Source organism: Streptomyces sp. NPDC030995 (assembly GCF_055571215.1).
Map to the genome: position 1 here is coordinate 57,672 of NZ_JBVIFS010000022.1, position 57,671 is coordinate 115,342.

Consider the following 57,671-nt stretch of genomic DNA (forward strand, 5'->3'; position numbering starts at 1 on the left):
AAGTCCCGCAACCCCATCAGCCCTTCCCCCCGTTACCGTCGGCCTGGTCCAGCAGATCTTTCAACGACTCGATCTTCCCCGTCGAGGTCACCGTGTTTTTGGTGTCCGACCAGGTCTGCTTGATGTCCTCGCGGCTCTTGTCGAACGACTCCGAGCTGTAGTCCGGCTTGTAGACGTCGGCCCGCAAGATGTCGCCCCAGGCCTTCTGCTCGATCTCGTCCTCACTGGCGGACGGGTTGCCCCACGCAGCATTCGCCGCCACCTTGAACGAGCCCCCGATGTACTGCTCCTCCTCCCACACCGTCCCCGCAGCGATCCCCAGATTCCCCGCCAGCGTCGATGCGTCCTGGATCATGGCGCGCACACCCCACTCCCACCGCTCGCAGAAGTCCTCAAAGTCGGCAGCCAGTCGGGCATGTCCTGCTTCCATGCCCGTTATCGACAGCTCGCTGAACCCGGCACCCTGGGAGGCGCCAGCCGCATCCCCGGACTCGCGCAGCTCGGCGATCGCCGCCCGCAGACCGTTCTGGATCGCTGCGACCGCAGCCGGGGACACCTCGAGGTCACCGTCACCCGCCATCAGGCCACCTCCCCACGGACACCGCTGGCATCCTGATCCATATCCACGGCACACGCATCGGGGACGATCCCGGCCATCGGCGGGAACAGCATCGACCCGTCCTCGTCGGCCACGTTTACCGCCACCCCCGCCGGGCCGCCGCCGACCGCAGGAATCACTTCGTCGACCAGGCGGGCGCCGGGAATTGCGAGATATGGCCAGTCTCGGCCGGCCTCTCTGCGAGCCTGGGTGAACCGGGCCAGGGCCTCTTCGTCCGTGAACGCGTACAGCCAGCGGATCCCACCCGAGACGGCCGACATCAGACCGCCCTGGGCTCCAACGTCGCCGTTGGCGAGCGGGAGCAGGAGCAGGGCCCGACGAAACTCGCCCACCAAGCGCCCTGGATCCGCCCTCCCATCCCGGTACGCGGTAATCTCCGCGGCCAGTTCCATGAACTGCGTCCCCTCCCACTGGTCCACACTCAAAGGGGAAACCGTACCTTGATCGCCAAATCGGCCTATAGGAGTGGTTGTGTTCCGGACAGCGTCGAACCGACGCGCGGGCCGACGCCACCCTGATCTCGGTCCGCGGCCGCATCCAGCCGTCACCGTTGTCTCGGAGCAGGTCATGCGAGCGAAGCGGCGTACGCAGTCCGGGGGCGGGATCCGCCCGGCAGGCGCTCGGCCCGCGTTGAGGCAGTCAGCTTTGCGGACCAAGCGCTGGAGTGGCCCGGTGAGTTGAGCCTCTTCCTGGCTTCGTTCGGTTTCAGCACCAGCGTTTGTGGATGAGCTTCGGCGGCAGTTGGCATCAGCTGGCTCGCGGATGCTCACGAGAAGTGACGGCAGCGCCGTGCCGCTGAGACAGAAGCACGAAGGTGCGATGATTCGTTCGTGGTGACAGATGCCGAGTGGGCTCGGATTCGGAGGGGCCTGCGCTTCGGACAGGTCTTCGAGGGCACTGTGGTGAAGGTTCCCAGGCCCGGGGCGATCGGGATCTTCGTGGACATCGGCCTGAGTGTCGGAGGCTTTGTCGACGTCCTGTTGCTGCCAGACGAGAGCGAGGCTTGGCCAGCGGAAGGCACGGTGGCCGCTTTCGAGATCTGGTGGGCTGACAGCCGCCGACAGGTCCGGCTGAAGCCGTCCGATGCTCGGTATCTGCGGAACGACTTCACAGACTTCGTCGAACGCTTCCGTCCCAATTGGTCATCCGACGTCGGCCAGCCCGTGCGTGACCCAGGGCCTGCAACCCCTGACGAGTTGCGGACCGCGTTTCGCTCCGATGGGCTGTCGGCCAACTCCCTTTGAGGCTGGGGAGGTGGCCGACGGTCGTGGGCGGGAGCTGGCTGGCCGCGGCTTTGGCGCGGGCTCGTGTGCTGGCGAGCCAGTCATACGGGCCAGGGGCTGTGACCGCACTCTCCGGGCTGCAGAACCTACGATCCAGAACGCAATCCCAGAGCACTGTGCTCCACCACACCCGAGGGGAGGTCGCTCCTTCCCGAAGCCCGGGCAGTCAACTCCACAAGACCAGCCCGGAGTTCGGTGGCGGGCTCACCAAGGACGATCGCGCTGATGATCAGCTCCATCATCAGACAGTCGTACTCGTCGCCCATGCTCCGATAGCGCTCCCCATCGGCCTCCACCACAGCAGAGGCGATCCTCTTCCCACCAGCAGTCGAGGGGGCAAAGGATGCCTCATAGACGCCGTGACCGGTCCAACTTCGGTGCATGAAAATGACATCGCCTTCGACGAAGACGTTCCACTTCTCATCCATGTCCCGGGCTCGATATCCGAGCCGGATCCGGTCCCAGTCCTCGTCAGTCCAGACATGATCTGGCAACTGCGACACCGGCCTGGGCGTGTTGATCGGCTGGAGGCGCCGGAACGACTCTCGGGTGAGCGGGGCATCTGCAGTCATGACGTGATCCTACGGATGCACCGCTCCAACAGGACAGCGGATTACCTCCAAGAACCAGCACACTGGGCAAAGGGTGAACCTCAGCCGCCTCCGGACGCGTCCGGAGCGTCCCGAACGGCGACTTTGCCAGAGTTCTTCACCGCTACCCCTGATAAGTGCGGGGGACTTGTCCCGGGGGAAGCCGGCCGCCGTCTTGATCCGCCGTTCCGAACCGAGCCGGGAGCGGTCGTCGCACTCGGCCATCAGCAGCTTGGCGAGGAAGCCGCGGTAGGTCGTCTGGTAGGCGGTTGTACGGCCGCGCTTCCTTCGCTCTCCTGCGGACCCTCATTCTCGCCCAACCACCTTGATCCTCACTCCATCAGACGCGTCGCCCGCCCTTGGTCTTCGCACGCATACGTTCGCGCAGCTGGGCCTGGTAGAAGGCGGCCTTGCCGCCGCCGAGCCCAAAGTACTCACAGATGTCGGCCACTGTTTCAGCGTCTTCCGCACTACCCGTGAGCCCGATCTGGACGAGCCTCCAGAACCCCTCTCGAGCCTGGTGCTTGCATCTGTCGCCCAGACCCGCGCCTTCTGCATCCGGCTCGTAGTCGCTTGAACCCGCGGCCACGAACGACAACGTCTGCAGTAGCACGTCGCGGGCGAGTGCCGAGAGTTCGCCTGCCAGCGCGGCCATGATCACGCCAACCGCGGGCGGAGTGCACTCGAAGATGATCGTGCTGTCCTCGACGTGACCATCGAGGGTGTACCCGATCATGTCCCGGGGTGTCTCAGCAGTGATGATCGCCTCGATCAGAAGAGGCACATGCTCCGCAGTATCGCCGCAGCCGCACTCCAACGAAGCCCAATCGACCCGTCGCAGTTCTGTGCGTACCAGCTCACTGACCACCACCGCAGCCCCCCCAAAAAGCCCTGCCGGACGCGCGCCCCGGCGCTAGCGATCAAGCATGGCCCAGCTGTCGGCCCCACAGGCATCAGGTACTTCACGAAATATCTGCCACAGCCATCTTCTAGGAGCGCCATCACCACAGGGGAATTGGCCGCCTGCCGCGAACAGACCAGTTCGTCGTACCCGTTGGGATCACGGCTGGCAATCACGTCGGGCAAACGTGGGCCCGTCCCCTCCGGGTGTCCCGGAGGGGACGGGCCGCTGGCCAGCGGCCGGGGCTAGCCGGTGGTGCCCAGGGGTGAGGCGAGGCCGGCGGTGTGCCAGCGTTGTGCGTTGGAGTTGTTGCAGTAATTCAGTTCGAGTTGTGTGCCGTTTTCGGTCCTTGCGTTGGGGAGGTCGAGGCAGAGGTTGGACTGTGGGTTGTAGAAGCCGCTGGTGGCGGTGGGGAGCCATTGCTGGGTTCCGGCGCCGTTGCAGGCAGCGATCTGGATGAGTGCGCGGGGCTGGGTGCTGCCGCCGGCGGTGCTCACGCATTTGCCGACCACGCGCATCTCGCCGTTTTCACGGATCTCGAACTGCTGGGCGGCGCCGCCGGCGGGGTCGCAGTCCCAGATCTGGATGGGATTTCCTTCAGCGTTGCTGCCGGTGGCGTCGTCGACGCATTTGGTGCTGCTCAGTGCTGAGGTGAGGGTGGTGCGGGTCGCGGAGGGGACGGTGGAGTGGTTGTAGGCGGCCAGGTTGCTGATGCGGCCGCCGAAGAAGGAGGCTGGCTTGCTCTGGTTCTTGAAGCGGCCCAGGACCAGGGGGCCGGTGGCGTTCCAGGCGTTGGCCTTGGCGTGGTGGGCGGTGCCGGCCAGGGTGCCGTTGACGTACAGAGCAATGAGGCCGGTCTGCTCGTCGTAGGTGGCGGTGAGCTGAGTCCATACGCCGCTCTGGACCTTGGCTGCATCGTTCATGACGGTCGTCTGGTCGTAGTCCCAGTTGTCGTCATCCTTCTTGGACATTCCGAACCGCCAGGTGCCGTCCTGGTCGTGCCAGAGGATGAAGCCGCTGGTGTGCTGCCCGTCCTGGCTGAGGACGACGGAGTTCTTGTTGGACTTGGCCCAGGTGGAGATGGTGAAGCTGCGGGTGGTGTCGACGGCGGGGCCGGCGGCGGTGACGGTGCCGGAGGCGCCGTCGAGGTTGACGACCTTTGTGGCTGTGCTGGCGACGGTGTCGTCGGCCCAGGCGGCACCGCTCGCGCTGAGCGCGGCGTTGTTGCGGCCGCGCAGGTCGGCGGCGGTGGTTCCGGTGCCTTCGTTCAGTTTCCACTGTGAGGTGGAGATGCGGGCGTCGCCCATGGTGTGGCCGGCGCTGAAACCGGTGACCTTGCCGCTGGTAGCGGCGCCGTTCCAGGTCATCAGCCGATGGCGGCTGTCCAGGGCCCACAGGTCGGGAACGCTGTCGGCGCTGGTGTCGCCGGAGGAGCCGATGACGGGATGGGTGGCTGCCGTGAAGCCTGAGCCGATCTTGGTGCGTTTGGTGTGGTCGCCGAGGGCCGCGGGGTTTCCGGCGACGTTGGCGTACTGATAGATGTCGCCGGTGGTGTTGTCGCGGGCCCACAGGTCGGGGAGGCCGTCACCGGTGGCGTCACCGGGGGCGATGAGGGTGAGGCTGTCCCAGCCGGAGGGGCTCAGGACGAGCACGACCGGATCGGCCAGCCAGCCGGTAGTCGCCGTGCCCTGGAAGAGCAGCAGACGGCTTCCGACGCTATCGCTCTCCACCGTGATCAGATCGTTGAACGGGGTGACTCCGGCTTCCGGCTTGGCATCGCCCACGGCGAGGATCTGCTTCACGCCCGACCAGTTCGAGGCGTAGTCGCCGCCGCACGGAGCACCGGTCGCCGCCACCGTGCAGGTCGCGGCAGGCGGGCGCTTGACGGTCAGGGCCTTGGCCGCGCTGTAGTAGAGGCCGCCGTTGGCTTCGAGGCCGCCTTGGGTGAGGGAGTTGCGGTAGAGCTTGAGCTGTCCGTCGCGGTAGGTCCACAGGTCGTCGAAGCGGATGCCGTTGCCGCCGCGGTGGGTGGTCAGGGTGCCGGCGCCCCAGCCTTTGCCGCCCGGGCTGTTGGCCACGTTGGAGGCGATGACGCCTCCGGCGGCCGGGTCGATGGCGGTCGGGTAGACGACGAGGTCGCCGTTGCCTGTGGGGGCGATGAAATCGACGCGTTCGTCGCCGGTGATGTCGCCGAGTGCCGTCTTGGCAGCCGGGTTGTCGGGCACGTAGAAGGCGTAGGTCTGCTGCTGGGAGCGGTTGCCCGCGCGGTCCACGGACTGGACGCGCAGGACGTTGGTGCCCCACGTCGTCGGAGTCAGCGGGATGGCGGCGCTGCCGTCGGCGGCGGGGTCGACGCGGTTCGCGCCGCCCACCGGGATCACCGAGTTGAAGGCCCACTCGTAGTAGAGGACACCGCTGGTGGCGTCGGTGGACTTCACGGTGAAGGTGCCGGGCTGGCCGATGTGCTTCGTAGAGCCGGGCAGGGTGCCCGACGGCGGGTACTCGGCCGAGGTAACGATCGGGACCGAGGGAGGCTGGGTGTCCATGGAGAAGGTGCAGCCGGTCACCCAGGCGGATGCCATGTCGCCGTCGCCGCCGCGCACACGCCAGTAGTACGTGTGGCCGTCCACGAGGTTCTCGGGATACGCGGCGGCAAGGTGGGTACCGGTCGCCTGGTCGCGCCAGCCACCGTCGTAGGCGAGGATGTCGCCAGCGGTGTCGTAGACGTGGAAATTGGCGTCGTTGGGCTGGTTGTCCGGGTCGCCGATCCAGGCACTGATGTTGAAGCCGCCGTAGCCGGCGGCGCCGACCCAGCCGCAGCCATTGCCGTTCGGGTTCTGCGGCGCGGGGACCATGCCGAGCGACCACGGGTTGTACGGGGGCCGGTTGTACTCGATGTAGAGGAACGGCAGGTTGTTCGTGTCACGGGTGAACCGCTTGAAGGAGTTGTTGCTGGTGCTCTTGGCCTCGTTGGAGGCGAAGAGACCGTAGGTGATGCTGCCGCGCCACTGGTTCGCGGCGAGGTGGTCGCGTACGTCCCACTCGCCGCGCGTGGTGGCATCCGGGCAGCTGGGGCCGCCCGCGCTGTTGAGGGAAGTCGTGCCCAGGACTTCCCAGTCGCGGGGCTGGGTGTTCCAGGTGATGTCGGAGAGCAGGGGCTCAGTGGAGTGCAGGTCCACGTCGTACGTCCTGCTGCAGGTGGCATCGGCGGCGTATGACTGGGTCGCGAAAAAGGAGGCCTTCTTGATGCTCTTGTCGCCCAGGTCACTGGTGTCGAGCTGCACGTAGTAGCGCTCCAGCCCGGTTCTGGTCCGCCAGCGCTGGTAGCCGACACCCGGGTCGTAGGTGTCGCCGTAGTCGTCGTAGCTGACAGTGGTGGAGTAGGCCTCCTGGACCCAGGCCCAGTGCTGCGTGCCGCGGCTGGTGGGCTGCCACGCCGGGTCGATGTAGACCGGGTAGGCGGTGGCGGGGTCGGCCAGGAAGGCCTGGTCCGGGGTCAGGGCGAGAGAGTCCTTGCCGAGGTCGGCCTGGATCCGGGCAACCTTGGCGAAGTCCCCCGGGCCGTCACTGCCGGAGACGGACTTGGCCGGCTCTTCGTCCGACCCGGCTGGCGCGCTCCCGGCGCCCATGGCCGCCTGCGAGAACATGGTGGAGCCGGAGGGCTTGGCGAGGGGAGTCTGGACCGGGGCGGTGGAGTCCCACATCGTGGGGGTGGGTGCCTGGAAGACCGTATGGCCCGAGGCGTCGGCGGCCTTCAGGTTGCCGTGGCCGTCGGCGGATACGGTGACGCCCTTGGCCTTGAGGCCTGTGGTCAGCTTGGCGAGCTTCGGATGCCGGGCGGCCTCGGCGGACTTGACCACGAGGACCTGGGAGATCCCGCCGCTCTTGTCGGCCGTGACCTTGAGGTCCGTGCCGGGCACGACTTCGCGGTAGAGGGCGCTGTCACCCTCCAGCACCGGCGTAGGCAGCGGCTCCGGCCAGCTCAGCACGAGCTGCTTGCCGTCTTGGTCCAGGGTGGCAAGCGGCGAGGTGCCGCCGCCGGACAGGGTCAGGCCATTGACCGTGGCCTTCGGACGGAGCGTGCCGTCGGCAGCCTTGACGAGGGTGGCGTCCAAGTCGGCCCACTTGCCGTCCTGCTTGGTACGCAACGGGGCGGCGCTACGGGTCAGCCCCAGGGTGCCGTCCGGGTTGGCCACCACCGTGTCGGTCTCGGTCGTCGCCACCGGCACGGGCACGGGCTTCCCGGTCCGCTTCGCCTCGGCGAGAGCCGCGTCCTCCGCCCGTTCCCGCTCGGTCGTCGGCCGCTCGGGCGGCGTCTGTGCGGCCGGCGCGCTCGGCTTGGAAGCTACCGATGCCGCCGAGGCTCCCGGCGCCGCGCCGACGGATGTGATGGACAGGGCCAGTGTGATCAGCCCTGCCACGGCGACCGGCCGGCCGGCTGGTCGCCGTTGTCTCAGTGTGCCCCCCACGGCAAACTCCCCAGTGTGATTGGTGCCTGTCAACTGGTCGTGAACGCTAACAGCCTCTTTGCTCAGTCCCGACGCGGCTGCTAATTCGGAATCAGCTATTCCTGAGACTTATTCGCGTAATAGTGATCAATTGGCGGATGGGATCAAGCCAATGCAGAGGTGAACGATCTATTTTCGGGCGTTCTCGCGATGCCGGCGAGTCGGCGCGGCATATCTTGTCCGGCTTGCTCTGTATTCTGCGATTTGCTAACAGGCTAGGCTCCCAGGCCAATTGATCCACTCGGCGACCGTGGGGGGCATGCCGTGTCGGCACCAGCTGGACTTCGCGCGACCAGAAAACGCTCGGCGATCCAACAGAGCATTGCAGTTCCACTTTTAGTCACGCTGTCCCTGCTCGCTAGCGTAGGGACAGCCGAGGCCGCGGAGTGGAAGCCGAAGGATTCACGCCGCTGGTCGCCGGGCGCGTTGAAGAAAACAGAGTCGGTAACGGGGAAAAACGCACCAAAGGCGGACGCGAAGACCCCGAAGGGTGACGGAGCCGCCGCCTGGAGTCCGACGGACGTGTACTGGCCGCCCGCCTCTCAGGCCGAGGTGGACCTGGGCGCAGCGCAGCCTGCCGCTTCGCGTGGGTCGCTCTTCACCGCGCCCTCACCCTCAGGCATCCCGGCGGCACCTCCCGCCGATCCGAGCCGTGCCGGCGCCGCGCCCGTCTGGGTTCGTTCAGCCAGCAGCAAGGACGCGCCAAGCACAGGCAAGGCCTCCGTCCAGCTCTTGGACCGGGCTGCCGCCGAGAAGGCCGGCGTCCAGGGCCTGCTGGTCGCCGTCCGTCCGGCCCAAGGCACCCAGGAGGGCGGCCAGGTCAAAGTCTCGGTGGACGTTTCCCACATTGCGGGAGCGTTCGGCGGCGACTGGCTCTCGCGTGCCCGTCTGGTAGCACTTCCCGAGTGCGCGCTGGCCACCCCTGAGCGCGCGGAATGCCGTACGCAGACGCCTGTACCCACCGTCAAGGACGGTGACCGGGCTGGGCTGCTCAGTACGGAAGTGGCTCTGAAAGGCGACTCGGGCGCGGAGGGCATGCGTGTGAACCCTGCTTCGGGCGGGGCCGCCGTGCTCGCGGCTTCAGCGGCGCCCGCCGGCAGTGCGGGCGACTACAGGGCCACCAGCCTGGCACCTTCCGGGACGTGGAGCGGCGGCGGCAGCGCGGGAGGCTTCGCGTGGTCGTACCCGATCAACGTGCCTGACGGGCTGGGTGGCAGCAAGCCCAGCGTCTCGCTCTCCTACAGTTCTCAGTCGGTCGACGGCCGCACTGCCGCCACGAACAACCAGGCCTCGTGGATCGGTGAGGGGTGGGAGTACTCACCCGGCTTCATCGAGCGCCGTTTTAAGGCCTGCGCCAAGGACGGCCAAGCGGACTCGGGCGAGCAATGCCTGGCTGGTCACAACGCCACGCTCTCCCTGAATGGCAAGTCCTCAACGCTCGTACGGGACGACACCTCCGGTGCTTGGCGGCTGGAGAATGACGACGCTTCGAAGGTAGAACGGCTGACCGGCGCGACGAACGGCGACGACAACGGCGAGCACTGGAAGGTCACCACCGCCGACGGCACCCAGTACTACTTCGGCGTCGGCCGCAAGCCTGGCAGCTCCACCGCCCCCGCGACCAACTCGGCCTGGACCACTCCCATCTATGGCAACACCACGGGCGAGGACTGCCACAAGTCCACCTTCGCGGCGTCCTGGTGCCAGCAAGCCTGGCGCTGGAACCTCGACTTCGTCGTCGACCCGCGCGGCGGCGTGATCACCCACTGGTACGACACCGAGACCAACCACTACAGGCGCGGCGCCTCGACCATCACACCCGAGGGAACCCTGACCCCGTACATCCGGGGCGGCAACCTGGCCAAGATCACCTACGGCTCGAAGCTGGCAGACGCGGACACGGTCAAGCCGACCGCTCAGGTGCTCTTTACCACCTCCGAGCGCTGCCTTCCGGATGCCGGATTCGACTGTGCGGCGGCCAAGCTGACCAAGGAGAACGCCGCCACCAAATGGCCGGACGTGCCCTTCGATCAGAATTGCACGGCCACCGGTATCTGCGAGAACTACGCCGCCACCTTCTGGACCACCAAGCGCCTCATCAAGATCACTACCCAGGTTCTGAACGGCACGGGCAGCTACGACAACGTCGACTCCTACGAGTTCAAGCAGGAGTTCCCCAAACCGGCGGACCAGACCGCCGCCGCGCTGTGGCTCTCTTCGGTGACCCGTACCGGCCACGACGGTGCGACGACAGTCGCCACCAAGCCGGTCACTTTCGCGGGCCAGTTTCTGAACAACCGCGTCGACTCCAGCGTCGATAACAGGCCCGCGATGAACCGCCGCCGCATCGTCGGCATCACCTCCGAGACCGGCCAGGTCACCGACATCGGCTATGCCGACCCGGACTGCACGCCGGGTGCCGGTCTGCCTTCATCCCAGGACTCCAACAGCAAGCGCTGCTACCCCGTCTACTGGAACCCGGATTACAAGAGCCCGCTCGACCCAACCTTGGACTGGTTCCACAAGTACGTCGTCACCCGCGTCACCGAAATCGACCCCTTCGGAGGCTCCCGCCCCCAGGAAACGCGGTACGAGTACGTCGGCCCTGCGGCCTGGCACCGTGACGACGAGGAACTGACCGAGGACAAGCGCCGCACCTGGAACCAATTCCGCGGCTACGAACAGGTCATCACCCGCTCCGGTACAGCCCCCGACACCGTCACCAAGTACGCAGCCTTCTACCTGCGCGGCATGGACGGCGACATCAAGGCCGATGGCACCAAGCGCACCGCCACCTTCACCGGGATCACCGGGAACACGGTCAAGGACAGCAACCCACTCGCGGGCACGGTACGAGAGACCCAGACCTTCGCCTCCGACGGGGGTGAACTCCTCTCCATAGCGAAGTCCGAGCCCTGGCTCTCCAAGGAAACCGCCACCCACAGCCGCGGCACCAAGCTCCCGCCACTCAACGCGCAGATGCAGCGCCAAGGGTCCTCCCAGGTCAAGGAGCTCCGCACTGACAAGACCTGGCAGTCAACGTCGAAGACGACCAAGTACGACGACACCTACGGGATGCCCGAGCACGTCCTGGCGCGGGCGGACGGTCTTCCCGACATCTGCACCGTCACCACCTACGCCCGCAACACCGCTGCCTGGATGATCGACCGCATCTCCGAAACCGTCGAGACCCAGAGCAGTGACTGCACAGTCACGGCGACGGAGGCAAACACTCTCGGCCGCAGCCACACGTACTACGACGGCCAGCCCCACGGCACGCTCACCGGCCCTGGCCTGGCCACCAGCACCGAAGAACTCGACCGCTTCGAGTCCGGTCAGCCCAAGTACACAGTCAACTCCACACTCGTTTACGACGCCTATGGCCGGGTTACGAGTACCAGCGACGCAACGGGCGCGACAACCAGGACGGTGTACGAGCCGGTGGCGCCGGCCCGTGCTAACACCATCAAGGTCACCAACCCCAAGAACTGGACGACCACCTCCACCATTGACCCCCTGCGCGGGAGCCCGACCAAAACGGTAGACCAGAACAACCGCACCACCGAGGTGGCCTACGACGCGCTCGGCCGGACCACCGCAGTCTGGCTGCCCGGCCGTACACGCAGCGAAAGCGCGAACACGGTGTTCACATACGACCTCACCAACACGGGCACCAGTTCCGTCACCACCCAGAAACTCCGGTCGGACGAGTCGTACGCAACCTCCATCGCCATCAACGACGCCTTCGGCCAGCAGGTCCAGGTCCAGACGGTCCCCCAGAACGGCGCGGCCACCAGCCGACTGATCACCGACACGTTCTACGACAGCCTCGGCCGGCCCGTCAAAACCAACAACGCGTACGTCAACAGGGATTCCGACCCAGTGAAGACCCGGTTCGTCGCCGACGAGAACACGGTCCCTGCCCAGAGCACCACTCTCTACGACGGCCTCGGGCGTACGGTCGCCAAGGCCTTCTCGTCCAAGGCGATCGAGCAGTGGCGCACCGCCACCGCCTACGCGGGCGTCGACCGCACCGACACCACCCCGCCGTTGGGTGAGACGCCCACCAGCGTGATTACTGACGCCCGTGGCCACACGGTCGAGCGTCGCCAGTACAAGGGAACCAAGCCCGAAGGCACTTACGACACCATCCGCTACACCTACAGCACCACCGGCAAGCTCACCCGGCTCACCGACGCCGCCTCCAACGTCTGGACCTACGAGTACGACCTGCACGGGCGCCAGATTCGGGTCATGGATCCGGACAAGGGAACGTCCACGACCACGTTCGACGCTGCCGACCGCCCGGTCGCAGCGACGGACGCCCGCAGCGTCACCACCGTCACCAGTTACGACATCCTTGGCCGCCCCATTTCACGCAACCTTGGCACGGCCGACGGCACCAAGCTGGCCACGTACGAGTACGACACGCTGCTCCTAGGCCAGGCCACCGCCTCCACCAGCTGGGTGAGCGGCAAGCCCTGGCGCCAGGAGACCACCGGCTACGACAATGGCTACCGGCCGACGGGGACCAAACTGACTGTTCCGGCGGGGGAGGGCGCGCTCAGCACCACCTACTCCACGTCGGTTGCCTACGACCCCATCACGGGTATGCCCGACTACATGGACGTACCCGCGGCCGGAGGCCTGCCCAAGGAAACGCTCTACACCGGCCGGAACGTCAACGGCCTGCCCGTCTCGATGGGCAGCACCACCGTCGACTACGTCAACTTCACCGACTATGACGAGTTCGGAACGGTGCAGCGCACGACCCTCGGCGGCGTCCCGAAGCAGGTCAGTTTCACAAACGTCCACGACCTGGCCACGGGCCGCCTCCTGCGCACCCAATTGGACAAGCAGGACTCGACGCTCCCGGTCGATGTCACCGATTACACCTACACACCAGCAGGCGACATCACCGCAGTTACTACCGCGCAGGGTGTGACACCCGATACGCAGTGCTTCACCTACGACTACTTGCGCCGCCTGACCCAGGCCTGGACCGACACAGGCACTACCACGACCAAACCTGGCCCGTCCGTCCCCGGCATCGGAGGCTGTGCCAACCCTGCACCCCAGCCAGGCAAGATCGGCGGCCCGGCCCCCTACCGTCAAACCTTCATCTACGACGTGACCGGTAACCGCACCTCGGTCACCGACCACGACCCGGCGGGCGACACGGCCAAGACCACAACGACCACGAACGCCTTCCCGGCCCCGGGGGGCGCCCGCCCGCATGCTCCGACCTCCACTACCAAGCAGACCGGTACCGGCCCGTCCGTCACCAGCACCATCACCTACGACGCGACCGGCAACACCCTCACCCGCCCCAACGCCGCAGGCGCCACCCAGACCCTCACTTGGACACCCGAGGGCAAACTCGCATCGGCTGATTCCAGCGCGGGCACCTCCACCTACCTCTACGACGGGGCTGGCAACCGTCTGTTGCGCAAGGACCCAGGCAAGACCACCCTCTACCTCGGCTCCACCGAACTCACCCTCGACACCGCGACCAACACGGTGACCGGGACCCGCTACTACCCAACTCCCGGCGGCCCGACGATCGTCCGCACCTCCGCCGGCAAGCTTTCGTACGTCGCGACCGACCATCACAACACCGGCACCACCGCCATCGACGCCACCACCCTTCAGGTACAGCGCCGAGCGACCAAGCCCTTCGGTGAAGACCGGGGAACCACGCCCGCCGCCTGGCCTGGCGAACGGGGTTTCGTCGACGGAACCAAGGACAAAGCCACTGGCTTCACCCACCTTGGCGCGCGCGAGTATGACCCTCGCACCGGTACGTTCCTCAGCGTCGACCCGATCCTGGCACTCGACTCCCCACAGGGGCTCAACGCCTACAGCTACGCCAACAACAGCCCCGTCACCACTTCGGACCCCAGCGGCCTGTGCCCCGAGATCGACTGTCCCACCCGACCGACGCCCGATCATGAGAACACAACACCAGGACACGTGCCCGGGCCACCGAAACCATCGCAGAACGGTCAGACGAAGAAGCCTGATGGATCAGGATCGGGTGCATCGGACAGCAAGAGTGGTGGTAGCCAGGAAAAGAAGTTTGCCTTGGGCGCTCCCCTGACCTCGGAGCAGTACGAGGCGATGAAGGGCAATGGGTATCAAGGGTCTCAGGACTTCACTGTCGATGAGGCAAAGCTGTGGTCCGCTGTTTCGGATTGTGTAAATAGTGGCGACAGTCTTGAGGAATGCAGGAAAAAGACAGAGAAGAAGGACGGGAATGCACTCGAAGACTATATAGATAAACATAAGGACAACATCACGCTCGCGAACCAGACCGCCGGATCGATCGTCTGGGCAGCCGAAGGTGTTGCCGTAGGGTGCACATTGTGGGGTCAGGTTGAATGTGCTGTTCCAGCCATGGGGGTTTCCAGGATTGCGAGTGGTGCCGCAGTGCTGACGAGAGTCCCAATGGTCATCAACTCGTGTGGATCGTATTCGACGGGGTCGAAGGGATGCACGGAACAGGTAATAGGTCTCGTAGGAGACGTGGTGGCCGCATCATTTGTCGTGTATGGGACGGAAAGGGTCATCGGTAGAGTGGCTGACATGGTCGCCGAAAGATTCGCCTTCAGGTCGTGGCTCTCGTGAATCAATCTATTGGGAAAATTTTGATCGGGCTGCTCTGGATTGTCGGAGTGAATGGCATCCCGGTGGCTGTATCCATCCTTGAAATAACTTCGAATCGTCCGTCGTATTCTACTGTCGCGGCTGGATTGATTGGACTGGGGCCCTGTTTCTGGCTGGCTTGGAGGTTCTATCTTTCTCCTGGAGTTAGGCTGGTGGGCGGCTTCTTAGTCGTTCGCGAATCGCATCATACTGTGTGGATTCCTTGGTCGCGAATATCGAGTGTCGGATGGGAGAGGGTGGGCCTTGCTTACACTCTCGGAATTCGGTTGAACGGGGGTCGGGATGAGGTCCTTCATCCTCGAGCGCTTTCCAGAATTCACTGGGGGCGGAAGCGCAGAGAACTACTCCTTGCTCGCATCGACTCGCTGAAGCTTGCGTACTCAGGTGAGCTGGCGGCAGAAGTGCGGCAAGAGAAAGTCGCATACACGCTTGAGATCGTCTGCTTGGTGGCATTCATCCTCTGTATTGCTGGAATTCTGGCAGGGTGATGAGAACACCTGAAGAGGCGCTGAACTTCCTGGCAAGGCACCTCCTGATTTCCCTGCGGCTGCCCGGGGCCTGTGCCTCGGGCAGCGGGGATGGTTGCTGACGTTGTTTGAGTGGGCGGTATTGATGCGGTGTCGCTGGCCTGGCAAGCGGTCCAGGTTCTGACCGAGCGCGAGGAAAAGAACAGCGTGGGGATCGCCACGAACGAATCGTTCGGCGGCTGGACGAAGACGTTCACTGGCTGCACTGAGGTTGATCCCCGGGCGTGGACACCGGGTTTCATGCGACGAGTGACAGCGTATGTGACGTGCTCAGTTGCTGTTCGAACTCGGCTGGTGTGAGGTAGCCGAGCGCGGAATGCCGGCGGCGCCGGTTGTATTTGATCAGAAACTCAAAGGGTTCTCGTCGAGGACGTAGCGGACGTGTGGGCCGTCGAAGTAGCCGCGGACGATGTGTGGTTGACGCTGGCGTTTGTGGAAGAATCTGCGGGTTTCGGCCGCGAGTTCGGCCTGGTTCCTGGCCCGGTGGGTGTGGGGCAGGCTGCGTTTGAGGTCGGCGTTGACCAGCTCGTCGGGGTTCAGCTCGGGTGAGTACGAGGGCAGGAAGTGCAGCTCGATCTCGTCCTCGTGGCTGGCGAGCCAGTCCCGGACAGTCTTCGAGCGGTGGGCCGAGTGCCGGTCGACGATCAGGTGGATCTTCCGGCCGAAGTGCCCGACGAGCCGGGCGAGGAAGCGGCACATGGCCTTCGCGTCGAACGACTCAGTGAAGACCATGAAGTGCATCCGGCCGCGGGTGCTGATCGCGGACATCGCGTTCACGGAGAACCGGTTCCCGGTCCGGCGGACGATGGGAGTCGTGCCCTTGGCGCCCCAGGTTCGGCCGGTGACCTGGTCCGAGCGGATCCCGACCTGGTCGGCGAAGAGGACTTCGCCGTTCTCCGCCTTCGCCCTGGCCCGGATCGCCGGCCAGGTCTCCTCGTGCCAGAGGCGGACTGCTTCCGGGTCCTGCTCGACCGCCCGCTTGTCCGGACGCTGGAAGGTCAGCCCCCAACGCTTGAGGTACTTGCCCACCCCGGGCTCGGTGAAGCGGACGCCGTACAGCTTGAAGATCAGCTCGCCTATCTGCCCCCGTGCCCACAGCTGACCCGAAGGTCCCAGGCCGGAGGGGATGTGATCGAGGACAGCCTGCCGGACGGCGGCCTGCTCGGCCTCCGACAGGACCTGGTGCTCACCCACGCGACGGCCTCGCGGGCGGGACAGCAGTGCGTCCCGGCCGCCGGCCTGCCACTTCGCCCACCAGTTGTCCACGGCCTTGACCGACACCTTGAACAGGGCGACAACCTCAATCCGGTCCCGACCCTCCACCAGCGCCGACATCGCCAGCAACCGCACAGCCTCCTGCGCGTCCGGCGACCAGGCCCGCGCATCCCCCACCAGATCACTCACACATCATCAACGAGCCTGAACTCAAAGCGTTTCGGATCAATAACAACTAACCGTTCAACCAGTAGGCAATCAACGACGAGGGGAATCCGTTAGAATGAAGGGCAAGGTGACATTTCGAAGTGGCTGGAACGTATTCCTCTGCGCCTTGGGCCTCCTGACTCTGTTTCTGGGGTACGCCACCGCAACCACAGTCGGGTGGAGCGACTCGCTGCTGACCGTATCCATATGCCTACCGGTTGGCCTGTGGGTATCAGTCAGAGCGGCACTCTGTGCGGCATGGGTTGACAACTGGGGGGTCAAGTACCTGGGGATCTTGGTTTGGAAGAGAGTCCCCTGGGATGCGATAGAAGAAATCGCCTGGGAACACCGCGGTGGCACCCTCGTGACGTCCACTGTTCCGGTGATCCGACTGAAGAGCGGCCAGTCCATCTCATTAGACGGGCTGGCCGGTTACACTGCTCCGAGCAGCGGCGAGAACGTCCGCGTTTCCACCCAGGTCCATGCGATGGAGAGCGCTCGCAAGAAGTATCAGCGAAGCGTGCGGTAGGCATTCTGGATCGTTGTCCTCGTTGTGAGTAATCTGGTGTGAATTTCGGCGCCTGGCAGTCGAACAGGGAGGAATTAGGACCCCGATCGCCATGGAGCGGACGGGGCAGGTAATCCTTCCTTCTGTGAAACGCTGCGGCTCCCGCCCGATCAGGGCGGGAGCCGCAGCGAGTGTGGAAAGTGGCGCCGTACGGGCTTGCAGCTGGATCGACAGGGGGCTACTCATGGAGCACAGCTCTGAGCGGGAGACCGGTGACGGCTCGGCTGCAGCTCGGTACACCCGAGATATGCAGGAAGAACGCCGCTCTGTGTGCGAGGCGCTGCGCACAGATCTCCCCGCCGCCCACCTGGGCCTGGGAGTGACAGTCATCGCCTTGATCGTGGTTGCCAGTTTCTCCGGCCTTCGATGGGCCTTGATCGTTGCTGCTGCTTTCACGGCCTGGTTCATTCTTGCGCTGGCAGTGATTCACGTCGGCAGCGGCCGTGGCTGGGACGCCGTCCGACGGGCCTACATCGCCACGTTCGGCTGGGGTAACTGGATTTGAACGACCCGCGCACGCCGTCCACCTGAGCGCGCCGCACCAGTCCCTGGCTCTTACGGCCGCTCGGTGGCTTCTTCCAGGCCCAGGGTCTCTTCGACACACCTGCCCCACCGAAGACACGCAAGATGCCGCCGTGAACGCCGTATCCAGGCCGTCCCGGCCCCGCTGCGCCCCGATGTCCACGGCTTGGCCGAGGTGCTTCTGGCCCAGCGTCAGCGCGCCGAAGATTTGGGGCTACGGCCGAACCGGCTGAAGACCATATTTGCCCCGCTGGATTTGATCCGGCGGGGCAAAACACTGCGTACGGTGTGATGCGATGGTGGCCAGTCATGTGCCAGCGAGTCAGCCGGCTGAGGCGTGTGGTGCCCGGCCGCACGCGCCGCCATCGGGAGCAGGCCGAGGGGGACCAAACTGACGGCCCCAGCGGGAGAGAGTGGGCTCTGCGCCACCTACCACTCGTCGGTCGCCTACGCCCACACGCCACCGAGCAGGCACACGTCCACCGGGCCGGGCGCACTCACAGCTACGCCGCCAACAGGCAACAGCCAGTACGCCGATGGCCGGTTTACCTGGTAGACGAGGCCCAGCCCTGATCAGGCTGCTCCACTGGTGGCTCCGCCAGATGTTCCGGCGCGTCGACACCGGCCGTGCGCCAGTGCAGTTCTCCGGCCGGGACGTCCAGTGACCAGGCAGACAGCACACCGGTGTTACCGAGGCCCTCTACGGCCTCCTTGAGGTGTTCCTCGGACACTGCGCAGATGCGGGTGAGGTCCGCGAGGTCGGCGCTTCCGCAGGTGCCGTCGGGGGAGAGGTGCGCGGTCAGTGCGACGGCGGTCAGCCGCGCTGTGGCCGGCTGCGTGCGGGTGGCGGGGGAGTGTGCCCAGCGCAGGGCCAGCCCGGCTGCCTGTGCGCGTAGGGCACGCCCCGGTGCCTGGGTGAGCACTGTCGCGTCCAGAAGCTGCGCTTGGTGCTCTGCTGAAGGCGTTCGCGTGTGGTGCAGCCAGCGGGCCTCTTCCAGCTCCTGCCATGCCCCGGCTTCCCGGTCGTTCAGGAGCATGCCGCGCAGGAGGCCGGCGGGCAGTCGCACCTGTCCGTGCCGGTCCGTGCGGAGTGCGCATTGCAGGGCGAGCAGGCGGGCCTGCGGGCTGGTGGACGGTGGGAGGGCGGCGGCGAGGTAGGAGAGCATGTCGCGGATCCGCTCCCGGGGGCTGAGGCCGGGTGGTGTGGGGGAGTGGCGTCGTCTGCTCCGTGCGGGCGGGGTGCCGATCGGTGTTTCGGGGACGACGGCGGCGTCGTGGGTGGCTGCGGCGCAGTTGGTGCAGGCATCGGCCAGCCGCCATAGGCGCCCTGCGTGTTCGCGGGTCAGGACCAGGACGACGGGGCCGGCGCAGCCGCGGTGGCGGGGGTGCCAGCGGCAGCCGCGTTCGTGGCACTGGCAGATCCGCAGATGCTGCGGCAAGGCGTCGATCCTTGCGTGCCCGGCCAGGTGGGCGAGTGCGGCCGAGCGGGCTGTCGCGCCGTGCACGTGCGCGGCTGTGGGACCGCATTGGGGGCAGGCGAGTTGAGGGCCGTGGGGCTGCGGGCGCAGTTCCACGGTCCACGTGCGCCGCACCGTCAGGTGGGGCGTGCAGAGCCTTATCGGCCGGCCTTCCTGCTCGACCGCCCGGCCTTGGCCGGGGACGGGCCGCCACCGGGGAGTCGGGGCGACGGCCGCACCGTAGTGCAGACATCTGCACTGTGCGAGGTAGGTGCCACCTGCGGAAATAGGGCAGAGGTCTGCACTGACAGGGCAGGGGTCTGCACCGTCCGATGGTGGGGTGACGATCTTGCCGCCCGAACCGAACCTCGACGCGCTGCGCCTGAAGCTCGCGCGCCTGCGGGGCGAGCGCGGCTGGACCTATGACGAACTGGCCAGCCGGACTGGCTTGTCCAGGCGCACCCTCATCGAAATCGAGCAGGGCCGCACCACCGGCTCCCTGCCGAGCTGGCATGCCCTCGGCCACGCCTTCGACGTTCCCCTCGGCGGCCTCTTCGCCGCACTCTGCGACGGCCACACACCGCCCGGCGGCGAGAGCCGGTAGCTCCGGACTTCCCCTTCCCGCAGATCACCCGAACCGGTGCCGGAGCGGGAATGGGTGCTCGAAGCCCGAAAGTACGCCCACCAGAATTGAGCCGGTCAGGGGACAGTCCGGCGCGCACGCCACACCCACGGCGCGTCGGCTGGAACCTTCACCGCCATGCGCTCCACCCATACCTCCCTGGGCCGCCGCCGGGACAGCAGCCCCGTCCCGCCCCGCCACCGCGGCCTGAGCGTTGCCACGGACAGCCACAGCCGCCTGCTCCGCATCGCCCAGAGCGGCCGGTGCGCCGACTGCGGCAATCAGGTCCACTGGTACCGAGGCATCGAACACCAGCCCGTCGGCCTCCACCCGCACGAACTGCCCACCACGGTCGTTCCCGAAATCCACCGCTGGCACATCGGCGCAGGCGTCGCCTACCAGGCAGGCGACGGAAGCCCCTGGTGCCGCATCGCCCACCCCACCCTGTGTCCCGTACGCGACGCCACCGAGCCGCTGACACGCCATCTCGTCAGCGTGCGTCGGCGCCTCGCCGTGCAGACCCGACGCCTCCTCGACACCGGAACCTTCACCCCACCCCAACAGTCGTCTCCCGCCGGACCTGGCGCCACGTCACCGTGCCGACCCGCCAGGCCGGTCGTCGACCTCCTCTGCGGCCGCTACCTCGCCGCACAGCCCATCGAAGACATCCAATGCGTCGCTCGGACCCGCAGGCGCGCCCGCTGCCTGAACCGCGTCCTCGCAAACCACAGACCGCACGGCATCTGGCGGCTCACCGCCGCCGCACCAGGCCGCCCACCGGGCCTTCCTCCAGTTGAGATCGCCGTCTACGACCTCGGGCACCTGCCCTACGCGGAACATCACCGCTGGCAAGCTCAGCGCTGCCCCACCCACGCCCTGACACCCACAGCGCCAGACATGGCCCTGGCGGACTGGGAGATCTTCGACCCTCTGCTCCACCGCCAGCACACCGCGACCTGGATCCCCGCCGGCGTTCAAGGCCGGCCCCGAGGACGATAGTGAGCGCCATACCCGCAACCACCCGCTACAGACATCAGGTATCGCCCCGACATCCCGACGGCCCCTTCGGAAACGCAGCGCCCCCAGACGCCACGCTCCGACCCGGCACCGCGCCGAACCACTGCCAGCCATGCCGTGCCGCCGGACGCACCCAACTTCGCCCCCCTGCCCACGCCATGGAGCGACCACGTGCTCAACCCCACCGACGAACAGGCCCACGCCGCCGACCGCTTCCACGCCGGCGATCACATGGCCCTCCAAGCAGGAGCAGGCACCGGCAAGACCACCACCCTGGCTCTGCTCGCCACAAGAACCAAACGCCGCGGCCGCTACCTTGCCTTCAACAAGGCCATCGCGCTCGACGCCGCCCGCCGATTCCCACCCCATGTCACCTGCAAAACCGCACACTCCCTCGCCTACGCGGCAGTCGGCCACCGGTACCAGTCCCGTCTGGGCAGCGCGCGTCAGCCCAGCTGGAAAACCGGCATGGCCCTCGGCATCACCAAACCCATCCGCATCGCAGACAACGACGTCTCCGCCAAAGCTCTCTCCCACACCGTCCTGAAGACCGTCACCCGGTTCTGCCACTCGGCAGACACCGTCATCGCAAGCCGCCACATCCCCCGCTTGCGCGGCCTGGAAGCCCCCGACCTGCACAAACGACTCGCCGAAGCCGTCCTGCCGTTCGCCCGTAAGGCCTGGAAGGACCTGCAGCACCCCGAACAGGGCAGCGTCCGCTTCGAACACGACCACTACCTGAAAATCTGGGCCCTGACCGAGCCGAAAATCGACGCCGACTTCCTCCTCCTCGACGAGGCACAGGACACCAACCCCGTCGTCGAGCAGGTCTTCACCGCCCAACGCGGACACGCCCAGCTCGTCATGGTCGGAGACTCCGCCCAAGCCATCTACGGCTGGCGCGGCGCAACCGACGTCATGACCCACTTCGACGGCACCACCCTGGCCCTGACCCAGTCCTTCCGCTTCGGCCCCGACCTCGCCCGCGAAGCAAACCGATGGCTCGCCCTCGCAGGAGCACCCATCCGCCTGAAGGGAACCGAGACCATCCCCACCCGGCTCGACACCGTCGGCACCCCCGACGCCGTCCTGTGCCGTACCAATGTCGGCGCCATGACCCACGTCCTCTCCCACATCCAGGCCGGCCGCCAGGTCGCCCTCGCCGGCGGAGGAGACAGCCTGCGCAGCCTCGCCCTCGCCGCCCGCGACCTCAAAAACGGCCGCCCCACCAGCCACCCCGAACTCCTCCTCTTCTCCTCCTGGGGCGAACTCCAGGACTACGCCACCTACGACCCAGCCGGCGCCGACCTCCAGCCCTTCGTCGACCTGATCGACACCCACACCCCCGACGCACTCCTCGCCGCAGTCAGCCAACTCGTCGACGAACAACATGCGCAGGTGACCGTGTCCACCGCTCACAAAGCCAAGGGCCGGGAGTGGCCCACGGTCCAGATCGCCGACGACTTCAGGCCGCCCAAGGACGCCGAGGAACCCGACGCCCAAGGGCGCCCCGTACCCGGCCCCATCGACGACGCAGAGGCGCGCCTCGCCTACGTTGCAGTGACCCGGGCCAGGGCTTGCCTCGACCTCGGCGGCCTGGCCTGGATCCATGACCACCCCGGCGGCAACCCCGTGTGACATGCCCGCTCGGTCCTCGTGGATCCAAGACCACGTACAGTCGCCCCTCACCGCCCGAACAGGCTGGTCGAGCGGAGACCGAACGAAGGACTGCCGCGCGTTGAACGAGCTTGCCTGGGCCGGTGGGTGGCCATGCTCGGACTGCGGCGCTTCCACCATTCTCGGCACGGCACTCGAACCCGGACAGCACCACCGGTAGTCCCCGCACCATGCGGGTGACGCACGGCGCGGTACGGCGTTGTTCGGGGCATGGACGAGATGCTGGACGTGCTCCTCGACGGACTCACCGAGCCGCGCCTGAAGCTGATCAGCGAGGACGAGGCGAGGGCCTTGATGGTCCTCCTCGGAGTGCTCGACGATGACGCGCAGCCCGAGGAGGTCCGCCATGCCGCCGGAGAGATGCGCTTTCGAATCGGGTCCCGGCTCGCCCTCCCTCAGTAGGAAGGGTGCGTCTACTTGGTGTCGAAGGGGACGGTCTCGTAGGTGACGGTGGCGCCCGGGCAGTCCTCCGCCAGCCCAAGGAGGGCTTCGCGCTCCAGGTCGTCGGCGGCCAGGTCCCAGCGGAGCTTGGTCTCGACCCAGCCGGTCACGTACGTGCAGTGGTAGGTGGCGGTCGGCGGGAGCCATTCGGCCGGGTCCTTGTCGGCCTTGGACCGGTTCGACTTGGCGGTGACCGCGATCAGCGAGGTGGGTGTCGCCTGGTCGTTGGCGTAGGCCTCGCGGCGCTTCGCGGTCCAGGCCGAGGCCCCGGAGTCCCAGGCTTCCGCCAGCGGGACCAAGTGGTCGACGTCGAGGCCGGAGGCCACGCTCACCCAGGTGTCGTCGTACGGGGAGAACCAGCGGCCTCCCGACAGCTTGCAGCCCGCGGCGATCGCAGGCTGTTCGACGGCTTCTTCGAGGATGACCTCAGCGCGGGTGTTGCAGCCGTCATTGGGGAGGCGGCCGGCGTTCCAGTGCTTGAACGCTGTGCGGACGTAGCCGTCTCGGGACTCTGCGGCCGCGCGGATCCGGTCGATGCCGTCGAAGAGCGATGCCGACTCGCGAGCGGCGGAGGTGGTCAGGGTGGAGGTGAAAGCCCCCTGGCCGTCGGCAGCGTGGGCCGGAACGGCGGAGGTGAGCAGGGGCAGGACGGACAGGGCGAGCGCGGGCAGGCCGCGCCGCATCAGGTTCTTGATCACGCACCGGGTTGTAGCCGCACGAACCGGCTGCGGGGGAGGGGAACAGGGTGTGCATCACCCGGGCGGGCGCGACGTTTCACCGGAGAAACGGCACTCCAGAGGGGTGAGCGCTGCGGTGCCGCTGGAACCCAGCGGCACCGCAGTGCTGTGCGGGGTGGGTGAGGTCAGGGGCGAAGGTAGCTCATGAGGTAGCTGCGGGCCGCCGCCTCGCTCGTGCCGAGTGCGGTCGCCACCTGCTCGATGGGTACTTCCTCGGCGGCGAGCTCGTGGGCGGCGTCCTGGCCGGTCTGGGCGGTGACGTACCGGAGGTCGGCGAGCGCCTTCAGTGCGACCAGCGGCTTCTCGGCGGCCAGGCTGTTGAGCCGGCGGACGAGTTCGGTGAGGAGCTCGGTGAGCTCCTTGGGGAGTTGGACGGTGGCATCCCGGATGACCGACAGGTGCGCGTCGTAGTCCTTGATCGGTCCGGACAGGTCGAGGTCCGCCTCGTACAGGGGCTTTTCGTTGGGGAGGGTGGTCCAGTCGAGCGGGTACTCGGCCATGCCTCGCCAGCCGCAGGAGCAGCTGCCTCGCAGGACGGCTGCCCGGGGCCGACCGAACCGGCCGTCGTAGGTGTGCCACTCGGTCGACGTCGGCATGTGCGAACCGCTGCCCACGTCGAAGTAGACCGGGCCCGGCTCGCTGCCGTCGGCCAGCAGTACCCCCACCGACCCGTCGTGCGCGGCCCCCAAAGCCTGCAGCACCCTGTCCATGACCATCAGCCCCTCCCTGCGGTGCGCGACCGGGCCGGCCCACTGGCCGGTCCACGACGTCCAGGCTGCCGTACCGCGCCGTCCACGTATTGGGATCCACCGAAAGCGGTACGAGCGAAGTCCCCGACACCCCGTGCGAGGCGGAAGCCGTGCGTTGCGCCGCCGAGAGGAGGTGGCCGCCGCCAGCGGAACTCCACCTACCTGCATCCCGCACCGCGATGGCCGCCGAGTTCTCGTCCTCCGGCGCCAGGGAGATCACCATCTCGGCCGCGCTCATCACGACCGCCCGCGGCGTGACCTCCTCCACCGCCCGCCACAGCGCCGCCGCGTCCAGATCCGTACCGAGGCTCTCGAACAGCGCCTTCGCCGCCCGCGCCAAGGGCAGCTGCGCCCTCTCGAGCTGCGGCAGCGTCCACGGGCGTTCCCTGTCCGCCGCCCGCTTCACCGTGCTGATCAGCCTCGTCGCCATCAGCACCGAGAACAGGTCCAGCGCCTCGTCGATCGCCTCGGTCTGCCCCTGAGTCAGTGCAGGACGGCCGGGCGGTAGTGCTCAAGGGCCTTGGTGGGGGCCGGGGTTGGGGGCGCGTGATAACCCGGGTCCGGGAACTGCCCCTTTCGCAGCCATGGCTTTACATCACATAAAGCATGGATGTTCGAAGAGTGACGTGAAAACACCTCTCTCGGCATATGCCATTTTCGGTTTGTGTATGCGCGCCCCGGTTTCACTACCGCTGCTTCGGCGGGTGCTCCCCTGTGCGCGATCACGCGCCCCGCGGCGTCGGTGCCCCATCGCCGCACGTCAGCGGCAGCTCCCGGACCGGGCTGCGCCGCATGGCCCCTCGCCAGGCTCTTATTCTGTAACGGAGTTGACGAATGCGGGGCCCCGGAGCAGAGCGGTGGCGCGGCCACGAGCCGGTAGCATTCGAAGTGCCTTCTCCTCAAGGTCACGGCAGGTCGGTCGACGACCGATGGCGGGTCGATCGATTCCGGCCCGGGAGAGGAGGTGGAGTGGAGTGACTGACAACCCGCCTGATGAAGGTGGGTGGCAGAAGCGGATCTGGAAGTACGTCAAGGCCGTACTCGGCTGGCTGACGCTCCAGGGCCTCGCGGCCCTGCTGCGTCGCCTGTTCGACGACGTCCTGTAGACGGCAGGCCCCCCTGATGACACAGGGGGACCCACCAGAGCCGTAGCTCCACCGCCAGCCCTGCGCCCCTCGGAGGCTCATCACCGTAAAGGGGGTGCAGGGCACCTTTAGTGTTCAGTCGGCGGTCGACGGCCAGGGCCGCTTCCGCCGCCTACCACAAAGGGCTCGGCAGTCACCAAGTTCGCGCATTTTGGCTCTCGCGACCAGTGACACGGCCTCTAATTTTACATCGTCGCAGGTGGAATCGGTCCGGTGGGGGATCAGTTCACCCGGCGGAAGGCAGCGAGAGGGTCACTTAAATGACCCGGCGTGAAATGGGGGGCGAAGGTGGCGCGCGGACTCAGCGACTTCGATCCTAGGGCTCTGCAGCGGCTGCGGTGGAACTTCCCCACCGCCACCGGCAACCCGGGTCTGACAGCCTCTGAACTGGCCCGGCGCGTCGGCGCTTCGAAAGCGCAGATCGTGGCCTATGAGAACGGCCGCACCGTCCCCGACCCCAAGCGGGTAGCCGAACTCGCCCGCGTCCTGAACGTCGCCCCCACGCGCCTGATGCGCACCTGGAACAGGGAACAATGGGCGGTGGCCGATCTACGCCGCGCGGCGGCCCTCACCGCGGCCGCAGTCACCAAAACCATCGGCATCTCCGCCAAGGCCTACCGCAAGTTCGAGCAGCAGGGCATCGTGCCCGCCCACCGCAACACCTTCCTCGACGACCTGGCCGACCTGCTTCGCGTGTCCTATTCCACCCTCGACCGGGCCCTGGACAACATTCCCGCGGTCACCGACCGCAAGGACCAGGCCGCGGAGCTGGTGCGCAGCCTCGCCGAGGCCTACGTCCGCCACGACGGCCCCTGGCGCCAGCCACCCGCCCAGGACCCGTTCGTGGCAGCGCTGGCCGGCCTCTACAGCCGCACCCCCCATCGCCTCCAGCCCATCCTCGCCCACTTGCTGGGCGAACTCCGTCAGCGCGTTATCCACATCCAGCGCGAGCACATCGTCGCCAAATACGACACCGACCCCGCTCGCCAGCACCGCGCCCGCGGCGCACTTGCCCAGCACCGACACCGCTACGGCAAGGAGTTGAGCCAGGTCGTCGCCCGCCTCGAATCCTTCCACCGCGCTGGACAGCCCTCCGACGTCTGGCAGGCGTTAGTCGACCTGACCGACCTCAGCGCCGGCCCGTCCGGCACCTGGGTACCCCTCGCCCTGCTCGCCACCCACGACACCACCCGGCTCCTGCCCCGCTTCCTGGTACGCCAGGAACCCTTCGGCGACATCACCGCCGCCCAGCTCACCACGCTGGGCAACAGCCACCAGCGTGCCTTCCGTGACCTGTACGCCGCTCTGTACCCGACCGTGCACCCACCACGCACCAACGGCACCCCCCGCGGCAGCACACCGGCCCGCCCACCAGGCCCCGACCACCACTTCACACTGCCCGGCTTCACCGAGCGATTCGCCGTACCCCAGCGCGTCATGTCCCAACTCCACGAGGACGCCGACCTGCGCGGCACAGCCGAAGTGCCACTGTCCGCCACCGTGGTGCTCACCCTCGGCCCCGCCAACACCGGCTCAGTACCACGCCCGCGCTACCGCCCCGCCCAGATCACCGCGCCCGCGCCCACACCACCGGACTGGTCCAAACTCGCCCCGGGCCGCCCCCACACCGGGACCGCCGCCGAGCAAGCCGCCGAACTCGGCTCACAGCGCGACGCACTGCTCCAGGCCCGCGTCGCCTACACCGTCGTGGAAGCCATCGACCGCCACGCCGTCGGAGCCGAGACCGCCACGATCGCCCACGAGACCGGCATCACCACCGCCCGTCTCACACCCATCCTGGCCATGCTCTGCGAAGAAGACTTCGCCGTCGAAGTCGCCGAAGGCGTCTACACACCCGGACCCGCACTCGACCGCCTCGCCGCCCCCGGCGGCGTCGACCTCCAGCTCCGCCACACACTGTCCCTGGCCTGCGACATCCTCGGCGCCGCCGTCTACTTCTCCCGCTACGTCGAGGGCGAAGTCAAGATTCTTCAGATGGCCGACGGGCCACTCGCCCCCGCAGTCCACGAGTGGGTCGACTTCAAAGCCGCCGCGCACGCGAGCGCAGTCGGCAAATGCCTGCTCACCCAACTGCCCCCCGATCTACGCGCCGACCACCTCTCCCGCCACCGCACCGCCCGCCTCACACGGCGCACCATCACCAACCGCCGCCACCTCATCGACACCCTCGAACGCCTCGCTCCCGGACAGCCCGTCTACGACATCCGCGAGTACGCCAACAAGGTCGTATGCGGCGCCGTGGCCGCCAGCACCGGCAGTGAGATCGGCAGCCTCGCCCTCTCCCTGCCCCTGGCAAACGCCCACCGTCTCAAGGACGCCACCGCGGCCCTGGCCCACAAGGCCGTCCCCGTCCTCCTCGCCCTCCTGATCTCCCAGACCCCGCTGGGCCAGCACCCGGACCTCCCGCCCGGTACAGAGCCCACCCAGAGCACGATCACCCCGGCTGCGCTCCGCCGCCTGCGTGCCGCCTTCCGCACCCCCCTGACCAATGCCCGGGACATCGAGGACACCGCCCTCAACCCCGTCCCCGGCCCCCACCTCGCCACCGACAGCACCAGCACTTCGCTGTACGTCTTCGACGCACCCGCTGACCTGACGGGCGTCAGCGACGGAGTTTTCCTCGCTCTCCCGCACACCTACACCATCAGCCCCGGCGGCCGCACGCAGGCCTTTACCGCAGAGCAGCACAGGAACGTCCATGGCCAATCTGACCGCCTCACGATCTACCGAGCCAACCCGGTAACGCCTCCTACCGGCTAGGCAGTCTCTTTCGGATCTTGTTGCTGTGCTGGTCAAAGTCCGAGTGCCGGCCCGAGCGACGCCGCGCGGGAGTACTGAGCTGACCGCGCCGTCGGCGCAGGAGACGGGCTCAGGAGCCACAGGCACCTCTCGCCGGTACCTGTTCGGGGCGGTCGGCGGTGGGTTGATGCCCGGCGGGCGCCGTCGTGACGGGGATGTGACGTGCGGCCGTTGGCGGCTGCGGCAACCATGACACAGCACCGACACCAAGTTGATAGAGCGTGCCCTGGCACAGGTCAGGTGAGGAGCCGCGCGAGTACGCCGGTGAGGGCGGCCGCGAGGGTGAGGGCGGCGGCGAAGGTGGCGGCGGCGCGGGTGAGGGCGGTGGGGTAGGTGGCGCCGTCAAGGCGGGCGAGTTTGCCTGCGGCGGCGGCCGCCAGCAGTGCGAGGACGATCACGAGGAGGACGGCGAGGAGAAAGATGGCGGCGGTGCTGGACACGGCAGGCTCCCTGGAAGGGCCGGGTGGTTGACGTGTCTGAATGTCGCGGAAGCGGTGTGCGCCGGTGTGCGTTCGGACGAAGATGAACACTGGCGAACACAAGGGCCGGGGGGACGCGTGCACCAAGAGCCGACGGGAGCCAAGACGGCGTTAGCTGAACTGAGGGAGAGGCTCTCCGACGCGCTCGCCCGTAGGGGGCTAACGAAGACCCAGCTGACCATCCAGAGCGGGCTCTGCCGTACCACCGTGCATGCAGCGTTGGGGAATGACAAGCCTGTACCGTCGCCAGCCACGGTCGCCACGCTGGCCCGCGTGTTGCGCCTGCCGGAACAGGAGTTGCTGGACCTGCGGCGCCGGGCGGAGGCTAAGCCTAACCGCGTCCTCGCACCAGCCTGTGACACCAAAGCCCATAGCGCCGAGCCGAGCGCGGGGATGCGACCGGGTCGGCCGATCGGTCAGTGGAGCCCCCACGACCTGGAGGTCCACCTGGCCAGGCCCACGCTCGGGAGCCGGGCGTCTGGCCCAGTGAGACCACAGCTCCCCGGATACGTGCGCCGGGCTCATGACACTGTTCTCGCCGAGGCGGTGCAAGACGCCGCGCAGGGCAACAGTCGGATGGTCGTCCTGGTCGGAACGTCATCGACCGGCAAGACCAGGGCATGCTGGGAGGCCGTTCAGCCACTCGCGGATGTCGGTTGGTGGCTGTGGCATCCCTTCGATCCGACCCGTGCCGACGCTGCGCTTGCAGATCTCGAACGCGTCCAGCCGCGTACGGTGGTGTGGTTGAACGACGCTCACCACTACCTCGGCGATTCCCGAGCGGGCGAGCGCATCGCCGCAGCCGTGCACAGCCTGCTCACCGATCCCGGCCGAAGCCACGTCCTGGTGTTGGGCACCCTGTGGCCCTATTTCGATTACTTGTACGCGGCCCTGCCGATCCGAGATCAGCCGGACACTCACGGCCGGGCCCGGGAGCTCCTGGCCGGCCGCATCCTCACCGTCCCTGACGCGTTCGATGAGACGGCCCTGCGCACCGCAGCCGCCCTCGCCGAAGACGGGGATCAGCTGATCGCCGACGCCCTCACCCGAGCCGCCTCCCATGGGCGTTTGGCACAAGACCTGGCCGGCGTCCCCGAACTCAGGCGCCGCTATGAATGCGGCACACCTGCGGCCCGGGCGGTGCTGGAGGCGGCGATGGATGCCCGCCGCCTTGGCGTTGGGCTTCACCTCCCTCAGAACTTTCTTGCTGACGCCGCAATGGACTACCTTGCCGACGCCGACTATGAGGAGCTCTCCGATGACTGGGCGGAGTCCGCCTTTGCGGAGGTCGCCCGCCCCGTCCACGGCAAGCTGGCCCCACTGCGCTGTGCTGCCGCGCGTCCCGAGTTCCGGCCTCCAAGCACCCCTTCCGCCTCCGTACTCACGGATACGGTGGGCCCCGTCCTCCGGCTGGCCGACTACCTCGAACAACACGGTCGTACCACCCGCAGCCAGTTGTGCCCTCCCGCGTAGTTCTGGCACGCCGCCCATACGCACCTCACCCACCCGGACGAACTCAACCAGCTCGCTGACGCTGCCCTCTTCCGCCATCGGCTCCAGTGGGAACACCACCTTCGCCAGCGGGCTGGTAACGCAGGGAACACCGACGCCCTCCTGCTTCTGGCGGAGAGCCGGAAGGACGACGGGGATTGGGACAGCGCCGAAAACCTCGACCAGCAGGCCATCGACGCCGGCTACACCTACGCCCCGGTTTCTCCTGTGAGGAGAGGGAAGAACGACTGGTACCTGGTCGATGCTGATTCCCTCTACCACAGGGCCATCAAGGCTGACCGGGTCGGCGTCATGGCCATCTTGGAGGAGAGCCGGGGAAGAGCCGGGGATCTGGATGGGGCCCGTGTCCTCCGCCAGCAACTCCTCGACAAAGGCCTCAACTCCGGCTTGATGTTCCGAGCGATGATCCGCGAGAAGGCAGGAGAGCCGATCGACATTGCTGACCTCTACCAGCAAGCCTCCAACATCGACCAGACCGACGCCATGCTCCGCCTCGCGGAGAAACGCAAGCGGATGGGGGACCTGGCCGGTGCCGAGGCCTTCTACTGGCAGGCCGTCGATGCTGGCCGCACCTTGGCCCTGTTCCTCTTGGCGTACATGCGGGAGCAGGCAGGGGATTGGGATGGTGCCCGGGACCACTACCAGCAGGCTATTGAAGCCGGCGACCCGCACGCATTCGTCTGCCTTGCCCACAGCCGGGAAAGGGCCGGGGACCTGGATGGTGCCCGGGACCTCTATCAGCAGGCCATTGACGCCGACTATCCCTACGCGGTGCAGCGTCTAGCACGAAACCGGGAGAGGGCTGGGGACTTGGCCGGTGCCGAGGCCCTCTACCAGCAGGCGATCGATACCGGTCACACCGACGCGCTAGTGGACCTGGCGAGGTGTCGGGAGAACGTCAGGGATTGGGACGGAGCGGAGAGTCTCTATCAGCAGGCCATCCGAGCCGGGCACACCAGTGTGCTGCTGCGTCTCGCCCAGTGCCGGAAGAACGCCGGGGATCAGGCCGGGGCCGAGACGCTGTACCTCCGGGCCGTCAATTCTGGGCATATCCAGTCTCTGGTGGGGTTGAGAAGGAAGCCAGACACCGCAAGGCTGAAGGGCCGGTGGCCGCATGGGTTGGACCCGGACGGCACGCCTTCGAAGCCGTGGCAGTAGAGAAGTCCAGCCCGTCGTCGGCAGCCGTGGCCCGTACGGGCACCTGGCGTTCGATCAACCTGCAGCTGAGGACCTATTGCCGGGGCTGCGTGAGGGTTGAGGCGTTCGCAGGAATGCCTCGATCTCGGCCGTTCCGGGCGTGTAGCTGTCCGATGTGTCCACGACGAAGGTCGGCACATCGAGGCTGATGGCTTTGAAATGTTCGGGGTCGTAGGTGCCGGCCTCCATGTCGGCGAGGAGGGCCTGATCGCCGTGGGCTGCTCGGTGGCTGTCGGTGCGGGCGCGCTCGGTGATGCGTTCGACGATGGTCGGGGTGGTTGTGGTGCACCGGATGATGCGGAGGTCGGCGATGTCCAGGAGGGGCTCCAGGCCGGGGCGCCAGAGCCGGTCCTGGAAGGCTGCTTCTGCGACGAGGGTGACGCCTGCCTGGAGGAGGACGGTGATGGTTTTGAAGAAGACGTCCATTGTGGGGATGTTGAGGGGGTCGTCGCCGGCTGTCTGGTGATTCCGGGTGTTCATCACCATGCCCTGTTTGATCTCGTCGCGGATGACCGCGGGGCAGCCCAGCTGCTGGGCGAGGGCGCGGGCGAGGGTGGTCTTCCCCGTGGCGGGCGGGCCGCTGACTACGACAAGGGTCGGGCGGTTGTGCATGGGCGGCACTCCGATACAGGCAATCGCGACGGGTCAGTGCGGAGCCTAGGGGGCGCCCGGCTGCTTGCGGAGCTGGAAGGCGATGAACCCGGGCTGGGCGGCCAGTTTCTCGTGCTCGGTGGGGTGGTGGCGGGTCATCGAGTGGGCGGGTCGGTGTTCGATGAGGCGGTCGACGGTGAGGCCCGCGGTGGTGAACTCCTCGAACCAGGCCTGGAGGGGCTGGCGCCAGTAGCGGTGGGTCATGCCACCGGACCAGGATTCCTCGACGTGGCGGGCGTCGAAGTAGCTTCCGCCGTCTTCGAGCCAGTCCGCCGTGGGGTGGCTGGTGGAGATGATGATCCTCCCGCCTGGCCGCAGGGTGCGTGCGAGGTCGGTCAGGGTGCGGACGCGGTTGTCGGTGTAGTGGAGGACCAGGGCGAGCAGGACGATGTCGAAGCTGGCGTCGGCAGCCCAGGTGAGGGGCTCGTCGAGGTCATGCTGGCGGACGTGGGCGAGCGAACCGAGGCGCTCGCGTGCGAGGCGGACCATGTCCGCGCTCTGGTCGATGCCGACGGCGTCGGCTCCGCGTGCGGCGAGCTCGGACAGGTACAGGCCGGGGCCGCAGCCAGCGTCCAGGATCCGCAGGCCGTTCACGTCGCCGAGGAGGTCGAGGACGGTGGGGCGGTCGTAGTGCGCGTTGTACGGGCTGATGGCGGCTTCGCGGGCGAAGGTGTCCGCGAAGCCGTCGTACGGTGCGTCAGCGGACTGCATGCACGGCTCCCGCCAACGGGGTGACGGTGCTCCGCCCGGTCTGGGAGGCGAGGCTGTGGGGGAGCAGGCGGTCGAGGAAGGCCGGGTCCGGCGGGCGGTGTGCGGTGAAGGTGGCGTCAAGGCCGCGGACGGCGCGTTCGTAAAGATGGGCCGGGGCGGGCAGGCCCAGGGCGATGCGGGCATCGAGTCGCTGGTCGAAGTGGCGGAACCACTCCCGGTACTCCTGCGCGAGGTCTCCGGCGGCGGGCCACCGTTCGTAGAGGGTGGCGCGGGCGCGGGTGAAGGGGTGGGGCTGGTCCGGTAGGCGGTGGTGACCGCGCCGGGGCGCGGGACCTGGTGGTAGACGCTGGTGATGCTGTCGAGGCGGGCGAAGCGGTGCCCGGCGATGTGGCGAAGGGCGAGGAGAAAGTCCCAGTCCTCACAGTGGTGCAGGGTCTCGTCGAAGCGGACGCCGGTGGTGGCGGGGTTGCGGGTGACGACCGAGCCGGTATGGATGGTGTTGGCGACGGTGAGGAACGCGGGATCGAAAGGGTAGTCCTTGCGCGGCAGGCCGTGCGAGCTGCGGGGCAGGTCTTCGATCCAGGTGGGGCTGATAAGGGCCTGGCCGTAGACGGTGTCGGCCAGGCCGGCGCGCAGGGCGTCGACGGAGGCCTGAAGGTGGTGAGGCAGGAAAACGTCGTCGTCATCGAGGAATGCGACGTTCTCGCCCTGGGCTGCCGCCAGGGCGCGGTTGCGGGCGTGGGACACCCCGTACGGGGTGTCCGCCTCAAGGAGGGTGATGGGCATCTCGCCCTGCCAGCGGGCGATGACCGGTTCGACGGGCATGCCGCCATCACGGGCGACGATGACCTCGAAGCGACGGTAGGTCTGGCGGGCGAGGCTACGCAAGGCGCGGTGCAGCGGCCCGGGCCGGTCCCGGGTCGGGATGATCACGCTGATCACAGGGCGCTCCGTACGCTCTGGACGAGGCGGCAGCTGACCCGGGACTCGGCCAGGCTGCGGGCCGGGCGGTCGCCGTTGCCGAGGAAGCGGGCGGCGGTGTGGGGGATGGCGGACAGGCGGTAGAACTCCGCGCGGGAACGTCCGGCGGCCGTAGCGCTGGTGGAGACCTGCACGCTCCACCGCTCCTGGCCGTCGCGGTCGACGATCAGAGCGCGGCCGCCCTGGGCGTCGCTGATGAGGACGGCGCCGTCCACCAGGCGCTCGCAGCCGCCGGCCATCTCACAGAACAGACCCGGCTCGTGCTGCCAGGTGATGCCCTTGCTGACCGGTTCGACCTCCAGGACGCGGGAGCGGCCGATGCCCCGGCCGTTGTCGAAGACGAGGATCGTGCCGTCGGGCTGCGCGGAGGGCTGGTGCTGGCCGGACAGTTCGCCGGGCCCCCACCACCAGCGCACCGCCCGGGCGTCGAGGTCCAGGACGGCGATGAGATTGAGGTTGCGCAGTGAGACCAGGACGTCGCCGGCCGCCCACAGTCCGACGGGGTGGGCGGTGGTGAGTATCTCGACATTGTTGGCGTGGAGGATGTCACTGGGCGAACCCGGCCGGGCCCGCAGCAGCCGGGAGACGTCGCGACCACGTCTCCAGCCGTTCGCTCCTTCCAGCCGCAGGGCGAGGGCGGCGGTGTCCGCAGTCCGGCCGGCCGCGCGATGCTCGTCGATCGCACCGGCGATCAGCGATCCCAGCCGCGGCTCGGTGGCCAGGATCTCGTACAGGGAGTACGCGGCCCGCAGCTGCCCGTCCGGGCCGAGGACGGTGACGGCATTGTCCAGCAGGACGTGGGAGCCGCCGGTGCAGGGCACGGGGCGGGGTTCCTCGGTCAGGACGTAGATCTCACCGGCGGGGCTGAGGGCGAGGTCGTGGTGGACGGGAAGGTCGGCACGCCAGGTGAGGGTGGAGTCCGGGGCGAGCTTGAGCAGGGCATGCAGCGGCACCATCGCGTACAAGCTGCCGTCGGGCCCGACTTCGACATGGTTCCAGCCGCGCAGATAGGACGGCGGGCTGGTCTCGCTGTCCGGCTGGCCGATGGGACTGGACCAGGCGTGGACGAGCCGCGCCCGGCCGTCGATGACGCACGCGAACGGGCGGGGGTAGGAAGCCGACGGGGAGAACACGTACAGCTGGTCGTCGAAGGACATGGGTATGGCTCTCCTTCTGCGATGTCCCCGGGCACGCCCGGGGCGCGGGGTCAGGACGGAAGGGGTGCGGCGAACTCGCGGCGTACGGCGTCGGCGAGCTGCCGGGCGATCTGGTCGGCGACCCGCTCGCCGAGCTCGGCGCACGCCCCGGCGGTCGTGTAGACGACGCCGCTGCTGGTCGTGGTGTCGGCCGGCTGCGGGTAGAGGTGGTAGCTGATCCGGCGGGGCTGCTCCGTGCCGCCGTCGGCGGGGAGCCGCCCAGTGCGGACGGTGTGCGGGCTGATGTGGATGACGAGGCTGGACTCGACCATCCCAGCGTGATGGTCATCCTGGCGGGGGGTTCCGGTCTCGCGGGCGAGGGCGTCACGGAAGTCCTCGCCGACGACGTCCCACCAGTTCACGATCATCACCCGCGCGCCGGGGACGCGTTCGGTCAGCTCGCGGGCGGCCTCGCACAGGAAGCTGATGTTGTCGATGGCCGAGTTGACCAGGACCAGGCGGCGGTAGCCGTGGCGCGCGAGAGAGGCGAGGACCTCGGTGACCAGGGCCGTGAGGGTGGTGCCGGTGATGCTGATGATGCCGGGGAAGGCGCCGCCGAGCCGCTGGGTGGGGGTGGCCGCGCCGTAGCCGAGGGTGGGGGCGACGTGGCCGCCGATGTCGTGGGCGAGCCGGTGGGCGAAGTGGTCGCTGATCATGGTGTCGGAGCCGAGCGGCAGGTGCGGGCCGTGGGGTTCGAGGGCGCCGACGGGCACGATGGCATGGTCTTCGGGGCCGGGGTGCAGGTCGGGCCAGGTCAGGTCGCTGATGAGCACGAGAGCGGGTTCCTTCCAGAGCAGGGTGGGGAAGTCAGGCGTCGGTCCAGCCGAGGCTGGGTACCGTCTCGGGCCGCAGTGGGGCGGCGATCTGGAGGTTGAGGAAGTCCTCCTTGTTGCCGCAGCCGCCCGCGGCCGCGCACGGCGCCCAGCGGTCGGGGCGCAGCGGGAGCTCGAAGCCGGGGACCAGGACGCTGCCCAGCGGCGGGCGGTCCTGGGCTGAGTAGTTGGAGCAGCGGTAGGCCTGGCCGTGGATGTCGATGAACACCGTGTCGTGTCCGGCCCGGCAGGGCATGTCTTGACAGGACGTCAGTGCGATCAGGGCGGTCTCGGCGAGCGCCCGGTTTCCGCCGAGGCCTGCCAGCGTCTCCAGGGCACTGTCGGCCTTGAGGGCGGGGACCGTGGTGGACGGATCCTGGGAGTCGGTGGGGGCGGTCGGGTCGTAGCCGAGGTCTACGTTGAACCGCAGGCCGGCTGTGCGTGCGGCGTCCCGGGCACGGGCCACGGTGTCGGCGTTGTCCTCGAAGAGCAGGGCGTTGACGACGACGAAACAACCGTATGCCTCCTGGGCGAAGGAGGCGGCGGTGATGAACCTGTCCAGGTCGGCCTGCCCGTCGTGCCAGGTCAGCCACAGGGAGAGCTTGCCCAAGTTGGCCGCTGCCTCCAGCCTGGGCAGCCGGCGGGGCAGCAGGATCGCGTTGGAGAGCAGCTCGACATGCTCCACACCGCTTTGCCGGGTCAGCCACGCCGCCTTCTCCAGGAAGAAGGGGCTCGCGAACGGCTCGCCGAGGGTGCCGAGCCGGACTTTCACCCGGTAGGGGCGCGTCCCGATCCAGTTCACCACCCGCTCGCAGACCTCGCGGTCCTCAGGGTTCTTCCAGTCGTGGCGGCGGCTCTTGGCCCAGTCGCCGATGGACACGCAGTAGTCGCAGGCCAGGTTGCACAGCCGCTGGCCGGCCACGTACCAGATCCGCACCGGATCACGCATGGGAGTCCTCCCCTCCTAGCCGAAGGTCGCGATCGGCCTAAAGTCCCGGCCGGGGAAGTCGGGCAGCTGGTTGTGGCAGCGCCGGCACAGGAAGTCCTCCGGGGCCTCGTCGACGCCGAAGACCTTGCGGCGCAGCGCGACCGCCCGCTCTCCGGACATCAGCTCGTCGATCGACCCGTCCCCGATGTGACCGAACACCTCACGCTGGTAGTAGTCGTTGCAGCACAGGAACAGATCGCCGGCCACCGAGACGTTCACGTGCTGGACCGGCCAGCCGCAGCCAGTCAGCCGCCCCTCCACCCGGACGTCCTGTGCGAACTCGCCGCCCAGCTCACCGGCCCGGTCGCACGCCAGGCTCGGGTACACCTGCGCGCCCAGCGAGACGAAGTGCCGCTCGACCCCGCCAAGGTTGCGCTCCCCACGCTCGCCGACCCCGTTGACAACGACCTGCACCGGCAATCCCGCGCGCAGGGCCGTCTCGGTATTGCCCATCGTGTGGCGGTAGCTGTGCGACCCGGTGAGCTCGGCGAACTCGGCCTCGTCGACCGAAGGGGTGTTCACGATCAGGTCCTTCAGCACCCCGGTCCGCTTCAGGTCCTCGATCTTCGCCGTGGTCAGCGCGGAGGCGTTCGAGTACAGAGCCAGTGGCAGCCCGTGCCGGACCAGGACCTCCAGCCGGTCCGAGAAGTACCGGTCCAGGGTCGGCTCGTTGAAAAACTGGAACGTCACGTACGAGGCGCCGGCCGCGGCGAGCTTGCCGACGATCTTCTCAAACAGGCCCATCGGCATGGTCCGGCGCGGCTTGGGGGCAGTAGCCACCGGGCAGGAGACGCAGCCCCAGTTGCAGTGGGCTGTCACCTCGATCTCTCCGGACTCGATCCGGTACGACCGACACAGCTCCGACGGATCCTGCAACCATCCCCGCGCCACCGCCGCTCCCACCCGGCCGGACCCGAACCGGGCCGAGAGCTCGCCGACGCTCCGGCCACGTTCGGAGGCGTACCGCAGGAGCTGGAGTACCTCGGCGTCGTCCTGCCACACGATCACCCGGTCCAGACCCACGACCCCGAACACGGTGCTCTCCAGGGGCGGGGCGCCCCTGGGGGCCTCGGGCCCCGCGGTATCCGACAGGTACACCAAGTCCGGGCCGGTGCCCGGACGGACGCTGGAGATGTACGGCGAGGTCTGCAGCATCGCGGCCGCCGCCGTTCCGGCGGGACAACCCTCGTGCACGAGTGGCAAGCCGTCTGGACCGGCAACAGGAGAAAACGGCATGGGAGGTCCCTTCATCTGCGAGAAGTCAGGGGACGGGTGCCAAGGTCAGGCACCGGGCCAAGCCGATCGGTCTGGTCGCTCAGCGGATCGAGCTTCGAGCAGATGTGCGTCCAATGCGATGGCCCGGCGGGGGTCCCGCGGGGGTCCCGCCCCCGGAACGGCTCCTCGGCAGCCACGGGGAGTGCTTGACTGATTACGTGACCGAGCACTCGCATCCGCTGGCTTACCGGCGCGCGCTCAAGAACCTGACCCGGGTCGACTTGGCGAACCTCATCGGCGTGGCGGCGCAGCGGCGAGGCCTGCGCTCGGGCACCGACAAGCACCGGGTCCGCAAATGGGAGGTCCTGGGGGTCACCCCGGAAGCCGAAACGCAGGTCTACATCGCGGAAGCGCTGGGGCTGCCCGTCGAGCTGGTCGACCCCGGAAACTGGCCGAACTGGCTGCCCGGCAGCGACGGAGGCGTCGTCCCCCTCGGCCCGTCCAGCACCGTCACAGCCCTGCGAGAGGCCCTCAACACCGCCATGGAACGCCTGGAACGCCGCACCTTCCTCACCATCTCTTGCACCGCCCTCACCACACTGGCCGCCGCCTGGGCCACCAGCGGAGGGATCGCGCTCGCCGCGCAGCCAGAGGGCGGCAGACTCGTCGGCGAGGACACGGTCACCCTGCTGGAGAACACCAGCCGGCAGCTCAACAGTCTGGTCACCGAGCAACGCCAGCACGTATCAGCCCTGCTGGACGCCCACCTCGCCACCGTCACAGACCTGATCGCCCACAGCCGCTACGACCGCACCACAGGCCTGCGCCTCCACACTCTGGCCGCGACCCTCGCCCAGACCGTTGCCTGGCACCGCTTCGACCACGGCCACCACACCGCCGCCAGCAAACTCTGGATCGCAGGACTCCACAGCGCCCACGCCACCGACGCCCCCGACCTCGGCGCCGCCATGCTCGGTGACCTCGCCTACCAGGCCGCATGGCGCAAGGACCACACCACCGCCGCCGGAATCCTCCAGCACGCACTCAAACGCACCCAGCACCCCGCCGCCCGCTCCCTCCTCCACCTCCGCCTAGCCCGCACCCTGGCCGCCCAGCAAGAGAAGCAGCCTGCCCTGCGTGCCCTCGCAGCAGCTGAGCACCACCTCGGAGCATCGTCCGGCCGGCCCCTGCCGGCATGGTGCGCGTGGATGTCCGAAGCCGACCTCGCGGTCGACTCCGGCCAAGCTCTCCTCGACCTAGGAGACGCTGCCCGCGCCCACCAGCTCATCGGCGAGGGCCAAGTCCTCCTGCCGACCTCCCGTGACAAGACCCGAGGCGTCTTCCTCGCCTACCAGGCAGCCAGCCACCTGAAGCTCAAGGAACCCGAACTGGCAGCCCACGCCGCCGGAGAAGCGATCCGACTCTCCCGTCGAATCGGTGCCCCGCGCTGCGAACGACTCGTCCAAGAACTCGTGCCCGAATTCCAGCCCTACCGCACCGCGGCTGGCGTCCCAGAACTCCTGGCCCTCGCCGCGGCCTGAATCCGCTGAACCAAGAGCCCAGAGGCCAGCTGAGCCTGTGGCCCTCAGTCTCGTCGCGCAGCGAAGGGCCGTGCCCGACCAACCCTGGTCCGGCACGGCTCCCCTTGACATCGTGATGAGCCCCAGACCACCACAGCAGCACTCATTAGATAGTGAACTGCCTGATGTAAGAGGCTCCGGGTGGACCTGCGGTGGGGGCCCAGAGACGGCATAGCGCACTTGAATAGCACTCCTCACCAGGTGGTGGCTTCGGTTTGGGGACGCGGCGCACTGTGGAGGCTAAGATCCCCGCATGTCCAGTGATGCGGTGTTCCGCGAGTCAGTGACGGTTGCGATTGACAGGTCCATATTTGGAGTTGACGAGGATCGTTCTCTGGGCGAAGCAGATCGCCCGTACTGGGTTGATCTACCCATGGACAGGGAGGAGCCGGTCCGGGTGGGGCTGAGCACGCTCCGAGTTGTGAGCCTCCTCGGAACCCATGACGCGCGAGTCACGGTTGAGGTTTGCCACCAGCCGAGCTGTGCGGAGGTACCTGACTTCGAGCTTCTTGGCGAGTGGTCATACCAAAGCAGCAGCGGAAGGGCATGCGTGTTCAACATGGACGGGCCCGTTCTCCCGTTCTCGCTGGAGCCGGACTCGGAATACAGACTGCGAGTTTGGCGTAAGGGTGGCGAGACTGCAGTACAGCGGCATTCTGCCCTACTGGGTGTCACATCTCCCATCGGAGAACTTGAGGAGTATTTCATCCAGTTTCGTTCCTGACGGTGCGGGCGATAGCGCTATCCGCTAGCATCCATTAAAACTGCGAACTCATTCTCAGAGAAATGCTTCCCGGGTCCACGAGATATCGGGGACCCGGGAGTTTGTGCCCTTTCAGGGAGACGCCCACAATTGGTTTGGATTGCCTGAGCAGGTGTAAAGTATTACAGGTGTTCCGTTGGCCGTTCCCCAGGCCGGCACATCCATACAGAGACCGCTTGAAATATGGACAATGGCACCCGACATGGTGGGATGTGGGCCCCATTTCTGACTCGAGCCGCCTGTGCATGCCTTCGCAGTCAAATAAGTTCCGCTCGCGCCGTTCTCCGCATCGACGCAGTTGCCGAATACCCGCAATTCCCCGTCATCGTTGAAGTAGAATTCCTGATTTGCTCCACCCCAGTGACTCCAGATCTGGACGGCCGCGCCAGAGCGGAAGCTCTGTGCGTCCATCGCCATCCTGGAAGGTAGGGCATGCTGAATCAGGGCACTTCCGGGAACCAGCTTCATGGCGTTCTCGATGAGGACCTGAAAGCCATCGCCATCGAGAATCCGATCCTGTCCGTACCACTTGGATAGTGCCCCTCCGGCCTTTGAATTATCGGCTTGCGGAACGTAGCGGACCGAGAAATTCCGATCGCCCAAGCCGGCTCCTTCCTTGGTGGAAGCGAAGGGGAACTCGTCGCACTCATAGGTAGAGTTCCCCTTGGGAATGCTTCCGCAGGCCGCTTCTTTTGCCGCGAGATTATTTTTCCGTATTTGTTCGGAATCGGCATTGAATGGCGGATAGTTCCGATGAAGTAGAGTGTCTCCCCATAAGGCCCCTGGTATCTTCTTGGTGGTGCTGATCCAGGGATCGGTGCCGTCAGGATTTACGTATGCGTAGAACACATGCTCGGCTACCCGGCTAATGTCTTTGTTGTTGTAGTCATACGTAAGGTTTGGGATTGCCCTGCTAAAAATGGCCCCCTTGGTCCCGTATGGTGCAAGGTAGGCGGCAGAGTCCATACGCATTTCGATAGGCACGCTATTGCTATAGTCCGTCGCCCCCTTTGTGGACTCCACCTTGTAGGAACTGCGGGCACTACATGAGGCCATCTTGTCGATACGGCTCTGATCGCCGGAGCTCTCAGGGCTGTCAGCCTCGTAGTAGACATAGGTGTCGTTCCAGGTGGCCACAGGCTCCTGGTATACATTCGAGGATCCGAAAGTTGCGTAGCATCCCCCAGCTGCCCCGCTACTGACGGCCATCTTCATGGTGGCGCCTGAGCCCGCCCCGAATATTCCACTGGCGACGACCTCAGTAATTTTGACGTGAATGCGGCCCTTACGTGCATCAATCAAGCCCTGGCCCACTTCCGTCTCCCGGAAACGAACCTGCCCTTCAACGCGTCCCTGACCGTCCAGTTTGGTGGCTGTGTTGTAGCCCCATCGGCAGAAATTGAAGCGATTTAGCACCTTTCCGTAAGGGTCGTGTCCTTCAGGTTCTGCGTTACATGCCGCAAAATTAATCGACCCGTCGGATTGAACGAAGGAAGTGCGGTTCCCATCGGTAATGCTCGATTTATAGATTGCTCCACTTTCGCGGAGCACCTGCTCTCTATTCTCAGAAGCCGGCGGGGATGGCCTAGTGGGCTTTTCTGATGAAGGAACGAGCTTTGCCTGCGGCGGAACCCCTCGATACTGATCCCCAACTGCGGCCAGCGGCAACGCTCTATCGCTACGCGACCAGGCAGTCGTGCTCGGCTTCTGCTCAACTGCCGATGAAGATGGTGAGGCTAGCGACCCAAACAGCAAGGCGAACCCTATTGCGACTGGGGCCGCGCGTTTTATTCTCATTTCCCCCCCATGTGATTCATGTTCCGATCGACCCGCAGAACGCTAGCAAATAGCATGTTGACGGTCGACTGCATTGTCTGAAAATAGTCAACGTTCCTGGCGGGCATACGGGGCAAAATTAGTGAACGATATGGGCTATCGCGTACACACGGTTACATATCCAGGCCTACGGGTTGGCCGAAATCCCCTCGCTTTGGTGGGCCTCCTAAGAGCTCGTAACAGGATCATGGGTTGGGTTTGTTGAGGCGTCGCCAGCAGATGAGGCTGCAGGCGAGGGAGACGAAGGCGTCGTGGAGTTCGGTGCGGCGTTCCCAGCGGACGGCGAGTCGTTTGAACTGATGGAGCAGGGCGAAGGTCTGCTCAACGACGTAGCGGAGCTTGCCCATGCCCTTGATGTTCGGGGCGCCTTTGCGGGAGATGACGGGCAGGATCCGGCGTTTGCGCAGCTCATCCCGGTTGGGGTTGGAGTCGTATCCCTTGTCTCCCAGCAGAGCGTCCGGGCGTCGGCGGGGCCTGCCGGGACGGCCTGCCACTGGCGGGATGCCGTCGACCAGGGCGAGGGTCTGGGTGACGTCGTGACGTTCGCCGCGGTCGTGATGACCCTGAGCGGGGTGCCGCGTCCGTCGCAGATCAGGTGGTGTTTGCTGCCCGTCTTCCGCCGGTCGACCGGCGACGGGCCGGTGTCGGCTCCCCCTTTTTCGCGCGGATGTGGGAGCCGTCCACGCACGCCCTCGACCAGTCGAGCCGGCCGGCCGCGTTCAGCTCGGCGAGCAGGATCCGGTGCAGCTGGTCGAAGACTCCGGCCTGCTGCCACCGCTCCAGGCGGCGCCAGCAGGTCTGCCCGGAGCCGAAGCCCAGCTCAGGTGGCAGGAGTTGCCAGGCAATGTCGTTGTGCAGGACGTACAGGATGCCCTGCAGACACAACCGGTCTGCCACCGGCCGCGGCCCTGGCGACCTCGTCGGCCAGGGCGGCAGCAGCGGCTCAATCAGTGCCCACAAGTCGTCGTCCACGATCCACGGCCGAGTGCTCACACACTCACGAACGGCCGAATCGTCACACTGGTTACGCCCGACAAGGGCATCTCAACAAGATCCTGTTACGAGCTCTAAGCATCCATCGCGTCGCCGTGTCGGCGTACACGTGAACGTCCCAGCTTCGTACTTCTATAACTTCCTGGTTGCTCGGGGACTGGTCGTAGGGGCAGGGGCGGCGGTTCGGCCAGCGCCTCGGCCTCGGCGGCGTGTTCGCATGCGCCCGCGAGGAGTTCGGCGCGGTGGGCGAGTTCCGCCGCGCGACGGGTGGGCAGGACGGCGCTGGCCTCGGTGGCATCGCTAGCCTCCCATCCGATGCGCATCCAGAGTTCCTGTGCCACCGCGGCGCGCCGCAGGGCGGGCCGGGTCAGTTCACGGATCCGGGGGGAGCACCGTCTCGGCCCATGCGGGGGCTGTGGTGCGGGGTGTGGCGGTCCACCGACGGCCGGTCCCTCCAGGGAGGTTCGTACGGCCTGGATGGCCCGTCCGGCGCGGTGGCGCAACGCGTGCGCGTCCGCTGCGGCCTTCCATCCCGCGACGGTCCGACCGTGGTGGCGGCGCCGGTACGGGCGGGATATTGTCCCCTGCGGGTCCGCGGGTACAGGGTCGAGGGTTCGGTGGTTGGCGGCGGCCGTGGCGCGCTCTTCGCGCATCCGGCGGTGAGGGCGTACCAGTGGCGCCCGGATTCGCGGACGCGTCCGGTCACGTGTCCGTCAACGTGCACTGCGCGGCCGCCGAGTTCGCCAGTGGGCAGATCGTAGCGGTAGCGGACCGTCCCCCAGTCGTCGCGGCTGCTGGGGCGGGGGCGCCCCAGCCCGGACCCCTCCACGTGCACCACAGCCTCCGCGGCGCGGTCCGTGGCCTCGGTTGCCACCGTGGCGTGCGCAGCGTGCAGCCGCTCCAGGGCCCGTTACATGCCCTCCCGGTGGCCGTATCGCTGCGCGGACACGTGCGCGGTGCGGCCTCCAGCTGGGCGGCTGACACCCCGGTCGGTGGAGGAGGCGGTGCGCGCCACCGCGAGTACCGAGGACCACCCACGCCGTGGGTCTGGCCATACTCGGCCCGCTGCAGGAGCTCGACCTGGTCGCCTACCTGCGCTTCGCGTCCGTCTACAAAGCGTTCGACACCCTTGAAGACTTCGAGACCGCCATCGCGAAACTGCGCGAGCAGCGCGGCACCCGGAAGCCATGCCGATGGCTTCAGGTGAGTTCACCGCGAGGCGGGTCCTCGCGGCGTGCGGAGGGAGCCGGGCGCAGGCCTGGGATTGTCACTCCTGGCGGGCGTGGTGGTGCTGGCCTGTGTGGGGTCGGGAGCACTTTGTCCGCCGTCGGCCGCCACCCCGCCGCCGGGTTCTACGACGTGGTGGAGGACGGGCCGCAGGCGGACCGCCGACCAGCCTTCGACGGCGGGACCGGCCAGCCGGGGGAGCTGTCGGAGTTCGAGCGGGTCGTGTTCTACGGGGTGGCCGAATTGCCGGACCGCGAGTGCCCGCCTCCCGGCCACGGCTACCCACGCCCGTGAAGGCGGGAGCGGCACGGGCTGCCGGGGCCAGGGGGCGAAGGCGTGGGGGTCCATGAGTGGACTCACGGAGGGCCCTGGTGGCGCCGGGCCGAATGACGACAAGGCCGACCCGGCGGGTGCGGGTCGGCCCTGTCGCGTGCGGCACTCGCGCTGCAACGCGGTGCTGCTGTGTCCCTGTCTGCGCAGCCATCAGCATTCGAGGGGTTCCGCCGGTTGTCCGGTCGGTTCTGCACCCCACGGTGCCTTGCCGCGGTCACGGGAGGCAAGCGGGGCTTGGACGGCTTTGGACGAACCGCGGTGTTGGTGCGCCGTTGCGGGGTGTTTCCCGGAGCCCTGTGGCAAGGATCGTTGGCGCGGGCCACAACGATCGTTTGCGCGGGTCGCTATTTCTGCAGGTCAGCGATCTGCTACCTGAAACTTCAGGTAATGGACGCCAGTGGACGAATAAACGGGCATTTCACGCATTTGGGATGGGGTGTGGCTGGTGAGGCTTAGGCCGTGAGAGCGGGTCCTGGCATCCTGGTGCTCCCGGAAGGCGACTGCAATCGCCGCTGGGGAAGCGCTACTTGGCGCGAAGCCATCAGCACGATGGGGGCGCGGTCCCGCGCCCCCATCGCCGTATCGAGGGGGAGCCGGGCTGTTCCGTGCTCTCCGCAAAGGAGATACACATGGAGCAGAAGATGGGCCGCCCGCGGATGCGCGGCGGCGGGGTGGGTACCCGGCCGGGGTCGGCGGGCGGAATGACGCTGCCGCAGGCGGCGGTCGTGTGCGTGGTGCTCGTGCTGGCCGTCGTGATGCGCCTGTACGGGCGGATGCCGATGGCGGAAATCTTCCAGCTCCTGGGCGGCGCCGCCGGTATCGGCATGCTGATCGTGTTCACCGCGACGCCGGGCGGGCGCGGCGTGGTGGCGGCGGCGGTCCGTGGCGCCCTTCAGGCCGGCCGGTAAGGGGACCCGGGATGGGACGTCCTGAACTTCCCGTGGACCTCACGGTCCCCGCCCGCGGCGAGTTGGCCACGGCTCTGCGGGAGCTGCGCACCGCGGCCGGACTGACCTACGACGAGCTGTCGGCGAAGACCGGCGTATCGCCGGCCACCCTCAAGCGCGCCGCTTCCGGCCGGACGGTGCCCTCCTGGGAGACGGTCACGGCACTCGTCGCCGTCTGCGGCGACCCGGACGGGGCCGTCGGCCACCTGTGGCAGCAGGCCCGCATCGCCGAGCGGGGCCGTCTCGCGCAGCTGCGCCGCCCTGGGGCGCCCGAGCTGATCACCACGCGCGGCGCTCTGTCGGAGGCGCTGGAGTACTTCTACGAGCGAGCGGGTGCCCTGCCGCTGCGACGGCTCCAGGCCCTGGCGGGTGGAGCCCATCTGCTGGCGGTCAGTTTGGCCGCGCGCATCGTGAACCGGGAGGCGCTGCCAGCCAGCCGCCAGCAGTGCGCGGCCTTCCTGACCGCCTGCGGAATCGGCCCGCGGCTCGTGGAACGCTGGGCCGAGGCCTTCGACCGGATCATCGAGCCGCGCCCGGTGGAACGCTGGGCCGAGGACCTTGACCGGTCCATCGTTCCCCGGGCATGGCGGAGCGACGTGGAGCAGGCGGTGACTATCACGCTGCGCAACACCCTCATGCACCGCCAGCGGGGCGTCCCTGTCCTGCGCCGTCAGAGGGCCGTCCAGGCATCTGCCCCGCACCAGCCTGCCGACGGAACCGTCCGCATTCGCGGGACGGAGGACCTAATCCTGGTCGCCGTGGAGCAGGCGCCGGATTACCGGTGGAAGCCGCACACCGAGCGGATTCGCCCGCGGACTCTGCGGGTTCCGCGGGCGGCGTGAGGGCGGCAGGCTCCCACCGTCGCCGAACGACGATCGAAGAACGCTCCCGTGTACCGCGCGGCACACGGGAGCGTGGGAGGTGGCGGGCTTGCTGGCGGTGTTGGGGTCACGGTTCGACGGGTGGGTTTGCCCTCGCGCCCGCCCGGGTCGGGCGGTTCGGTCCCGGAGCTACATCGACCTGCGCGGCTCTCCTCGCGAGGACGAAGCCGCGTGAGTCGACTTACGCGGCCAGGAGCTTTGATCAGGTGGCCCAGTGGATGCCCCATGCCGCGAGTGCGGCGAGCTGCGCCTGTCGAGCCGACCCTGGCGGGCTTTCTGATTCCCGATCCAGGCCGAACCCAGTCCGGTTTCGCTACACAACTACGGTTGCTGAGCTCCGCATCCGGGGGCACCGCCCAGGCCGGCCGCTACCCCGGTACAGAGGCCCACGGCTTCGAGTGACCGGATGAGCTGGGTGATAGCGGTGTCAGATTCCGGGGTACTGCAGCCCGGTGAGGGTGAACTGGCTGAAAGAGGAAGGGGAATTGATCCTCGGGCTCTAATATGACGGTCTGCGGGCTGGCGCATGAGTCGTCCCGTGCAGCGCAGGACTCCTGTGCCACAACTGTGCCCTGTGACGGCACTGGGAGATACGGAGCGGTTCGACGGTGCGTCTCGACAGCTTCTCCACGTTCGGATTTCGCTCGCTGGCGCAGGTCGCCGACATCCCGGTCAGCCGCCCGACCATCCTCGCAGGACGCAATGACGGAGGGAAAAGCGCCGTTCTTACGGCACTGTCCTTCCTCCTCGGCGCTCACCGCCTCACAGACGAGGACCGTACCTACGTCCAGGGCGAAGGGGCCGCTGGCCGCCGCTGCGAGGAAACCTGGGTCGAAGGCGTCTTCACGCTCGACGCAGCCGAACAAGCCACCGCAGACCTCCCCGATCGGGTCAGGATCCGCCGCATCGCCCGGGCTGCGGAGACAGCGTACTGGGAATACTTCGGCCAGCACCCCGCAGACAGTCGGCTGCGCGGCCTGGAGCGCCTCCTGAAAGCACCCCTCGCCGAGCTCGTTACGGAATTCCGGCTCTCTCCGGCCAGTTCACTCAAGGATGACCTCCTCGCCGCCGTCGCCGCCTACGCCCGGACGGCGCCCCAGGTCGAGGAATGGCAGCCGCTGCCCAAGCAGCTCGAGGTCCGCCTGCCCCGCCTGCTGCGCTTCGGTGGCAAGGACGAGAGCCCGGACGACGCCGTGCGCACCGCCCTGAACAGCTGCTACGAGACCCACCTCGAGGACGAGAACCTCCAAGGACAGGTGCGCCAGATCGAATCAGAGATCACCCAGCGACTGGAGAAGGAAGCCGACTCCCTGTGCCAGCACATCCGCCAGCACTGCACAGAATTCGTCGGCGTCCAGGTCAGGCCAGAAGTCTCCTTCAAGGGCGGCTTCAAGAGAGCGCCTTTGGAAGTGTCCCGGGCCGACGGGGAGCCCGTCGACCTCACCCGATCGGGCCAGGGCAGCAAACGCCGCATCGCGCTAGCCGTCTGGGAGTGGACAAGCAGCCTGCTGGAAGACGCCGAACTCTCCGCCGCTGACGCCCCCGACGACGAGGAGCCGACCCAGACCATCGTCGTCTACGACGAACCAGACACCCACCTCGACTACAGCCACCAGCGCACCGTCATGGACATCATCCGCAAGCAGTGCGCCCTGTCACACGTCAGCGTCATCGTGGCCACCCATTCCATGAACCTCATCGACGGCGTAGACATCGCCGACGTCGTTCACCTCAAGCTCAACGGCAGCGGCCGCACCACCGTGGAACGCCTCGTGGACGACTCCCACGACGGCATCGACTTCCACCTCGGCCAGATCGCCGCAGCGCTGGGGCTGCGCAACTCCGTGCTCCTCCACGAACGATGCTTCCTCGCCGTGGAGGGAGAAACCGAGCAGCAGAGCATCCCTCTGCTGTTCCGCCTCTCCCAGGGACTGTCACTCCAGGCAGCAGGCATCGCCTTGTGGGCCTGCGAGAACAACGAAGGCGCCCTGCACCTCGCCCGCTACCTCGTCAAGCACCAGCGAAACGTCATGCTCATGATCGACGCAGACAGTCGCGACAACAAACTCCTCAAGGACGAGCGGCTGCGCCGCGCCGGCCTAGACCTCAAAACGCAGGTCTCGTACGTTGGCGAAGCCCAGGGATACAACGAGCTGGAAGAACTCTTCACCGACGAACAGTGGGCCGCGGCAGCGAACCGGCACTGGCCCCGCCCCGCTCCGCAGACCTGGGGTCCTGATGACTTCGCCTCCCACCGCAACGGCGGGAAATTCAGCGGCAAAGTCCTCACCATGCTCAAGGAACAGGCGGAGCACCGGAGCCCCAGCGGCAAACCCGACATGGTCTACAACCTCACCACCACACTCCGGCATGCACAAGACGTACCGCAGCAGCTACGGGATGCCTTCGCGCAGCTGCAGCAACTGGCTCACTGATCTGCCCGCCGAGCCTTTCGGCGCTCCCGCATGCGTTCTTTGCGCTGCTCGGCCGTGGGTTCGGTCCAGACATGCCAGCCTGTCTCCCGAACCCACTGCCTGGCATGTCCGCGAGCCTCGATGCCACACCACCGGCAGCCGCCAGGCGCTGGCACACATACGGGTTGAGCAGAATGCGGTGAGGACATGTCCTTCTCCCTTCCCCCACTGCTCATCTTCCCTCCTGCCACTGACAATCGCCCGACGTCGCTTCCGCCTGCATGGAGCCGCAGGCCCAGGGGAGAAACCTTCCCTCAATCGCTGCCATACCCGCGTACGCAGTTCTGTCTATCGGAAAACCGTCCGTGATGCCTATCGGCACGGTTACGGTCTGTGCCCATGAGGTTCCTGCACACTTCGGACTGGCACCTGGGCCGCCGGTTCCATGGAGAAGACCTGATCGACGCCCAGCGCAAAGTCCTCGACCACATCTGCGAAACCGTCCGGACCGAGCAGGCGGACGCTCTGCTAGTCGCGGGTGACGTCTACGACCGGGCCATCCCCAGCCTGGACGCGGTGCGCCTGTTCAGCCACGCCCTGCACCAGCTGGCGGACCTGGACATACCAACCATCATGATCAGCGGGAACCACGACTCCGCCCACCGCCTAGGCGTCGGCGCCGGCCTGCTGGCCCGGGCCAGGGTCCACCTGAGGACCGACCCAGCCGACCTCGCCACCCCCATCCTGCTCAAGGACGCCGACGGCCCTGTCGCCGTCTACGCAGTGCCCTACCTCGAGCCCACCCTCGTACACACCCACCTGGACGCCGAGACAGCATCCCACCAGGCCGTACTCACCTCCGCCCTGGACCGCATCCGCGCCGACCTCGCCACCCGCCCCGAAGGCACCCGCTCCGTCGTTCTCGCCCACGCCTTCATCACCGCCGCCGACACCCCCGCCAGTGAAACCGACAGCGAACGAAACATCAGCGTCGGCGGCGTCGCCCACGCCGGAGCCTCCGTCTTCGCCGGCATCGACTACACCGCCCTCGGGCACCTCCACCGCCCCCAACGGGTCACCGACACAGCCCACTACAGCGGCTCCCCGCTGGCCTACTCCTTCTCCGAAACCGGGCACAGCAAGTCACTGACACTGATCGACCTGCCCGCAGGCGCCGCGCCCACCGTCACCCGTACGGCACTGCCCCCAGGCCTGCAGCTTCCCCTGGCACGCCTGACGGGCCGATTGCAAGACCTGCTGACCGACCCGGCCCACGAGACCCTGACCGAGTCCTGGCTGCACGTCACGCTCACCGACATCGCCCACCCCTACGAACCGATGGCCCGCCTCAAACAGCGCTTCCCCCACACCCTGCACATCGAGCACACCCCCGCCGTCATCCCCGCCCAGGCCACCACCTCCTACGGCGCACGACTGCGCGGCCGAGGCGACCTCGACATCACCCACGACTTCATCACCACCGTGCGCGGCACCGAACCCACCGACGAAGAACGCGCCCTCCTGCAGGAAGCGATCGACAACTCCCGCATCAGCGCCCAGGAGAAGGAATCCGTCTGACATGCGCCTGCACACCCTGCACCTGCAGGCATTCGGCCCCTTCGCCGGCACCCACACCGTCGATTTCGACGCCCTGACCCGTGACGGACTGTTCCTCCTCCACGGCGACACCGGAGCGGGGAAGAGCACCCTCTTCGCGGCGATCTGCGTCGCCCTCTACGGAGAGCCCCCCACCGACCGCAAGCTGCAGCTGCGCAGCGACCACGCGCCAGCCGGCCTGCTGACCGAGGTGACACTCGAAGTCACCCTCGCCGGAAAGCGCCTGCGGATCCGACGGGTTCCCGCCCAGCTGAAGCCGAAGGTCCGAGGGGAGGGAACCACCCAGCAGCCAGCCGAGACCTACCTCAGCCAATGGTCCCCCGGCCCCTTCGGGCAAGGCCACTGGGAAGCGCTGAGCAGGTCCCACAGGGAAGCCGCGGACGAGATCAAGGAACTACTGGGCATGAGCCGACAGCAGTTCTGCCAGGTCGTCCTCCTGCCGCAGAACGAGTTCACTAAGTTCCTGCGCGCAAGCGCCTCCGACCGCAAGGACCTGCTCGGCAAGCTCTTCCAAACCCACCGATTCGGATCCATCGAGAACTGGCTGGCAGGGCGGAAGAACGCCCTCGCCAAACAGCGCGACGAAGCCCGCACGTCCGTCGTGCACCTGACCGAACGCATCCAGCAGGAAGCCGGCGACGACCTCGAACCCGAACCGGGCGCCCCTCTCCTCTCCAACCCCGCCACCCTCACGGGCCCCGCCCTGGCCTGGGCAAACACCCTGCACACCAAGGCCGCCGCTCACGAGAACGCCGCAGCCACCGCCGCCGGCCTCGCAGAGGAGGAACTGACCACCTTCCGGGTCAGCGAACGCGCCGTACGCGACCTCGCCTCCAACCAGGAAGCACACCGTCAGGCGCGCCACCGGCTCGAGACGCTAGACGAACAGACGGATCGGCAGGCCGACTTCAGCCGGCAACGACAAGAGGCCCTGCAAGAGCAGAAGGTCGCCCCCCTCCTGAAAGCCGCGACCGCCGCCGCCACTCAGCACGTCCGTGCGCAGGAAGGCGAGCGCCACGCCCGTACCCTCCTGAACTCCGAGCACGCGACACTCGACGCCGCCGAGCTCACCCGCGCCGGACAGCGCCTGCGCGCCGACATCGGCGCACTGCGCGCCCTCTTGCCCGACGAGGCCGCCCTTCAGCAGCACAAGACGGACCTGCAGAAACTGGATGACGAACGCCAGCAACTCGCCCAGGACCTGAGCGATGCCGAAACCTGGCTCAACGACGCACCCCAGCGCCGTACGGAGCTGCGCGCACGCCTCGAAGCCGCACGCGCCGCAGAGGAAACCGGCCGCGAACATGCCGCCGCACTGACCCTGCTAGCCGCCCGCATCGACGCGGCGAAACGCCGTGACGCCCACGTCGAACAGATCGGCAAGGCCGAGCAGACCCTCGTCGCGGCAGAGACCGCGACGAGTGAGGCTGCGCGGGAACACCTCGACATCCGGCGCAGGCGTACGGACGGCATGGCCGCCGAACTCGCCCTCCGACTCACCGACGGCGAACCCTGCGTAGTCTGCGGTTCACCCATCCATCCGAACCCAGCCGCCCCGCACCCCGACCAGCCCACAGCCGCCGACGAAAAAGCTGCCGAAACCCGCCACACCCGAGCCCAAGACACTCAGCGGACTCTCCAGGACGCATTGCAACAACTCCTCGAGCAGGCGGCGGCAGCCCGCGGCGAGGCGGGCGGAGACACTGCCCTGGCTGACCTCACCAGCGAACACACCACGCTTCGAACCCACCTGGCAGCAGCCCTCGACGCCGCAGCCGACGGCGGCCCGGCAACCGAGGAACTCGACGCCCTGGAACGACAGCACACCCAGACCGACAGCGCCCGAACTGCCGCAGCCACCAGGCTCGCCGCAGCCGACGCCGCCTACGACGGTCGCGCCACCCAGCTCCAGGACCTAGACCAAAAGATCGCCAGCGCCCGAGCCGAAGCCCCCACCCTCACCCTTCGCATCGCCCAACTCACGCAGGCAGCCGACCGCCTCACCACCGCAGCCGAACACTCCAGCGCCACCGTGCGCACGGCCGCTGAACACGAAGAGGCGACACAGCAGGCAGAGCACGCCGCCCGTTCGGCCGGCTTCGACTCCCTCGACACCGCCACACAAGCACGGCGCACCGACGACGAGATCCGTACCCTGGAAGAAGAGATCAACCAGTGGCGCGAACAGCGCGCCGTAGCCACCGCACGCCTGCAAGAACCTGACCTCGCCGCGGCCGCGGCTATGCCGCCCGCCAACGTCGAGGAAGCCATTGCGCAACTCGACGCTGCCACCACCCGTCACACCCGTGCCGCCGCCCAGGCCGCACACGCCGCCGAACGCGCCCGTGCCCTCGCGGGCCTCCTCGCCCAGCTCACGACCCACATCAAGACCCTCAAACCCCTCGAACACGCCTACCGCACCGCCGACCACCTCCATGGTCTGGTCAACGGCACCTCGCCCAGCAACCAGCTCCGCATGCAGCTCGAGGCCTACGTCCTGGCTGCCCGCCTCGAAGAAGTCGTCGCCGCGGCCAATACCCGCCTCACCCGCATGTCAGAACACCGCTACACCCTCGTCCACTCCGACGACCGGGCCTCGCACGGCGCCCGCTCCGGCCTCGGCCTGAAGATCACCGACGCCTGGACAGGGAAGGACCGCGACACCGATACCCTCTCCGGCGGCGAATCCTTCTTCGCCTCCCTCTCCCTCGCCCTCGGCCTGGCCGACGTCGTCACCGCAGAATCAGGCAGCCAAGCCCTCGACACCCTCTTCATCGACGAAGGGTTCGGCACCCTCGACGAGGACACCCTCCACAAGGTCCTCGACGTCCTGGACTCCCTGCGCGCCCACGACCGCACAGTCGGCGTCATCAGCCACGTCCCCGAACTACGCCGACGCATCACCCACCGCCTCCACGTCCGCAAAACCACCACCGGCTCAACCCTCGTCCAGTTGACCGAAGCAGCACAATGACACCCTCCGCCCGGTGCGAGAATGACACCGCCCCACCCGCCCTGCTGAGAGCGCACTCTCATGGCCACTGCTGACATCGAACTGCGCCCGCATCAAAGGGAAGCGGTCACCGCGGCCGTCCGAACGCTGCGCACCCACGCGCGCGCCAGCGTGGTGGCGGCTTGCGGCACGGGCAAAACCCTGATCGCCGCCCGGACCGCCAGCCGCCTCGCCGCCCGCGGCCGCGTCCTCGTGCTCGTCCCGACGCTGGACCTGCTCTCCCAGACCGTCAGATCCTGGCATGCAGCGGGACGCGCAGGCCGTACGGTCGCAGTCTGCTCCGCCCGCCAGGCCATCGATCACGCCTCGGCCGGCGACCTCCCCATGACCACCTCCCCGGCCGAACTCACCGCACTCACCCCCGCCGGGGACGGACCGGTCACCGTCTACGCCACCTACGCCTCCCTGCCCACCCTCCTGGCAGCCCACCACAGCCACCACCTGCCCGGCTGGGACCTGATCGTGGTCGACGAGGCCCACCGCACCGCCGGCCGCCTCGGCAAAGCCTGGGCCGCGATCCACCACAACGACCAGATCCCCGCCGCCCGCCGCCTCTACCTCACCGCAACCCCCCGCGTCTGGGACCCCGACAACGACCGTGCCGAGGACCCCGTCGCCTCCATGGACGACGAGAACCTCTTCGGCCCCGTCGCCTACCGGCTCACCCTCTCCGACGCTATCGACCTCGGCCTCCTCGCCGACTACCAGATCCTCGTCCCCGTCGTCGACGACACCGACCTGCGCAACTGGCTCGCCACCGGCCCCGGCGCCGGCGTCGACGGCCTGCGCCTGGCAGGCCGCCAGGTCGCCGTCCTCAGAGCCATCCACGACCACCAGCTCCGCCGCGTCCTGACCTTCCACCACCGCGTCGCCGACGCCCGCGCCTTCGCCGCTACCCTCCCCGACACCGCCACAGCCCTCCCCACCCACCTCCAGCCCCCAGGCCTGTGGTCCCAGTGGATCAGCGGCACACACCCGCCCCGCATCCGCCGCCGCATCCTCCTCGACTTCGCCGCCCACACCCATCCCGACCAGCCCGCCGTCCTCGCCAACGCCCGCGTCCTGGGAGAAGGCATCGACGTCCCCACCATCGACGCCGTCGTCTTCGCCGACCCCAAGAACAGCCCCATCGATACCGTCCAAGCCGTCGGCCGCGCCCTGCGCCAACCCCCCGGAGCAGGCAAGAAAGCCACCCTGATCGTCCCCGTCTACCTCACCCCAGACGAAGACCCCGACGACCTCCTGGGCGCCGACGCCTACACACCCCTGTGGCGCACCATCCAAGCCTTGCGCGCCCACGACGCCCGCCTCACCGCCCGCCTCGCCGACCCCCGCACCCACCGCCCCACCCTCGGCAACGACGACCCCGGCGCCTGGCTCCGCTTCGACCGCCCCAACCGCGAAGAAGAAGTCGCTCTCGCCCTCACCCTGCGCGTCCTCAACCCAAAGAGCGCCGAATGGCGCCGCGGCCTCACCGCAGCCCGCCGCTACCACCGCACCCACCACCACCTCGACATCCCCCAGACCCACGAAGACGACACCGGCTACCCGCTGGGCCGCTGGCTCACCTGGCAACGCCACCTCCACACCACCGGCGCCCTCGACATCGCCCGCACCGCCGCCCTAGACCGCCTCGACATCATCTGGAACCCCCGCCAACAGACCTGGGACCGCGGCTACGCCCACGCCGCCGCCTACGCGGCACTTCACGGCCACCTCGCCGTCCCCGTCGACCACCATGACTCCGGCTTCGCCCTCGGCCGCTGGCTCGCCACCCAGCGCAAACGAGCCGACCAGCTCACGCCCGCCCGCACCAAAGCCCTCGAGGACCTCGATCCCCACTGGAACCCGTCCTGGCCCCTTACCTGGCAACGCACCTACGACGCTGCCCGCCGCCATCACGAGGCCGGCCACACCCTCGCCCATATCCCGCGCGCCTATGTGACCGACGACGGGATCCGCCTGGGGGAGTGGCTTACAACCCAGAAGAACAGGCCGCCCGCCCACCCCGACCAGCTCCGACTGCTGGCCGGCCTGGGCCTACACACCGCTGGCGCGCCAGCTCCGCCAGCGCAAGAGTCTCCGCTCTCCGCCCGAGAACAGGGCTTCCAACACGGACTTGATGCAGCGAAATCCTTCCTGGCGCGAGAAGGCCACCTCAACGTTCCCCAGCGCCACATCGAGGACCTCCCGACCGAAGCGGTACGCCTCGGACAATGGCTCAGCAACATCCGACGCCGGTGGAGCCGTCTTACCCCTGAACGCCAGCACACGTTGACAGCCATGGGGATTCAACCGCCCCGGCCACCCCGAGCAGTCGGCCGCGAATAGCCACGGCACGTCGGCAAACGATGCCGCTCAAGTGAGACCCCCATCGCGCCCCATCCCGATACGACGAAGGGGTTTCTGGCTTCGTTCACTTCAACCGACAGCGTTTGTTCCGGGGTTCCGGCGGCGTTCAGTGTTGGCGTGGTTGCCCGGCACCAGCTCCTGCACGAGCTAGGCGACGGGCGGCCCAGCCTCCGCCCACTCGGCCGCGGAGACCAGGGCCGGGCGCCCGTAGGTCAGCCGCCCGCCCGGGAGTGCGGGGCGTGCCCGCCGTGCCGGGCAACCAGGAGCGCGTCCAAGCTGCCCTTGGGCGCCGGCCACATCACGCCCGGCGCCTCCAGGAGCCGTGCATGTTGTGCTCCGTCGTCTCCCACGCCTTCCTCCACCGCTCCACCAGGCGCCACACCACGGCGCTGGCCTCGACCTCATGCCAGGCGGACGGGTAGTGTCGTCAGCGACCACGGCGGCCGCGTACGCGTCCAACTGGGGCTTGACCTCCCGCCACCACCGCTCGGAGTCCTTCGTGAGCAGCCGGGCCGCAGCCCGGTTCAACGGCTCCATGGCTGCGTCGACCGCCTCCAGGTCGTCCGCCTCGACCGCGGCCCGCAGCCGCGCCGGGTCGGGGCGCAGCTCCGGCCGCTGGGCGGTCAACATCGCGTACACCAGGGCCAGCAGCCACCGCGCCTCCCACCCGTGGAAGTGACCCCACCGCGCCGAGTTCGACGTCCGGACCTCGGGGTCCTTGGCCCGCTGTGCCACCTGCTTCGCGCGGCCGTCCGGGAGGTCGGCGGAGCGCAGCACCGCCTACCGCGCCATGTTCCGGGAGTCCTCCGGCCGCCAGGACCAGCACACGGTCCCCGGGTGGCCCGACCCGTCGCAGCCCGCCGGGCATGGGTGGCTGGTGATCCTGACGACGCGCGGCGGCTCCGGCTCCTGGCGGTCCTCGGCCTCGCCGAGGCGCCGGCGCGCAGCGGTGTACGAGATGCCCTCTCGGGCGGCGAGGTCGCGGGCGGCGCGCTTCGCGAGCTTGTCGGCGGTCATCGTGGTCTCCCGACCGGCGGGGTGTCCCCCATGCCTCCCCGCCACGGGCAACAGGCCACGGATGGAAGGGTGCTGCTGCGCGCGAGGCGGTGCCCCTTGTCCTCAGTCGCCGTCCCCGGCATGGGCGGGGCGCGGCTTGGAGTCAGGCCGACGCGGCGGCCGGGGGCTACCGTACCGCCGCCGGGAGGCGCGCGGCAGGCCGCTCGATCACGTGCTCCTGGTTCTCGCCGTCGTACGTCATCGGCGTACAACGGCCGCCGGATTGTGCGACATTCCGCGAGTTCCCCTGAGCCCTGCTGATTCCTTGTCCCCGTGGCCAGGGCGTTCTGTCTCCTTGGGGTGCTTTTCAAGCCGGTGACGTAACTTCAGGATTCTTGAAGCGTTCTCACTTCGTCCGATCGATCCGTGATCGGGGTGAAGGCGAGGAGGCTCGGGTTGGCGCTGGCGGCAGTACGCGACCTGCGCGAGTTCCGCGATCCGGTCTCGGCGGAGGAACTGGAGCAGTTCGAGACCGACGTGCTCGCCGGGTTCGTCCTCGCGCGGGCTTCGGCGGGGCTTGCGGACGGCACCATCCGTGGGGACGTCGGGCACCTGGACCAGATACGGGCCTGGTTGGGCCGGCCGCTGTGGGACATGGAACCGGCCGACGCCGACGGGTACTTCGGGAAGGTACTGCGGGGCTCGC

42 protein-coding genes and 5 pseudogenes (2 of these 47 cut by a window edge) are annotated in these 57,671 nt (G+C 67.7%); 24 read left to right on the forward strand and 23 right to left on the reverse strand.

Annotated elements, in window-relative coordinates; genetic code table 11:
• The 3 genes in view from ACZ45T_RS27740 to ACZ45T_RS27750 are tightly spaced (each overlapping or abutting the next) and all read right to left on the reverse strand, a layout consistent with a single transcriptional unit that may run on beyond the window.
• Positions 1 to 17 carry the 5' portion of a putative T7SS-secreted protein gene (locus tag ACZ45T_RS27740; RefSeq protein WP_468445907.1) on the reverse strand. 4,675 nt of this gene lie to the left of the window's left edge, so only the first 17 of its 4,692 coding nucleotides appear in the window; it begins with the start codon at positions 15 to 17; its stop codon lies off the left edge, out of view.
• Positions 17 to 580 (reverse strand): hypothetical protein, encoded by a 564-nt coding sequence (locus tag ACZ45T_RS27745; RefSeq protein ID WP_468445909.1) that lies wholly within the window; start codon positions 578 to 580, stop codon positions 17 to 19. The genes ACZ45T_RS27740 and ACZ45T_RS27745 overlap by 1 nt, the downstream gene beginning before the upstream one ends.
• Positions 580 to 1,011: a hypothetical protein gene (locus ACZ45T_RS27750; RefSeq protein WP_468446005.1), complete on the reverse strand. Its 432-nt coding sequence runs from the start codon at positions 1,009 to 1,011 to the stop codon at positions 580 to 582. Before ACZ45T_RS27750 ends, ACZ45T_RS27745 begins: the two co-directional genes overlap by 1 nt.
• Positions 1,012 to 1,449: 438 nt before the next feature.
• Between ACZ45T_RS27750 and ACZ45T_RS27755 the strand changes: the two genes are divergently transcribed.
• Positions 1,450 to 1,863, forward strand: coding sequence for a hypothetical protein (locus ACZ45T_RS27755; RefSeq protein WP_468445911.1), 414 nt, complete (start codon positions 1,450 to 1,452; stop codon positions 1,861 to 1,863).
• A 125-nt stretch (positions 1,864 to 1,988) separates the two neighbouring features.
• Here ACZ45T_RS27755 and ACZ45T_RS27760 read toward each other — a convergent pair whose 3' ends face one another.
• The 4 genes and pseudogenes from ACZ45T_RS27760 to ACZ45T_RS27775 form a co-directional block, all read right to left on the reverse strand.
• Entirely contained in the window at positions 1,989 to 2,474 is a 486-nt protein-coding gene (locus tag ACZ45T_RS27760) for a hypothetical protein (protein ID WP_468445913.1), read from the reverse strand.
• A 162-nt stretch (positions 2,475 to 2,636) separates the two neighbouring features.
• Positions 2,637 to 2,753, reverse strand: a pseudogene (locus tag ACZ45T_RS27765) (IS21-like element helper ATPase IstB); the annotation flags it as partial.
• Between the two features lie 79 nt (positions 2,754 to 2,832).
• A complete protein-coding gene (locus ACZ45T_RS27770; protein ID WP_468445915.1) occupies positions 2,833 to 3,363 on the reverse strand; it encodes a hypothetical protein in 531 nt (176 codons plus the stop codon).
• Positions 3,364 to 3,638: 275 nt separating this feature from the next.
• The gene (locus tag ACZ45T_RS27775; protein ID WP_468445917.1) at positions 3,639 to 7,814 is read right to left on the reverse strand and encodes a ricin-type beta-trefoil lectin domain protein; all 4,176 of its coding nucleotides are present in this window, start codon (positions 7,812 to 7,814) and stop codon (positions 3,639 to 3,641) included.
• Between the two features lie 609 nt (positions 7,815 to 8,423).
• On the opposite strand from ACZ45T_RS27775, the gene ACZ45T_RS27780 reads away from it, so the two are divergent.
• Together ACZ45T_RS27780 and ACZ45T_RS27785 are read left to right on the forward strand one after the other, a co-directional pair.
• Positions 8,424 to 14,528, forward strand: coding sequence for an RHS repeat domain-containing protein (locus ACZ45T_RS27780; RefSeq protein ID WP_468445919.1), 6,105 nt, complete (start codon positions 8,424 to 8,426; stop codon positions 14,526 to 14,528).
• Positions 14,529 to 15,166: 638 nt separating this feature from the next.
• Positions 15,167 to 15,394, forward strand: coding sequence for a hypothetical protein (locus ACZ45T_RS27785; protein WP_468446011.1), 228 nt, complete (start codon positions 15,167 to 15,169; stop codon positions 15,392 to 15,394).
• On the opposite strand, the pseudogene ACZ45T_RS27790 reads toward ACZ45T_RS27785, so the two are convergent.
• Positions 15,333 to 15,461 (reverse strand): annotated as a pseudogene (locus ACZ45T_RS27790) (IS3-like element ISRhosp1 family transposase); the annotation flags it as partial. The gene ACZ45T_RS27785 and the pseudogene ACZ45T_RS27790 overlap by 62 nt on opposite strands.
• On the reverse strand, positions 15,437 to 16,498 hold the full coding sequence (locus ACZ45T_RS27795) for an IS630 family transposase (protein WP_468445921.1): 1,062 nt from the start codon (positions 16,496 to 16,498) through the stop codon (positions 15,437 to 15,439). The pseudogene ACZ45T_RS27790 and the gene ACZ45T_RS27795, both read right to left, overlap by 25 nt.
• 833 nt (positions 16,499 to 17,331) lie before the next feature.
• Here ACZ45T_RS27795 and ACZ45T_RS27800 point away from each other — a divergent pair.
• Positions 17,332 to 17,589, forward strand: coding sequence for a hypothetical protein (locus tag ACZ45T_RS27800; RefSeq protein WP_468445923.1), 258 nt, complete (start codon positions 17,332 to 17,334; stop codon positions 17,587 to 17,589).
• A gap of 562 nt (positions 17,590 to 18,151) precedes the next feature.
• Here ACZ45T_RS27800 and ACZ45T_RS27805 read toward each other — a convergent pair.
• Positions 18,152 to 19,111, reverse strand: coding sequence for a hypothetical protein (locus ACZ45T_RS27805; RefSeq protein WP_468445925.1), 960 nt, complete (start codon positions 19,109 to 19,111; stop codon positions 18,152 to 18,154).
• Positions 19,112 to 19,403: 292 nt separating this feature from the next.
• On the opposite strand from ACZ45T_RS27805, the gene ACZ45T_RS27810 reads away from it, so the two are divergent.
• The 4 genes from ACZ45T_RS27810 (at position 19,404) to ACZ45T_RS27825 (ending at position 22,781) form a co-directional block, all read left to right on the forward strand.
• Positions 19,404 to 19,667 carry a helix-turn-helix transcriptional regulator gene (locus tag ACZ45T_RS27810; protein WP_468445927.1) on the forward strand — a complete coding sequence of 88 codons (264 nt, stop codon included), beginning with the start codon at positions 19,404 to 19,406 and terminating at the stop codon, positions 19,665 to 19,667.
• 156 nt (positions 19,668 to 19,823) lie between these two features.
• The gene (locus ACZ45T_RS27815; RefSeq protein ID WP_468445929.1) at positions 19,824 to 20,684 is read left to right on the forward strand and encodes a DUF6083 domain-containing protein; all 861 of its coding nucleotides are present in this window, start codon (positions 19,824 to 19,826) and stop codon (positions 20,682 to 20,684) included.
• A gap of 189 nt (positions 20,685 to 20,873) precedes the next feature.
• Complete coding sequence (locus ACZ45T_RS27820; protein WP_468445931.1) at positions 20,874 to 22,340, forward strand: UvrD-helicase domain-containing protein; 1,467 nt, start codon at positions 20,874 to 20,876, stop codon at positions 22,338 to 22,340.
• Positions 22,341 to 22,589: 249 nt separating this feature from the next.
• On the forward strand, positions 22,590 to 22,781 hold the full coding sequence (locus ACZ45T_RS27825) for a hypothetical protein (RefSeq protein ID WP_468445933.1): 192 nt from the start codon (positions 22,590 to 22,592) through the stop codon (positions 22,779 to 22,781).
• 11 nt (positions 22,782 to 22,792) lie between these two features.
• Here the strand turns inward: ACZ45T_RS27825 and ACZ45T_RS27830 are convergent, their stop codons facing one another.
• From ACZ45T_RS27830 to ACZ45T_RS27840, 3 genes and pseudogenes are all read right to left on the reverse strand, one after another.
• The gene (locus ACZ45T_RS27830) at positions 22,793 to 23,518 is read right to left on the reverse strand and encodes an HNH endonuclease family protein (RefSeq protein WP_468445935.1); all 726 of its coding nucleotides are present in this window, start codon (positions 23,516 to 23,518) and stop codon (positions 22,793 to 22,795) included.
• 164 nt (positions 23,519 to 23,682) lie between these two features.
• Positions 23,683 to 24,273: a hypothetical protein gene (locus ACZ45T_RS27835; protein WP_468445937.1), complete on the reverse strand. Its 591-nt coding sequence runs from the start codon at positions 24,271 to 24,273 to the stop codon at positions 23,683 to 23,685.
• 196 nt (positions 24,274 to 24,469) lie between these two features.
• Positions 24,470 to 24,781: pseudogene (locus ACZ45T_RS27840) on the reverse strand (hypothetical protein); the annotation flags it as partial.
• A 499-nt stretch (positions 24,782 to 25,280) separates the two neighbouring features.
• Here ACZ45T_RS27840 and ACZ45T_RS27845 point away from each other — a divergent pair.
• On the forward strand, positions 25,281 to 25,412 hold the full coding sequence (locus tag ACZ45T_RS27845; RefSeq protein ID WP_468445939.1) for a hypothetical protein: 132 nt from the start codon (positions 25,281 to 25,283) through the stop codon (positions 25,410 to 25,412).
• A gap of 327 nt (positions 25,413 to 25,739) precedes the next feature.
• Positions 25,740 to 28,232: a helix-turn-helix domain-containing protein gene (locus tag ACZ45T_RS27850; protein WP_468445941.1), complete on the forward strand. Its 2,493-nt coding sequence runs from the start codon at positions 25,740 to 25,742 to the stop codon at positions 28,230 to 28,232.
• Between the two features lie 275 nt (positions 28,233 to 28,507).
• Here the strand turns inward: ACZ45T_RS27850 and ACZ45T_RS27855 are convergent, their stop codons facing one another.
• A complete protein-coding gene (locus ACZ45T_RS27855; RefSeq protein WP_468445943.1) occupies positions 28,508 to 28,711 on the reverse strand; it encodes a hypothetical protein in 204 nt (67 codons plus the stop codon).
• 615 nt (positions 28,712 to 29,326) lie between these two features.
• On the opposite strand from ACZ45T_RS27855, the gene ACZ45T_RS27860 reads away from it, so the two are divergent.
• Together ACZ45T_RS27860 and ACZ45T_RS27865 are read left to right on the forward strand one after the other, a co-directional pair.
• Complete coding sequence (locus tag ACZ45T_RS27860; RefSeq protein WP_468445945.1) at positions 29,327 to 30,223, forward strand: hypothetical protein; 897 nt, start codon at positions 29,327 to 29,329, stop codon at positions 30,221 to 30,223.
• Positions 30,224 to 30,469: 246 nt separating this feature from the next.
• The gene (locus tag ACZ45T_RS27865) at positions 30,470 to 31,420 is read left to right on the forward strand and encodes a tetratricopeptide repeat protein (RefSeq protein WP_468445947.1); all 951 of its coding nucleotides are present in this window, start codon (positions 30,470 to 30,472) and stop codon (positions 31,418 to 31,420) included.
• 54 nt (positions 31,421 to 31,474) lie between these two features.
• Here ACZ45T_RS27865 and ACZ45T_RS27870 read toward each other — a convergent pair whose 3' ends face one another.
• From ACZ45T_RS27870 to ACZ45T_RS27895, 6 genes are read right to left on the reverse strand one after another with little or no spacing between them, the layout of a single operon-like run.
• The gene (locus ACZ45T_RS27870) at positions 31,475 to 32,071 is read right to left on the reverse strand and encodes a P-loop nucleotide/nucleoside kinase family protein (RefSeq protein WP_468445949.1); all 597 of its coding nucleotides are present in this window, start codon (positions 32,069 to 32,071) and stop codon (positions 31,475 to 31,477) included.
• Positions 32,072 to 32,116: 45 nt separating this feature from the next.
• On the reverse strand, positions 32,117 to 33,763 hold the full coding sequence (locus ACZ45T_RS27875) for a glycosyltransferase (RefSeq protein ID WP_468445951.1): 1,647 nt from the start codon (positions 33,761 to 33,763) through the stop codon (positions 32,117 to 32,119).
• Positions 33,760 to 34,959, reverse strand: a complete 1,200-nt coding sequence (locus ACZ45T_RS27880) for an arylsulfotransferase family protein (RefSeq protein WP_468445953.1) — start codon at positions 34,957 to 34,959, stop codon at positions 33,760 to 33,762. The genes ACZ45T_RS27875 and ACZ45T_RS27880 overlap by 4 nt, the downstream gene beginning before the upstream one ends.
• A 50-nt stretch (positions 34,960 to 35,009) precedes the next feature.
• The gene (locus tag ACZ45T_RS27885; RefSeq protein WP_468445955.1) at positions 35,010 to 35,771 is read right to left on the reverse strand and encodes a creatininase family protein; all 762 of its coding nucleotides are present in this window, start codon (positions 35,769 to 35,771) and stop codon (positions 35,010 to 35,012) included.
• 34 nt (positions 35,772 to 35,805) lie between these two features.
• Positions 35,806 to 36,759, reverse strand: a complete 954-nt coding sequence (locus tag ACZ45T_RS27890; RefSeq protein WP_468445957.1) for a hypothetical protein — start codon at positions 36,757 to 36,759, stop codon at positions 35,806 to 35,808.
• 15 nt (positions 36,760 to 36,774) lie between these two features.
• A complete protein-coding gene (locus tag ACZ45T_RS27895; protein ID WP_468445959.1) occupies positions 36,775 to 37,953 on the reverse strand; it encodes a radical SAM/SPASM domain-containing protein in 1,179 nt (392 codons plus the stop codon).
• A 266-nt stretch (positions 37,954 to 38,219) separates the two neighbouring features.
• On the opposite strand from ACZ45T_RS27895, the gene ACZ45T_RS27900 reads away from it, so the two are divergent.
• Both ACZ45T_RS27900 and ACZ45T_RS27905 read left to right on the forward strand, forming a co-directional pair.
• On the forward strand, positions 38,220 to 39,554 hold the full coding sequence (locus ACZ45T_RS27900) for an XRE family transcriptional regulator (RefSeq protein WP_468445961.1): 1,335 nt from the start codon (positions 38,220 to 38,222) through the stop codon (positions 39,552 to 39,554).
• Between the two features lie 292 nt (positions 39,555 to 39,846).
• Positions 39,847 to 40,317, forward strand: a complete 471-nt coding sequence (locus ACZ45T_RS27905; RefSeq protein ID WP_468445963.1) for a hypothetical protein — start codon at positions 39,847 to 39,849, stop codon at positions 40,315 to 40,317.
• Between the two features lie 111 nt (positions 40,318 to 40,428).
• On the opposite strand, the gene ACZ45T_RS27910 is transcribed toward ACZ45T_RS27905, so the two are convergent.
• Together ACZ45T_RS27910 and ACZ45T_RS27915 are read right to left on the reverse strand one after the other, a co-directional pair.
• A complete protein-coding gene (locus ACZ45T_RS27910) occupies positions 40,429 to 41,907 on the reverse strand; it encodes a ricin-type beta-trefoil lectin domain protein (RefSeq protein ID WP_468445965.1) in 1,479 nt (492 codons plus the stop codon).
• A 470-nt stretch (positions 41,908 to 42,377) separates the two neighbouring features.
• A pseudogene (locus ACZ45T_RS27915) lies at positions 42,378 to 43,185 on the reverse strand (IS5 family transposase).
• Positions 43,186 to 44,177: 992 nt separating this feature from the next.
• Between ACZ45T_RS27915 and ACZ45T_RS27920 the strand changes: the two are divergent.
• The 9 genes and pseudogenes from ACZ45T_RS27920 to ACZ45T_RS27960 form a co-directional block, all read left to right on the forward strand.
• Positions 44,178 to 44,359: pseudogene (locus tag ACZ45T_RS27920) on the forward strand (transcriptional regulator NrdR); the annotation flags it as partial.
• A gap of 143 nt (positions 44,360 to 44,502) precedes the next feature.
• The gene (locus tag ACZ45T_RS27925; RefSeq protein ID WP_468446013.1) at positions 44,503 to 44,706 is read left to right on the forward strand and encodes a hypothetical protein; all 204 of its coding nucleotides are present in this window, start codon (positions 44,503 to 44,505) and stop codon (positions 44,704 to 44,706) included.
• Positions 44,707 to 45,374: 668 nt separating this feature from the next.
• The gene (locus tag ACZ45T_RS27930; RefSeq protein WP_468445967.1) at positions 45,375 to 45,653 is read left to right on the forward strand and encodes a hypothetical protein; all 279 of its coding nucleotides are present in this window, start codon (positions 45,375 to 45,377) and stop codon (positions 45,651 to 45,653) included.
• Between the two features lie 11 nt (positions 45,654 to 45,664).
• Positions 45,665 to 46,534, forward strand: coding sequence for a helix-turn-helix domain-containing protein (locus ACZ45T_RS27935; protein ID WP_468445969.1), 870 nt, complete (start codon positions 45,665 to 45,667; stop codon positions 46,532 to 46,534).
• A 647-nt stretch (positions 46,535 to 47,181) separates the two neighbouring features.
• Positions 47,182 to 49,008 (forward strand): ATP-dependent nuclease, encoded by a 1,827-nt coding sequence (locus ACZ45T_RS27940; protein ID WP_468445971.1) that lies wholly within the window; start codon positions 47,182 to 47,184, stop codon positions 49,006 to 49,008.
• A gap of 378 nt (positions 49,009 to 49,386) precedes the next feature.
• Positions 49,387 to 50,565 carry an exonuclease SbcCD subunit D gene (locus ACZ45T_RS27945; protein ID WP_468445973.1) on the forward strand — a complete coding sequence of 393 codons (1,179 nt, stop codon included), beginning with the start codon at positions 49,387 to 49,389 and terminating at the stop codon, positions 50,563 to 50,565.
• Between the two features lies 1 nt (position 50,566).
• The gene (locus tag ACZ45T_RS27950) at positions 50,567 to 53,578 is read left to right on the forward strand and encodes an AAA family ATPase (RefSeq protein ID WP_468445975.1); all 3,012 of its coding nucleotides are present in this window, start codon (positions 50,567 to 50,569) and stop codon (positions 53,576 to 53,578) included.
• Between the two features lie 60 nt (positions 53,579 to 53,638).
• Positions 53,639 to 55,948 (forward strand): helicase associated domain-containing protein, encoded by a 2,310-nt coding sequence (locus ACZ45T_RS27955; protein WP_468445977.1) that lies wholly within the window; start codon positions 53,639 to 53,641, stop codon positions 55,946 to 55,948.
• A gap of 442 nt (positions 55,949 to 56,390) precedes the next feature.
• Entirely contained in the window at positions 56,391 to 56,648 is a 258-nt protein-coding gene (locus tag ACZ45T_RS27960; RefSeq protein WP_468445979.1) for a hypothetical protein, read from the forward strand.
• Between the two features lie 101 nt (positions 56,649 to 56,749).
• On the opposite strand, the gene ACZ45T_RS27965 is transcribed toward ACZ45T_RS27960, so the two are convergent.
• On the reverse strand, positions 56,750 to 56,986 hold the full coding sequence (locus tag ACZ45T_RS27965) for a hypothetical protein (RefSeq protein ID WP_468445981.1): 237 nt from the start codon (positions 56,984 to 56,986) through the stop codon (positions 56,750 to 56,752).
• Between the two features lie 435 nt (positions 56,987 to 57,421).
• Here ACZ45T_RS27965 and ACZ45T_RS27970 point away from each other — a divergent pair, with 435 nt between their 5' ends.
• Positions 57,422 to 57,671: the 5' portion of a tyrosine-type recombinase/integrase gene (locus ACZ45T_RS27970; RefSeq protein ID WP_468445983.1), read on the forward strand. It continues 827 nt past the right edge of the window; only the first 250 of its 1,077 coding nucleotides appear in the window; the start codon lies at positions 57,422 to 57,424; its stop codon lies beyond the right edge, outside the window.

Excerpts from the sequence above, each read along its gene's own strand:
- ACZ45T_RS27890 (WP_468445957.1), bottom strand. The coding sequence starts at position 36,759 with ATGCGTGATCCGGTGCGGATCTGGTACGTGGCCGGCCAGCGGCTGTGC.
- ACZ45T_RS27880 (WP_468445953.1), bottom strand. The coding sequence starts at position 34,959 with ATGTCCTTCGACGACCAGCTGTACGTGTTCTCCCCGTCGGCTTCCTAC.
- ACZ45T_RS27760 (WP_468445913.1), bottom strand. The coding sequence starts at position 2,474 with ATGACTGCAGATGCCCCGCTCACCCGAGAGTCGTTCCGGCGCCTCCAG.
- ACZ45T_RS27870 (WP_468445949.1), bottom strand. The coding sequence starts at position 32,071 with ATGCACAACCGCCCGACCCTTGTCGTAGTCAGCGGCCCGCCCGCCACG.
- ACZ45T_RS27815 (WP_468445929.1), top strand. The coding sequence starts at position 19,824 with ATGCGCTCCACCCATACCTCCCTGGGCCGCCGCCGGGACAGCAGCCCC.
- ACZ45T_RS27860 (WP_468445945.1), top strand. The coding sequence starts at position 29,327 with ATGGTCGTCCTGGTCGGAACGTCATCGACCGGCAAGACCAGGGCATGC.
- ACZ45T_RS27800 (WP_468445923.1), top strand. The coding sequence starts at position 17,332 with ATGCAGGAAGAACGCCGCTCTGTGTGCGAGGCGCTGCGCACAGATCTC.
- ACZ45T_RS27905 (WP_468445963.1), top strand. The coding sequence starts at position 39,847 with ATGTCCAGTGATGCGGTGTTCCGCGAGTCAGTGACGGTTGCGATTGAC.
- ACZ45T_RS27825 (WP_468445933.1), top strand. The coding sequence starts at position 22,590 with ATGGACGAGATGCTGGACGTGCTCCTCGACGGACTCACCGAGCCGCGC.
- ACZ45T_RS27945 (WP_468445973.1), top strand. The coding sequence starts at position 49,387 with ATGAGGTTCCTGCACACTTCGGACTGGCACCTGGGCCGCCGGTTCCAT.
- ACZ45T_RS27935 (WP_468445969.1), top strand. The coding sequence starts at position 45,665 with ATGGGACGTCCTGAACTTCCCGTGGACCTCACGGTCCCCGCCCGCGGC.
- ACZ45T_RS27965 (WP_468445981.1), bottom strand. The coding sequence starts at position 56,986 with ATGACCGCCGACAAGCTCGCGAAGCGCGCCGCCCGCGACCTCGCCGCC.
- ACZ45T_RS27895 (WP_468445959.1), bottom strand. The coding sequence starts at position 37,953 with ATGCTGCAGACCTCGCCGTACATCTCCAGCGTCCGTCCGGGCACCGGC.
- ACZ45T_RS27955 (WP_468445977.1), top strand. The coding sequence starts at position 53,639 with ATGGCCACTGCTGACATCGAACTGCGCCCGCATCAAAGGGAAGCGGTC.
- ACZ45T_RS27750 (WP_468446005.1), bottom strand. The coding sequence starts at position 1,011 with ATGGAACTGGCCGCGGAGATTACCGCGTACCGGGATGGGAGGGCGGAT.
- ACZ45T_RS27930 (WP_468445967.1), top strand. The coding sequence starts at position 45,375 with ATGGAGCAGAAGATGGGCCGCCCGCGGATGCGCGGCGGCGGGGTGGGT.
- ACZ45T_RS27835 (WP_468445937.1), bottom strand. The coding sequence starts at position 24,273 with ATGGTCATGGACAGGGTGCTGCAGGCTTTGGGGGCCGCGCACGACGGG.
- ACZ45T_RS27745 (WP_468445909.1), bottom strand. The coding sequence starts at position 580 with ATGGCGGGTGACGGTGACCTCGAGGTGTCCCCGGCTGCGGTCGCAGCG.
- ACZ45T_RS27950 (WP_468445975.1), top strand. The coding sequence starts at position 50,567 with ATGCGCCTGCACACCCTGCACCTGCAGGCATTCGGCCCCTTCGCCGGC.